This window comes from Rhodovulum sp. ES.010 (assembly GCF_900142935.1).
Taxonomy (GTDB): domain Bacteria; phylum Pseudomonadota; class Alphaproteobacteria; order Rhodobacterales; family Rhodobacteraceae; genus Rhodovulum.
Genome location: NZ_FSRS01000001.1, coordinates 2,892,501 through 2,948,599 on the forward strand (window position 1 = coordinate 2,892,501; position 56,099 = coordinate 2,948,599).

Below are 56,099 nucleotides of genomic sequence, written 5' to 3' on the forward strand. Positions count from 1 at the left end.
AAAGCTTGTCTTTTTCTGGATCAAATCAAGCGCGAGAAGGGCGTTTGGTGGATGCCTTGGCAGCAAGAGGCGATGAAGGACGTGATAACCTGCGATAAGCTAGGGGGAGCCGGTAATAGGCTTTGATCCCTGGATCTCCGAATGGGGCAACCCACCTGACAGTTGATTATAATAGCCTTCGGGCGATTTATAGTCGGCTGAAACAGGTACTTAAGACCTGAACACATAGGGTTTTAAGAGCAAACCCGGGGAACTGAAACATCTAAGTACCCGGAGGAAAGGAAATCAACAGATACTCCCCTAGTAGTGGCGAGCGAACGGGGATCAGCCGAGCCGTGAATGTGACCAGAACAGACTGGAAAGTCTGACCATAGTGGGTGACAGTCCCGTATGGGAAGCATGATCGGACGTATCAAGTAGGGCGGGACACGTGTAATCCTGTCTGAAGATCGGGGGACCACCCTCGAAGGCTAAGTACTCCTTGCTGACCGATAGCGAACCAGTACCGTGAGGGAAAGGTGAAAAGCACCCCGACGAGGGGAGTGAAACAGTACCTGAAACCGAGCGCCTACAAGCAGTCGGAGGGACCTCGAGTCCTGACGGCGTACCTTTTGTATAATGGGTCATCGACTTGGTCTCACGTGCAAGCTTAAGCCGATAGGCGTAGGCGCAGCGAAAGCGAGTCTTAAATGGGCGTCGAGTTCGTGGGATCAGACCCGAAACCGAGTGATCTAGGCATGTCCAGGATGAAGGTAAGGTAACACTTACTGGAGGTCCGAACCCACACCTGTTGAAAAAGGTCGGGATGAGGTGTGCCTAGGGGTGAAAGGCCAATCAAACTCGGAGATAGCTGGTTCTCCGCGAAAACTATTTAGGTAGTGCGTCAGACGAATACCCCGGGGGGTAGAGCACTGGATGGGTAATGGGGCCCCACAGGCTTACTGATCCTAACCAAACTCCGAATACCCGGGAGTACTATCTGGCAGACACACGGCGGGTGCTAACGTCCGTCGTGGAGAGGGAAACAACCCTGACCTACAGCTAAGGCCCCCAATTCGTGGCTAAGTGGGAAAGCAGGTGGGACGACCAAAACAACCAGGAGGTTGGCTTAGAAGCAGCCATCCTTTAAAGATAGCGTAACAGCTCACTGGTCTAAACAAGTTGTCCTGCGGCGAAGATGTAACGGGGCTCAAGCCACGAGCCGAAGCTTAGGACTGCGCAAGCAGTGGTAGCGGAGCGTAGTGTGATAAAACCCATTCCTCCTTACCGTCCTCGGGCGGATTGGAGGAGCGGGTTTGGCTGTGAAGCCGGGGCGTGAGCCGCCGGTGGAGCGATCACTAGCGAGAATGATGACATGAGTAGCGACAAACAGGGTGAGAGACCCTGTCGCCGAAAGTCCAAGGGTTCCTGCTTAAAGCTAATCTGAGCAGGGTAAGCCGGCCCCTAAGGCGAGGCCGAAAGGCGTAGTCGATGGGAACCAGGTTAATATTCCTGGGCCAGGAGGATGTGACGGATTGTGGCGGCGTGCGTCCCTTATCGGATTGGGGCGTATCCAAGACAGTTCCAGGAAATAGCCCTCCGCCAGACCGTACCCTAAACCGACACAGGTGGACTGGTAGAGCATACCAAGGCGCTTGAGAGAACGATGTTGAAGGAACTCGGCAAAATACCTCCGTAAGTTCGCGAGAAGGAGGCCCGGGCCATGTGGTCCGGGGGCACAAACCAGGGGGTGGCGACTGTTTACTAAAAACACAGGGCTCTGCGAAGTCGCAAGACGACGTATAGGGTCTGACGCCTGCCCGGTGCCGGAAGGTTAAAAGGAGGAGTGCAAGCTCCGAATTGAAGCCCCGGTAAACGGCGGCCGTAACTATAACGGTCCTAAGGTAGCGAAATTCCTTGTCGGGTAAGTTCCGACCTGCACGAATGGCGTAACGACTTCCCCGCTGTCTCCAACATCGACTCAGCGAAATTGAATTGCCTGTCAAGATGCAGGCTTCCCGCGGTTAGACGGAAAGACCCCGTGCACCTTCACTACAGCTTCGCACTGGCATCAGGCATGCGATGTGCAGGATAGGTGGTAGGCTTTGAAACCTCGACGCCAGTTGAGGTGGAGCCACCCTTGAGATACCACCCTTCGCCTGCTTGATGTCTAACCGCGATCCGTCATCCGGATCCGGGACCCTGCGTGGCGGGTAGTTTGACTGGGGCGGTCGCCTCCCAAATCGTAACGGAGGCGCGCGAAGGTTGGCTCAGAGCGGTCGGAAATCGCTCGTTGAGTGCAATGGCAGAAGCCAGCCTGACTGCGAGACTGACAAGTCGAGCAGAGTCGAAAGACGGCCATAGTGATCCGGTGGTCCCGAGTGGAAGGGCCATCGCTCAACGGATAAAAGGTACGCCGGGGATAACAGGCTGATACTGCCCAAGAGTCCATATCGACGGCAGTGTTTGGCACCTCGATGTCGGCTCATCTCATCCTGGGGCTGGAGCAGGTCCCAAGGGTACGGCTGTTCGCCGTTTAAAGAGGTACGTGAGCTGGGTTTAGAACGTCGTGAGACAGTTCGGTCCCTATCTGCCGTGGGTGTAGGATACTTGAGAGGAGTTGCCCCTAGTACGAGAGGACCGGGGTGAACGATCCACTGGTGGACCTGTTGTGGCGCCAGCCGCAGTGCAGGGTAGCTATGATCGGACAGGATAACCGCTGAAGGCATCTAAGCGGGAAGCCCCCCTCGAAACAAGGTATCCCTGAGGGCCGTGGAAGACCACCACGTCGATAGGCCGGAGATGTAAGCGCAGCAATGCGTTCAGTTGACCGGTACTAATTGCCCGATAGGCTTGATTTGATCCAGTAAAAGCCAAGCTTTGCTGGTCGAAAGCGCACGGACGTGTGCAGCTTGGACAGCGTTGGGTCTTCCTCGGTTTGGTGGTCATAGCGCGAGCAAAACACCCGGCTCCATTCCGAACCCGGTCGTTAAGTGCCGTAGCGCCGATGGTACTGCGTCTCAAGACGTGGGAGAGTAGGTCGCCGCCAAACCTAGAAAGACCCAACCTTGTGACTCTCTTCGATGGCAACAGCGTGTGGCGCCGATACTCAGGCAAAAAATGGCGCGGGGTGGAGCAGCCCGGTAGCTCGTCAGGCTCATAACCTGAAGGTCGTAGGTTCAAATCCTACCCCCGCAACCAAAAAATCTTTATATTACAACCTCTTACGCGCCGCCCGCAAGGGCGGCGGGCGCGTTTGCAGGTTTTGGTGCTACGGCGGTGCTACGCAGAAGCGGGGCAAAGGTCGGCCGCTCCAGCGAATCCAGCCAGAAGCAACGGCGCACTCGTGACAACCCATGGCTTGGCGCCAAGCTCCAGGGCGGCGTAGGCGCTGCCTGTCGACCGTGATGCGCAGAACGCGACCGAGGCAGACCTCGCGCTGCAGAACTGCCAAGGGCGCAAGCGGCCCTTGAGCGTGGTAGGCGGCACCGCAACGAGGTATTCTGAGGACGGACGTTGTGAACCACCTATTGCCCATCTTCAGAGCGACACGTACTTTATTTGCCAGCGAAGGGCCCGATGGTGATGGACGGTGACGTCTGCCGAATTCTGAGTGTGGATGGCGGAGGAGCAAAAGGTTTTTATCCGCTCGGTATCCTGCGCGAAGTGGAAGCCTTCTTACCCCGGCCGATCCATGAGACTTTCGATCTGATCTTCGGCACCAGCACCGGTTCCATCATCGCCGCGCTGCTAGCGACTGGTCGTTCCGTCGATGAGATTCATGAATTGTACAAGAAGCACGTCCCACCGATCATGCGGGCTTCCGGGAAAGCGGCCAAGACAGCAAAACTGCGTGAGGCCGGGAAGGCGGTATTCGGTGACGCAGGCTTCGATACGGTGCTGACTGGCCTTGGCGTCGTGTCGACTAAGTGGCAACTCGAGACGCCAATGATCTTCAAGAGCCGGGAAACCCAAGCGCACGGGCGAAGAGCCACGTTCGTTCCAGGTTTCGGTTGCAAACTAGCAGATGCAGTTGAGGCATCATGCTCGGCCTATCCCTTTTTTGAAATCAAATCGTTGGAAACGGCCTCCGGGGACATCGTTGAATTGTTCGATGGCGGCTATTGCGCCAACAACCCAGCGCTTTACGCGCTTGCCGATGCAACCGTGGCCCTCGGTCACGCCTCTGAGAATTGTCGGCTCCTTTCCCTAGGGTGCGGCCAATACCCGGAGCCCAAGCGAGGCTTCATCGCGCGGCAGATCAACAGCTTCCTGCCGGTTCAGTTGCTTCAAAAGACGCTAGAGGTTAACACGTCCTCCATGGATCAGCTCAGGCGGTTGCTCTATGCGAACGTACCGACAGTTCGGATTAGCGATACCTTCGATAAGCCAGAAATGGCGACGGATATGTTCGAGCACGATTCAAAGAAGTTGAATCTCCTTCGTCAGCAAGGGGTTGAGTCATTTGCGCGACGTGAAAAGGATGTCCGTCAACTGCTTTTGAACGGGGAATAGTAATGGCGATTTCAGAGGATCAGCTCGAAACGTGGTCGCACCAGGGCTCGGTTCAGCAATCATCAGCGACGTACCTGTCGATCAAGAAAGTATTGGAGGACTCGAACGCACCATACGCAGGCCGCAGATTCGACGTGTTCTTACAGGGGTCCTACGGCAACAAAACAAATGTTTGGTCCGAGAGTGATGTGGATGTCGCGATCTGCCTGACCTCGGTCTACTACTCTGACACTGGCAGACTAAGCGCGGACGAGAAAGAACGCTACGATGCAAATTGGTCCTCAGCTAATTACTCCTTCAAGGACTTCCGGGCGGAAGTGTCGGCATGGCTTCGAGCAAATTTCGGGAACTCAGTAACGCTAGGCAAGAAGGCCATAAAAGTGCCCGGCGGTAGCAGCCGGCGGGATGCTGACGTCCTGGCATGCGTCCAGCACCGCGACTACTACTCCTACCCGACCAATGGTCGCCCGAGCTATCATGAGGGTATTTGCTTTTGGACTTCGGACGGCGACAAGATCATCAACTATCCCCACCAGCACCTTGCTAACTGTACCGCTAAAAACGGCAACGCTAACGAGCGCTTCAAACCGAATATCCGGGTATTGAAGAACATGCGGAACGCCATGATCGATGCCGGGTTAATCGCCGATGGCATAGCCCCATCGTACTTCGTGGAAGGAATGCTTTACAACATTCCGAACGATCACTTCAACTGGACGCATCAGCAAACCGTGGAAAACGCGCTTACCTGGCTCGAGGGATGCAACGTGCCCGATCTGGTTTGTGCGAACGAACGTTACTACCTTGTCCGTGATGGTTCCAACGTTTGCTGGAACTCCAACGACTTCCGAGCGACGCTGACAGCTATGCGCCGGTATTGGAATAGCTCCGCTCGCTAGAACTCGGTGGAACGGCTGCGCCGCGACGCTTCGTTTCTTCCATGCGTTCTGTAACCGCTACGAGTTTCAAGCATAACGCTTCCGCCGCGGCCCTTCAATACTGCCGTGCTTATCTCGAATCACGCCAGTTTTATAGCGCGTCCATTCAGGAATAAGACAGCTTTTGTTCGGGAAAGAATACAGCAAGCATCAACAGAGTTCGCAATTGAAAGCGAAAGGGCGCTGTTGTGTGCGGAGCCGAGGTTCGGTTCAGAAAACAATGGTATGTGCCGGCTAACAATTCGCATAGACCATGCAGACAGATGATAACTATCGTCCTTCCGGCTTCTCTGAAACAGTACTGCCCCGTCATGGATGCTTGGGTTCAACTTTATGGCGTCTTCTAGGTCTTGGACAAAAGTAGGGCCAAAACGCTGCCCTACTTCCGGCATCGGCTCTCTCGGCATGGGTATACAATCCAGATCGGACATTCGGCCAGTCGCGAAGACTAGGATTACTGGGTGGATCGGTTCTCGCTCCTGATGTATTTGGAGCAGTGTTTGCTTTAGATGCTCAAGCATGGGTGACACATTGCTTAACAGGGTCTCGGTTTCAGTACTGCTTATCATCGCCATTGCCGTTTGGGGAGGGTTTCTGTGGGTGCTAGGCATCGAGCTGACGTGGGAGCATGCCCAACCTTACTCCCTGACGCTGGCTGCACTAACGTCATGCCTATGGCTGTTTGATCGGTTCATCTGGAAAACCTGGCCGGTACATAAGCTAGTTCGTCGTCCGAATCTGAACGGAACCTGGCGAGTTTCACTGCAGTCATCCTACAAGATGCCAGGTTCGGACGAGCCTGTTGCCGAAGTAAAAGGCTTTGCGGTTATTCGTCAAACATTTAGCTCCATATCGATCAGGTTGATGACCGAACAAGGCGAATCGTTTCTGGTTGCGTCGAGCTTCGATTTCCAAAATGATGGGACGACCGTACCTCTACGGCGCGTATCAAAGTGACCCAAGTATCCACCTAAGGTCTGGCATTAGTGAAATCCATTATGGGAGCTTCAGATACAAAGTGATCGGTCGGCCCCCTAAGCAGATTAGGGGTCATTATTGGACTGATCGCAACACGAATGGTTCAATTTCATTGGTTGATCGAAAAAACGTGTTTTTCGATAGCTTCATCGAAGCAAAGGACTCTTGCGGGGCTAGCTAAAGATTTGATTTTTCGGAGTAAATCAGCGTGCTTCAATATTTCGAACGTCCGCTTCTAGGCGCACACTATCCTGCAGCAAACAACCGCCCTCGTTCCTTCCCTGGGAGGTGAAGACCGGTGCTGGGCCCTGCAGGATTCACGGAAACGGGCTGGGTGCCTGCGCTAACAGGCCGCTGAAATTCTCTTGCGGCCGGACGGATTTCCCTGACCCTCACCCGTGAGGCCGGCGTCGTCTGTTCTGTGTGCTTGGTCTCGGCCCTGCCTTTGGCGTCAGGCGGCCAGCAGCTTCGGCAGTCTGGCGAGGTTGCAGGCGGCCATGGTGAAGGTGAAGCGGGCGGCGACGCGGTCGAGGCCGCGGTATACGGTCTGGGCCATGCCGCCGACGGTCTTGGCCCAGCCGAAGGGCTCTTCGATCTTCTTGCGGCGCGTCTGGGACAGGGCGTAGCCGGGGTGGCGGGTGGTTCTGCCGTCGATGGCGGAGTGTCGGGCCTTCTGGGCGACATGCGGCGTGACGTGGGCCTGTCGCAGATCGGCGACGAAATCTGCGCTGTCGTAGCCCTTGTCGGCGCCCAGCGTGAGGCGGCGGGTCGAGCCGGGGGAATGGCGGTGGATCATGTCGAGCGCGGCGCGGCGTTCGGCATGGCCATCGGCGCGGGTCAGGTCGGCCTGGACGACGAAGCCATTGCGGTTTTCCATCAGCGCATGCCCCATGTAACAGAGCAGCGCGCCCGTCCCCTGCGACTTGCGGAACAGCCGCGCGTCGGGGTCGGTGATCGAGGCATGGGTGGCGTTGGAGCGCTTCTCGCCGCGGAAGTCGACTTCGGCGTTGCGGTGGCGGCGGCTGGGGCTGGGCATCGGGACGGTCTCGGCTTCGGGCTGGGCAGGGGCGGTGTCGGGGCTGGTATCCTGATCGGTGTCCCCCGGCGGGTCACCCGGCCCGTCCGCGCCGGGCGGGCTGCCCTCGGTCTTCGGCTGGAAGCTCTTCATGGAAGCCCAGGCCTTGATCAGCGTGCCGTCCACCGAGAAGTGCTCGTCTGACAGCAGCGGTGCGACCTCCCGGTGAGCCAGGATCGCGCCCATCACCTTGCGCGCCATGTCGGTGGTCAGCAGCCGGTCACGGTTCTTCGTGAAGACGGTGGGGACCCAGACCGCGTCGTCGATCCCCAGGCCCACGAACCAGCGGAACATGAGGTTGTAATCCATCTGCTCCATCAACTGCCGCTCCGAGCGTACCGAGAACAGGATCTGTAGAAGGCTCGCCCGGATCAGCCGCTCCGGCGGGATCGAGGGCCGGCCCTCCGGGGCGTAGAGCGTCTCGAACTCGGCATCGAGGCTGGCCAAAGCCTCGTTCACGACCCGCCGGATCTGCCGCAACGGATGCCGCGCCGGGATCCGCGCCTCGATGTCAACATAGCTGAACAGCGACCCGCTCGTCTCGTCCGCGCCCCGCATCCCAACCCCTCCGGCAACCGCCCAAGGGGTGAATCACGTCCCTCAACCGACGTCCAGAGCGAGGTTTTTCAGCAGCCTGCTAAGCCTCAACTTCCTGAATTCACCTTTCTGCCGTCCGCCCTGTCCGCCGCTGTCCGCCCCCAGGCCCTGTTGAATATGGCGGCGGACGGCAGGCGGACAGGGCGGACAGCGATCAGGCCTGATCCATGATGATGACGCGCCGCCGGTCCTTGCCTTCCCGGTCGTGGGTGATCCGGATGCCGCGGCGCCGCAGGAGCGGTGCGATGCGGCGAAGCTCGGCGCCGAAGGCCGCGGGCTTGCGCGGGAAGGCGTCGGCCGCGTCGGTCAGGGCGGGGTAGCAGCGCCTCAGGTGGGCGATCCAGTCCGTGGCCGTGCCTTGCCAGGGGCCATGATCGGCCAGAAGCGCCAGGATTGCGCTGGCCAGGGCGTTGCCGTCGAGCGCGGTTTCTTCCAGCGCGCGGCGGTTCGCCTGGTAGGCCTCCAGGAAAGCGCCGGGCGGCCAGCCCAGGGCCGGTTCGGCGGCCGTGACCCAGCGCGCGAAGTCGGCCATCCTGGGCCGCTCTGCCAGCGTCACCGCGTCGAGCTTGTCGAGCGCGCAGGCGGTGGCATCCAGCAGCGCCGCCAGGATGCGGGGCTGCGCCTCTGGGAAGCGCGCCCAGAACTCCTGTTCGAAGACGCGGCCGGTTTCCGAGATGGTTGGCAGCGTGAGGGCAATCGCCCGGTCGGCCAGGTCCGCGCGTTCCGCCAGGTCGGGAATACCGTTCAAGATGCAGGGTCGGGTGGCGTCGAACAGCACCTCGTCCGCGTCGCTATGCAGCTTTCGCGTGGCGAAGCCGCCCCCGGTGGCCAGGCGGCAGAGCGCGTCGGCCATGCTGGGCTTGATCCGCGAGAGGTTGTCGAAGGCCAGCACATGCGCGCCTTGGGCCGCGATCACCAGGTCGCGTTCGTCGCCGGGAAAGCTCCGGGTTTCCAGTGTGGACGGATCGACCAAAGCCCGCAGCACCTTAGACGTGGTGCTCTTGGCGCTGCCCTGTTCGCCGGTCAGGATCAGGAGGGGGTAAGGGCCGCTCGGCCGCAGGCAGCCCAGGAGCCAGCCCGCCATGAGCCGGAACTCCTGATCGGTGCCGACATTCACGAAGGCCCGCAGGGCGTCCAGATCGCCGCTCCCGGCGATGGGAACGGGCAGCGCGGCCATGCTGGGCGCGCGTTTGAAGCGCGGTTCCTTCGCCTGGCGCACGCGCCAGCCGCTGGCCGTGATTTCGACGGCGGACCAGTCGGGCGCGCCAAGGTCCAGCACCAGGGCGTCGCCCTGGCGGCCGATCCGGGTGAAGGCCTCACGCCGCTCGCCTTCGAACAGCGCCTGGCCGATCATCTGGCGCACCTGGTCGTCGAGCTTCGACGCGCTCGGGGTCTTGCCGCTCGCATGGTACTCGGCATGGGCCAGCAGCCGCTTGAAGGTGCTGCCATCGAGCGCGAAGGTTTCCCAATGCCCGCCGCGCCGGATAGAGATGAACGGCTCGCCGCGGGGCGTGTGCCAAAGCTCCATACCGTCGAATAGCGGCGCGGGCGCGTCGTCGTCGGGCGCCGGTTCTCGGTTGCCGTCCAGCGGACGCGCCAGGGCCAGGAGCGTGTTGACCTGCCTCACGCCCCAGCCCGCGGCCACGGCATCGGCCGCGTCCCAGCCCTTGGGATACGGACCGCCCGACGCGCCATCGTTCGCCGCGATGGGCGCGCCGCCGGTAACGTTACGTAGCACCAGGTCCGCCACGGGAACGATCCGGGGCAGGGTGCCGAACTCCCTATGTAAGGTAACGGCCAGGCCTTCGGCATATTTCCGGCCCGGCGCGTCCTTGTCAGGCCAGAGGATGACCTCGCGTCCCTTCAGTGGCGCCAGGTCCGCTTTGTGCGCGCCGTTCGCGCCGCCGAACGTGGTGGTGCTGACGTAACCCAGCGCTGCCAGCGCATCGGCGCATTTCTCGCCTTCGGTCACGATCACCGGCCGGTTCGTATTGGCAGCGGCCGTCACCTCGGGCAGGCGGTAGAGCGGCCGCCGCTCCGGCGCCTTCCACTCCTGCCGCACCGGGTCGTAAGGCAGGAAGAACTTGCTGCCGTCAGGCCGGTCGAAGCGGTTGGCCACCAGGATCGCGGCGCCGCTGGCGTCGTGATAGACATACTGCGCGTCCGGCTGGCCCGCTTTGGGATGGCGCAGCGCGTGAAGTTCGGTCGCCGTCATTTCATCCCCCATGTCTCGATAAGCTCGCGCGCGGCCTCGCCCTGGCTAACGCCGTTCAGGTAGGCGTAGAGGCTGACGGGATCGCCGCCGCTGTCCCCGGTCGCGAAGTCGGCCCAGCGGCCGGTGGCCAGGTTGATCTTGAACGATCCGGGGCGCCGGTCGGCGCGCGTCGGATTACGCGCCACCCATTCCCGGCCGATGCGGCGGCCATCGGGCAGCCAGGCGGCCAGGAGCCGGGGCAGGTTTGCCAGGCAGGCCGCGTTGACGGCCACGAAATAGATATGGCGGGCGGGCAGGGTGTCAGTTGTCATTGGCCGCCACCTCCTGCAGCCGGGCCACTTCGAAGGCCTCCACATCGGCCAGGCGATAGCGCACCAGGCGCCCGACCTTCACGTAAGGCAGCGGATAGCGCTTGGTGCAGCGCCAGGTGCTGAGCGTGGTCGTGGACACGCCCAGCCGGTCGGCCACGTCCTGGGGCGTGAGAAGGGTTTTCGGTGTCAGGCTCATTTCGTGTTTCCTCGTCAATGGTTAGCGACAAGGAAAGGCTGCCAGCATCGCGGGCCGCGCTCCATCAAACCTGATCGGAGATTCCGGGGCGGAAACCGCGCCCCGGATTTACGATGACTTCTATCCCGAAGGTACAGACCTTTACGCTTTGCGCATCATCCAAGCGCTGACCGCGGTCCACGCCAAGAATGAGAGCGGGTTTCCCATCAGGTCCCACATCTCAGTGTCGGTGAACTCCTCGATAAGCGAATATGCTAAAGCCGCGAGAAATATTCCAACTACTGCCGCCGCCACTGGCCTTATGACACGATCGTTTTGCTGTTCGTTTTCCTCACGTTCTCTCTTTCCTTTCCTTGCGTCGAGTGACCGCTTTAGGAGCTGGAGTTCCATCTTCTCCCATTGTTCATCGCTCAGCCGAAGACGCTCAAATTCCGTGTCTGTAAGGTAGTGTGGTGGTCTGTCATATGCGTTCATCGGCTGCGGGCTCCGTGCGCAAGGGGTCAGCGTTGTCTTGATCGGTCGGTATAATCGCTTGTCGGGTACTAGCGGTTCGTATCGTCCGCTCTGACCTTACGCAAACCGTTCACGATGGCGGAGCGCGTGACGGCCGGATCAAGGCGCCGAAATACGGTTTCCAAGGCATCCACGAGGCGCGAGAGGGTGCGGCCAGTTTCGGGATAGTACATGCCTTCCGTAAACGGATGGCCGGACAGCGCCGACCATGTCGGCTGGAAGGTAACTAGAAACTGCAAAAGCGCATGGTCCTTCGGGAATTTCCTGACTTTGGACTGTGCCCGCCAGCGCTGCGTTTCCGCTTTGAGTTCGTCCTCTGAATCCAGCCGGAGCGGGGCCTCGCCTTCCATATCAGGTTCCAGCAGCACCGGCTTCGGCTTCCGGTTGATGGCGTCTTCAACGCAGATTTGCAGGTCCACCAGGACTTCGCGATAGTTCGCGAAGATATTGCGGCGTGTGCCCATCATATCCCCGAGCGTGACGCCGTTTCGTACCTCGTGAAGATGCGGGTTGCGCCTCACGGCCTTCTCTACGCGCGCTTCCAGTCCCGGGTAATCCTGCAGATGCAGGAGGGCATCGTAGAGCCGTTGCGCGGCTTCCGTGACGCGATCCAGCGCCGCGTTGTCTTCTTTTTCGCTGCGCTGTGTCGCCCGTTCCAGGGCGGCAGTCACATAGGCATCGCTCGCGACGACCAAGCCTCGCCGCAACGAGGCCTGCGTTTCCGGGTCGTTGCTCATGTCGCCATGCGCAATGACCTCGCTCAGCAACTCATTGCTGATCAGTTCCTGGTACTGAGGCTCCGATTCTTCGTCCACGTTGATCGCGAGGTGCGGATACAGGGCTGCAATGGTCAAGGTCGTCCCTCGTTTCTTGGGCTGGACGCGCATAGGCGAACATCGCGTCGGTCGCCTTGTTCACGGAGTCGCGTACGGGGTCCAGGTTCAGGCGGGCATAGATCGCGGTCGATTGCTGGCTGCGATGGCCCAGGGACTTGCCGATGATGTAGCCATTGGCGCCGGTCGCGGCCTGGTAGCTGCCCAGGGTGCGGCGCAGATCGTGAATCCGGAGATCGGCAATCCCGGCTTCCTTCAGGATGCGCGCCCAGGCCTTCTTCGGATCGGCCAGGTGGCCCGACGCGCCACTGCCGGGAAACACCCATGGGCCGTCAGAGGCGAGCTTGCGCTCTTTCAGGATTTCCAGTGCCTGGCCGGGCAGGTGGACGATCTGCGCGTCGCCGTTCTTCGTCTGGCCGATCCGCCAGGTCGCGGTGCTGAAGTTGATATCCTGCCAGCGCATCGCGAGCGTGTTGGACTTCCGCGCGCCGGTCAGCAGGGAAACCAGGAAGAAATCGCGCGCCGCCTCGTTCGGTTCGTTCGCCAGGGCTTCGAAGAAGCGCGGCAACTCGTCGGGCTGCAGGAAGCGGTCGCGGCTCTGTTCCTTGAACTTCTTGATGCCCGCGGCCGGGTTCGTGCCGTCCCAGCCCCAATCAATCGCCTTGTTGAAGATCGAGCGCACCCGCTCAAGCAGGCGGTTGGCCTGGTAAATGCCGTTCTCCTTGCCGACGCGGGCGTGCAAGCGCTCCACATCGGATTTCATAATCTTCGATATCTTGCGTTTGAACCAGTGGGAAAGGAACTTCGTAACTTCCCGCTCGTCGTATTTCCAAGAGCGTTTGTGAACTTTCGAGTATTTTTCCAAATATTCTTCGAAGAGCGCGCCGAACGTCATCTCGTCGCGGATGGCGCGCCGTTCCTTCTGCGGGTTCTTGCCGCTCGCAATCTCGCCCTTGGCCTTCTGCGCGAGCTTCCGGGCGTTCTCGATGCTGATATCGGGGAAGCGCCCCAGGAGAAGCCGCTCGGGGCGCCCCTCCACGCGCTTGTAGAGATAGAAGCTCTTGCTGCCGCCAGGCGAGACGGCCAGGACCAGGCCCTGTTCCCGCTCGTCATAGTAGTAGTCCCGGCTGCCCTTGGCGGCGGGCGGCGCCTTCGACAAGGCGGCCTTGGTGAAGTTCAGGCGGTGGCTGGCCATGCTGCCTCCCGTGATCCAGTGCTACGGCGGTGCTACGCTGGTGCTACACTCTGGAGCAAATTTGGGCAATCTGGCAGCATGGCGCGCAAGCCAAGTCTTGGCGTAACATATTGATAAAGCATGATAGAAATGCCTGCGGAGAATTTGAGCAAACCACAGACCCTTAGACTCATAACCTGAAGGTCGTAGGTTCAAATCCTACCCCCGCAACCAACTTTAGCACAATAAATCAATACCTTAACCTCGCAGCGGGCGAAGCTTCTGGCTTTGCCCCGCCAGGCGTGGAAGCTGCGTGGAAGACTGCAAACCTCAAGCAGGGATGTGGTAGACGGGTTGACCTGCCACTGATCTTTCATCCAGCCGCGACCGGAGCCCGGTTGGTGTTTACGCCAAATGGCGCGGGTTGAGCAATCGCCCGACGCGCGGAGCTCTCATCTCGCGCAGCGGGTCGGGCGATTGCGGTGGTCAGGGTCTGCGCGTAGTCAGCCGGGGTCTGATAGCCCAAGGCCGAATGGGGGCGCTCGGTGTTGTAGTCGGCGACCCAGGCGGCGATCAGGTCGCGGGCATGGGCGAGGTTACGAAACAGCGTCTCGTTCAAGAACTCGTCCCGCATCCGGCCGTTGAAGCTCTCGACAAAGCCATTCTGCATCGGCTTGCCCGGCGCGATGTAGTGCCATTCGATCCGGTTCTCGGCGCACCACTTCAGGATCGCGTTCGAGGTCAGTTCCGTCCCGTTGTCCGACACGATCATTCCCGGCTTGCCGCGACGTTCGATCAGCGCCGTCAGCTCCCGCGCGACGCGCCGGCCGGAGATCGACGTGTCCGGGATCGCGGCGAGGCATTCGCGCGTGACGTCATCGACGATGTTCAGCACCCGGAACCGCCGCCCGCACGCGAACTGGTCATGGACGAAATCCAGTGACCAACGGGCATTTGCGCGCGCCTCGACCAGGATCGGGGCGCGGGTGCCGATGGCCTTGCGCCGCGCGCGCCGCTTGCGGACGGTCAGCCCTTCCTCGCGGTAAAGCCGGTAGATACGGTTGATCCCCGAGGGCTCGCCCTCCCGCCGGAGCAGGACGAAGAGCCGCCGGTAGCCGAACCGCCGACGCTCGTTGGCAAGCTCCCGCAATCGGCCGCGCAGTTCCGTGTCGGGTGCGCGTTGCGACCGGTAGCGGATCGTCTTCCGATCCGCGCCGGCAATCTGGCACGCCCGTCGTTCCGACAGCCCGAACCGGGCCTTCAGATGCGCGACCGCCTCGCGCTTCACGACGGGCGTCACCACTTTTTTGAAACCAGCTCGCGCATCGCGGCCAGATCCAGCATCTGCTCCGCCAGCAGCTTCTTCAACTTGGCGTTCTCGTCCTCGAGCGCCTTCAGCCGTTTGGCCTCTGACACCGTCATGCCGCCGTATTTGGCTTTCCAGTTGTAGAACGTCCCCTCCGACATGCCGTGCTTGCGGCACAGATCGGCACACTTCGCCCCGGCCTCATGCTCGGCCAGGATGCCGATAATCTGCTCTTCGCTGTATCTCGTTCGCTTCATTGTCCGTCCCCTCATTGGGTCGGACTCTAATCGCAGGTGGAGGAAAAATCCCGTGGCAGGTCACGACGACCCGGCAGGCCCGCCGTTCGCTGAGTCCCATCTCACTGATCAGAAAGCCCACGGCTTTGCGCTTCGCCGTTCGCCATCGGTCTCGAACGCATGGCGACGCGATGGCTCACCCTCACCAGTTTTTTGCCAAGAGCTCCTTCATCGCGGTCATGTCCAGCATCTGATCTGCCATGATCCGCTTGAGCATTCGCCATTGTCTCTCGGACCAATGGCTCATTGTAGAACGTCGCCGTGCTGATCGCGTGGCGCCGGCAGATGTCGTCGACCTTCGCCCCGGCCTCGTGCTCCTTCAGCACGCCGATGATCTTCTCTTCAGAGAACCGTTTCCGCTTCATGGGACTTCCTCCTTCGTCCAGTCAAAGGTGGAAAATTCCAGTTCGCAATGGCCCGGATAGCGGGGGGAAGGTCACGACTTCGATCGTCAGGTCGCCGAACTCCAGGTCCGCGCCGCCGTCCTGAACGGCTACACCGCGCTCGGCATACCAGTCACAGAGCCCATGGGGTAAGTGCGTCTGGGGAAAGGGGAGGTCCGGGCTTCACGCTCTTTGCGCAACAAAGCCCCGTGGCCCTTTCGTTAAGCGCCTATTGCCGACCGAAGGCCCCGGAAGACACTGGTGCACAGGAAACAGATCGCGGCCACGCAGACGATGGAGGGGCCCGCCGGCGTGTCGAACAGATAGGCCGCGCGCAGGCCGACCACCGCAGAGACCGCCCCGATGGCCGCGCCGGTTAGGGCCATGCCCTCGGGCGTGCGCGCCAGGGGCCGCGCGGCGGCAGCCGGAATGATCAGCATCGCGGCGATCAGCAGGACGCCGACCACCTTGATCGCCACCGCGACGGTGATCGCCAGCGAGAGCGTCAGGACCAGCTGTTCGCGCTTGGGCCGGATGCCGCTGGCATAGGCCAATTCCTCGTTCAGCGTCGCGGTCAGCAGCGCGGACCAGCGCCAGCCGATCAGGCCGACCACGAGAACCGCGCCGCCCCAGATCACCGCTAGATCGCCGCGCGACACGGCCAGGATGTCGCCGAAGAGATAGGCCATGAGGTCGATGCGAATGCCCGACAGGAACGACACCGCGACGAGACCGAAGGCCAGTGCCGAATGCGCCAGAACGCCCAGCAGCGTGTCCATCGCATAGCCCCGCCCGCTGAGCGCCGAGACCGTCAGGGCCATGGCGAGCGCGACCGCCACGGCCCCGGGGAAGATCGACATCTCCAGCGCGAGCGACAGCGCGACACCCAGGATTGCGGCATGGGCCGTCGCGTCGCCGAAATAGGCCATGCGGCGCCAGACGACGAAGCTGCCGAGGGGCGCGGCCGCGACAGCCACACCGATGCCGGCGAGCGTGGCCCGGGTCATGAAATCGTCCAGCATCACTCGGCCGCCTGTGTCGTGTCGTGTTTGTGATCGTGTTCGTGGCGATAGAGCGCGAGGGCCCCGCCGGTCCCGGTCCCGAACAGCGCGCGATATTCCGGCGCCGAGGAGACATGCTCGGGCGTGCCGTGACAGCAGACATGCCCGTTGAGGCAGATCACCCGGTTGGAGGCCGCCATCACCACGTGCAGTTCGTGGCTGATCATCAGCACCGCGCAGCCGGTCTCGCGCCGCACCTCGTCGATCAGCCGGTAGAACGCGGCGGAGCCGGGCTGGTCCAGGCCCGCCGTCGGCTCATCGAGCAAGAGCAGGCCGGGGCGCACCACCAGCGCCCGCGCCAGAAGCACCCGCTGCAACTGCCCGCCCGACAGTTGCGACATCTGCCGGTTGGCCAGGTCGGGCACGCCCGCGCGCGCCAACGCGCTGGCCACGTTCTCCTGCGCGGCCCGGCCCGGCAGGCGCAGGAAACGTGCGACGGTGATCGGCAGCGTGGGATCGACATGCAGTCGTTGCGGGACGTAGCCAATGACGAGGCCGGAGGCCTTGGCGATCCGCCCGGCCGCCACGGGCACCGCGCCGACAACGGCGCGGAGCAGGGTCGTCTTGCCCGACCCGTTCGGCCCCACGATGGTCACGATCTCGCCCGGTTCGATGCTGAGGCTGACATCGCGCAAGACCTCACTTGCGCCGTAGCGCACGCTGATATGGTCGACGTTCAGAAGGCTCATGCCCCGGCTTTCTCGGCACAGGCGGGGCAGACGCCGATCGCCTCCACGACCGTGCGTTCGATTCGAAACCCGGTGGCGCGGGCGGCCTCGCCCAGCGTGCCGCGGGCCGGGGCGGATTGCGCTTCGGCGACGGCCTCGCAGACCCGGCAGATCAGGAAGGCCGGCGAGTGCGGCGCGCCGGGATGGGCGCAGGCGATGAAGGCGTTCAGCCGCTCGATCTTGTGGGCGAAGCCGTTGGCCACCAGAAAATCCAACGCCCGGTAGGCCACCGGCGGCTGGGCGCCGAACCCCGCCTCGTGCAACCGTTCGAGCAGTTCGTAGGCGCCCATCGCGCGATGCTCGCGCAGCAGGATCTCGAGCGCCGCCCGCCGCACCGGCGTGAAGCGCAACCCCTCGGCGGCGCAGTGCGTCTCGGCCGCCGCGATGGCCGCCTCGACGCAATGGCCGTGGTCATGGGCCTCGAACCCGATCGGCTCCACGCTTGGGGCGGTTTCCGTCCGCGCTGCTCTTGTCATGTTATCTCATTTCCTGTATTCGGCTTGAAACGTTATACAATCACAGGAAGGTGCCAATGTCCAGAAACCTGTTTCCGCTCGCGCTGACCGCAACGATGCTGGCCGGCACGGCCATGGCCGAGGTGCCGCGCGTCGCCGCCGACATCGCGCCGTTGCACGCGCTCGTGGCCCGCGTGATGCAGGGCGTCGGTGCGCCGGACCTGATCGTGCAGCCCGGCGCCTCGCCGCACGAATACAGCCTGCGCCCCTCCGAGGCGGAGGCGCTGCAGGACGCGGATATCGTGATCTGGATGGGAGAGGACCTGGCCCCCTGGATGCAAAGCGCGATCGAGACGCTCACGGCCGACGCATCGGTCGTGACGCTTCTGGAGGCGCAGGAGACGGCCCTTCTGGAATTCCGCGAAAACGCCCTGTTCGAAAAGCACGCCCACGGCGACGACGACCATGCGGCCGAGGACGGGGCGCATGACCACGAGCATGACGACCATGCCGGGGCTGAGGATCACGCCCACGACACCGGGGAACACGCGGAAGCCGAGGCGCATGACCACGACCATGGCGCCCATGACCCCCATGCCTGGCTGTCGCCCCGCAACGCAGCGGCGTGGCTCAACCTGATCGCGGGCGAACTCTCGGCCGCGGACCCGGAAAATGCGGGGACATACTTCGCGAATGCCGCCGAGGCCCGGGCCGAGATCGACACCCTCGTCAGCGAGATCGGCGACATCCTCGATTCGGCGCGCGGGGGCCGGTTCGTGGTCTTCCACGACGCCTACCAGTATTTCGAGACAGCCTTCGACATTCCCGCTTCCGGCGCGATATCGCTGTCCGACGCGCGCGACCCGAGCCCGGCCCGCATCGCCGAGATCCAGGGCCGCGTTGCCGAGGAAGGGATCGACTGCGTGCTGGCCGAGCCGCAATTCGATCCGGGGATCGTGGCGACCGTCCTGGAGGGCACCGAGGCGAACACCGCCGTGATCGACCCGCTGGGATCGGACCTCGAACCCGGCCCGGATCTCTATCCGCAGATGATGCGCAACCTCGCCTCATCGCTTGCCGGGTGCCTGTAGGGCACGACAGCGGCGCCTGGGCGCGCCGATGCCGCGACCGGCGCCGCGCGTCACGACGGTCCCCCGGGCTCGGACATGGGTGTGGTGCGCAGGGGCCTTGCGCCGCGAGACGCCGGCGTTCCACAGCCTCGGCGCTTCTTCTTGGCGAAAATACTCATCTGCGCGCCGGAGGCGCGCATACGAAATGCCGTGGCCCCGCAAGGGGCCGCCTTACGATCCGCAGTCAGAGCCGTTCCAGCGCCAGCGCGATGCCCTGGCCGCCGCCGATGCACATCGTCACCAGCGCAAGCCTGCCCTGCGTCCGCTCGAGTTCGTAGAGCGCCTTGACCGTGAGGATCGCCCCGGTCGCCCCTACCGGGTGGCCAAGCGCGATGGCCCCGCCATTGGGATTGACCTTGGCCGGGTCCAGGCCCAGGGCTCGGCTGACGGCGATCGCCTGTGCGGCGAAGGCCTCGTTGCTCTCGATCACGTCGAACTCCTCCGCCGCAAGCCCGGTCTTCCGCAGCAGCGTCTCGACCGCGGGCACGGGCCCGATTCCCATGACCTCGGGGCGCACGCCGGCATGGGCGTAGCCCAGAAGCCGCGCGCGCGGCGTGAGCCCCCCGGCCTCGGCGGCCTCTTCCCGGGCCAGCACCAGCGCGGCCGCCCCGTCGTTGATCCCGGACGCGTTGCCCGCGGTCACCGAGCCGTCCCTGCGGAAGACGGGCCGTAGTCCCGCCAGCCCCTCCGCCGTGGTTGCCTTGGGGTGCTCGTCCACCTTGCAGGCCACGGTATCGCGCTTCACGCGCACCTCGACCGGCACGATCTGCGCGTCGAACCGCCCCTCGGCGATGGCCCAGGCCGCGCGCTCCTGGCTCTGCAGCGCAAAGGCGTCCTGGTCTTCGCGGCTGACCCCGTGCTCCTCGGCCACGTTCTCGGCGGTCACGCCCATGTGGCCGGTGCCGAAGGGGCAGTTCAGCGCGCCCAGCATCATGTCGGCCGCCCCCGTATCGCCCATCTTCTGGCCCCAGCGCGCGGCCGGCAGGATGTGCGGCGACCGGCTCATGTTCTCGGCCCCGCCGGCCAGCCCGAACTCGGCCTCGCCCAGCATCAGCGCCTGGGCCACCGAGACGATGGCCTGCGCGCCCGAGCCGCACAGCCGGTTGACGTTCATCGCCGGGACCGTCTCGGGGATGCCCGCCTCCATCGCGGCCACGCGGCTGAGATACATGTCCCGCGGCTCTGTGTTGATGACATGGCCGAAGGCGACATGGCCCACCTGCGGTCCCTCGATTCCGGCGCGTTCGAGCGCCGCGGTCGCGGCGACCGCGCCGAGCGCGATCGGCGGCGTTCCCGCGAGGCTGCCGCCGAAGGTGCCGATGGCGGTGCGTGCGCCGCTCAGAATGACGATGCCCGTCATGGTGGACTCCTCCCCGATATGATCCTCGCGAAGTGTTGCCCGCAGCCGCGGCGCTTGACCAGCACCGATTGTGCGTTGCGCGATGACGTCCCTGGATGGTCCGAACGGCGCGGCGCGGGCATCTGCGCCCGGAAAAATGACCGAAAAAAGCGGTTGCAGCCTTGCCCGGCGTGGAAGAGGTTAACGTTGGGCAGCGGATCACACCGACAGCTGGTGTGGGCGCACGCGATGACCGAGGGTCCGGTCCGAGGTGCGATGCCTCTGGGCGGCACCGGCCCGGAGTTCCGCGACCGCACCGCAGCGTCCGCGCCCTGGGGAGCCGTCGCGACGGGAGGAGGCGTGATGCCCTATGACTACAAGCCGTTTCCCTACGTCGCGCCGCCCGGGGTGAGCGCGCCGGAACCGCGCCACCCGGTCGTGATCGTGGGCGCGGGGCCGGTGGGTCTGGCGATGGCGCTGGAACTGGCAAGCCGGGGCGTTCGATCGGTCCTGCTCGACGACAATAACGTGGTCTCGATGGGGTCGCGCGCGATCTGCTGGTCGCGGCGCAGCCTTGAGCTGTTCGACCGTCTGGGCATCGCCGACCGGGTCCTGGAGAAGGGCACGACCTGGAGCGTCGGCCGCGTCTGCCATGGCGACGACGAGATCTTCAGCTTCGATCTCGCGATCGACCCGGACCACAAGATGCCGCCCTTCGTGAACCTCCAGCAATACTATATCGAGGAGTTCATGGTCGACCGCGTGCAGGCCGAGCCGCTGGTCGACCTGCGGTTCAGGAACCGGGTGACGGGCATCGACCAGACCGGGGACACCGCCCATGTCAGCGTCAAGACGCCGGACGGCCAGTACGGGCTCAAGGCCGACTACGTGCTGGCCTGCGACGGCGCGCGCTCGACGATCCGCGCGATGCTCGACCTCGATTTCGAGGGCGAGCTCTTCGAGGAGCGTTTCCTGATCGCCGATGTCGAAATGGAGGCGGATTTCCCTTCGGAGCGCTGGTTCTGGTTCAAGCCGCATTTCCACGACGGGCAGTCGGCGCTGCTGCACCGCCAGGCTGACAACATCTACCGCATCGACCTGCAACTTGGCTGGGATGCGGACCCCGACGAGGAGAAGAAGCCGGAAAACGTGATCCCGCGGATCGAACGCCTCGTCGGCAAGGATTTCGACCTCGACTGGGTCAGCATCTACAGTTTCCAATGCCGGCGGCTGCGCGAATTCGTCCACGGACGGGTGATCTTCGCCGGCGACAGCGCCCATGTGGTGTCGCCCTTCGGGGCGCGCGGGGGCAATGGCGGGCTGCAGGACGTGGACAACCTCGGCTGGAAGCTTGCCGCGGTGCTGGAGGGGCGCGCGCCCGCCGGCCTGATCGACAGCTACAACCGCGAACGCGTCCAGGCGGCCGACGAGAACATCCTGCATTCGAGCCGCTCAACCCGCTTCATGACGCCCGCACCCGGGGCCGGGCGGCTGTTTCGCGACCAGGTGCTGGCGCTGGCGCGCAAGGCGCCCTTCGCGCGGGGCTGGGTCAATTCCGGGCGTCTTTCCACCCCGTGCGTGTTCCGGACGTCGGCGCCCGACCACCCGGTGCTCCCCGCCATCTCGCGTCCCGGCGCCGTGGCCCCGGACGCGCCGCAAGGCAACGGCTGGCTGTTGAACGCCCTCGGCCGGGATGCCACGCTGATGGCGGTCAACGGCGCGCCGCCGCCGGGGGTCGGCCTTGCCACGCTGCAGGTCGAGGTCAACGACGCCGTGCGAGCCCGCTACCTCGGCGATGCGCCGGCGGCGCTATACCTCGTGCGCCCGGACCAGGTGATCGCGGCGCGCTGGCTCGAGGCCGATGCGCGCCAGGTGGACAAGGCCCTGACCGCGATGTGGGAGGGACGGCCATGAAACTGATCGACACGCCCAATCTGGACGACCATGACGGGTTCTACGCCGAGTTGATTGCCGCGCATCGAGGGTTGAGCGAGGCCGAGAGCCATGCCCTGAACGCGCAACTCGTGCTGATCCTGGCCAACCATATCGGCGACCGGGAGGTGCTGACCGAGGCGCTGGAACTGGCCAAAAAGCGCTGAACGCGGCTGGCGCGGGGGCCGTTTCCGGGGATCGGAATTCCATCGGACTTTCATCGGACTTTTTGTCGGACCTGCGGCGCGGGGGAGGGCGCCGCCCCAGGACCCCCGGGCGGCTTCGGGGCAAGGTCCGGTCTCTGCGGCGCGGGGGCGTGGTCAGGCGCGGAAGACGCGGTGCGGGTGCAGCTCGCCGGCCTTGTAGATGCCGACCGCCACGGCGTGGCCGTCGAGCGAGGCCCAGGCCTCGTCGCCATACTCCGCCTCCGAGGTGAGAACGATCCCGGCATTGCCGTTGCGCATCCGGGCCGCGCCTTCCGCGGTGGTGCGCAGTTCGGGCAGATCGGCAAGGCCCTCTTCGAGCGGGCGCAGGTAGGCGTCGAGCTCGGGCGTGCGGGCCAGTTCCTCCACCAGGTCCAGGCTCACGCCGTCCTCGGCGTCGAACGGGCCGGACCAGATGCGGCGGAGGTCGGTGACGTGGCCGAGGCACCCGAGCGCCCGGCCGAGATCGCGGGCGATGGCGCGGACATAGCCGCCCTTGCCGCAGACCATTTCCAGCGTCGCGTGGTCCGGGTCCGGGCGTGCGACCAGTTCGAGGCTGTCGACATAAAGCGGGCGCGGCTCGATCTCCATCTCCTCGCCGGCGCGGGCGCGGGCATAGGCGCGTTCGCCGTCGATCCGCACGGCCGAGAATTGCGGCGGCACCTGCGTGATATCGCCCGCGAATCGGGGCAGGGCGGCGGCGATCTCCGCGTCGTCGGGCCGGCGTTCGGAGGTTTCGATCACCTCGCCCTCGGCGTCGTCGGTATTGGTCGCCACGCCGAAGCGCATGGTGAACCGGTACGCCTTGAGCGCGTCGGTGACGTAGGGCACGGTCTTGGTCGCCTCGCCCAGCGCGATCGCCAGAACCCCGGTCGCGGCCGGGTCGAGCGTGCCCGCGTGCCCGGCCTTCTTCGCCTGGAAGGCCCAGCGCACCTTGTTCACGACTGCGGTCGAGGTCATCCCCGCGGGCTTGTCCACGATCAGCCAGCCCGAAATGTCGCGTCCCTTGCGGCTGCGTCCCATGTCCATGCTCTGCCATTGTTGCGTGAAGCCCGCCTGCTAGCGAAGCGGGCGGGCGGCGTCAACGCGGCGTGTCCGCGACCGCGCCCACGATCGGGCCCATCGGCAGGCCGCCGTCGGCGCGGCCCAACTCGGGCGCGTAGAGCTTGGAGACCCTGCCGTCGAGATAGAGCGCGTTCGGGGTGTCGAGGACGTCGCGGAACAGGCGCCCGAACTCGTGGAAGGTGACGGGGCGGTCGGAGATCGCGAAGACGACATGGCCGTCGCCGGTCACGCCGACCCCGTTGCGCACGAAACGCGAGTCGCTGTCGGGCAGGAACCGGGGGTGCAGCGCGCCGTCGATCACCAGCATCGGCCCGGACTGGGTGGCGAAGCGGCAGGCGGGCGGGGCCGACAGGTAGCGGCGGGTTTCGATCACCGCCGCGCCGGCCTTTGTCAAGCAGAGCAGGCCGTTGGGCAGAAGCCCGAAATTGCCGGGCCCGGCGGAGGCGACGGCCGGCGCCTGTTCCTCGCCCTCCTCGATATAGAGCCCCACGGGCGCGCGATCGGGGTGATACATGCCCGCGTTCATCGCGAAGACCAGGTTTTGGCCGGCCTGTTCCAGCATCGCGTCGAGGCGGGCGAAGCTGCCCAGGACGCGCCCGTCGCCATCCAGCCGGAAAAGCCGCAGGTCGGCTCCGGCGGGGTCGTAGCGGCAGACGGCATAGCCGCGCCCCTCATGCGTCAGACGCTCGCAACCGGCCCAGGCCGCCCCGGCCAGGAGCCACAGGGCGACCGTCAGCGCGGCCCTAGCCGCCATCGCCGTCGGGGCGGGCGATGTCGCGCTGCACGTCCTCCTGGGCGAGCAGGCGGCGCGTCTCGTCCATCCGGTCGAAGGTCTGGTCGATGACGAAGCGCAGTTCGGGCGAAAACTTGAGGTCCACCTTTTTGGAGAGGGCCCGGCGCAATTCGCCCCGGTTGCGCTTCAGCGCCTCGAGCGCGTCCTCCGCGCCGCGCCCGCCGAGCGGCAGGACATAGGCGGTGGCGACCTTGAGGTCGGGCGAGGTGCGCACCTCGCCCACGGTGATCGACAGGGCGTTGAGCTCGGGGTCGTGCACATCGCCGCGGGCCAGCACCTCCGACAGGGTGCGCCGGATAAGCTCGCCCACGCGAAGCTGTCTCTGGGAAGGGGCGGAAGATCGGGACATGGCTTTCATCTAGGCGATGCACGGCGTTTTGCCAAGCGCGCGCCGAGTCGCTACACCGGGGCCGAGAACCGAACGGAGGACGAGATGGCGAACCTGCCGGGCATCGTGATCATGGGGGCATCGGGGCGGATGGGGCAGATGCTGATCCATACGGTCCTGCAAAGCGAGCAGGCGCGCCTTGCGGGCTGCGTCGAACGGCCCGACCACCCCTGGGTGGGCCGCGACGTGGGCGAGGCGATGGGCGGGCCGCATGTCGGACTGCACGTCACCGACGATCCGGTGGAGGTGATCGCCCAGGCCCAGGCGGTGATCGATTTCACGACCCCCGAGGCGACCGTGGCGACCGCCACCCTGACCGCCCAGGCGCGCGCGGTGCACGTGATCGGCACCACGGGTTTCTCGCAGGAGCATCTGCAGCGCATCAAGGCGGCCGCACGCCATGCGGTCATCGTGCGGGCCGGCAACATGAGCCTCGGGGTGAACCTTCTTGCGCAGCTGACGCGCAAGGTGGCCGCGGCGCTGGATGCGGAGTTCGACATCGAGGTGGTCGAGGCGCACCATCGGCACAAGGTGGATGCGCCCTCGGGCACCGCGTTGATGCTGGGCGAGGCCGCGGCCGAGGGACGCGGTGTCGCGCTGGACGAGGTGGCCGAGCGCGGACGCGACGGGATCACCGGGGAACGGGCGCGCGGGGCGATCGGGTTCTCGGCGATTCGGGGCGGCGACGTGGTCGGCGAGCACGACGTGATCTTCGCCGGGCTCGGCGAACGGGTCGTGCTGCGCCACATCGCGACGGACCGGGCGATCTTTGCCCGCGGCGCGCTCAGGGCCGCGCTCTGGGGGCAGGACCGGAAACCCGGCGAATACGACATGGTCGACGTGCTCGGCCTCTGAGGGGTTAACCCGATCGCAAGGGGCCTGCGCGAGGCTGTCGGGCACATGCCCGTCAGAACGACCAGGGAGTCTTGCGATGTCGCGTACCGTTCTGGGCGCTGCGGCCTTGGCCGTACTCTGCGCCGCCCCCGTTTCGGCCGAGGGCTTCCGCCCGGTCGAAAGCCGCGCCACCTTCGTCAGCCTCGTTCACGGCAAGGACCTCAGGCGGATGGGGGTCAAGCTGGCCGTCACGCCGCGGGGGCAGGTGGTGGGCCAGGCGTTCGGCAAGCGCGTGTCCGGGGACTGGCGCTGGGACGGCAAATACTTCTGCCCCGATCTGACCTACGGAGATCGCGCGATCGGCCCCGATTGCCAGGCGGTCCAGGTGCGGGGCACGACGGTCCGCTTCATCACCGACAGGGGCGCCGGCCGGCTTGCCGTTCTGCGCCTCGAATGACCGGGCGCCGCCGCGGCGCGGCTCAGAAATCGACGGCGATTCCCTTGCGTTCCCAGTCGCCGTAACGCACGGGCTCGGGGCCGTCGCGGCCGCCGAGTTCCCTGGGCCGCGCGGGGGCCTGTGCCGCCTTGCGCCGCTCTTCCGCCTCCCGCAGCGCGCGGAGCGCCGCGGGCGGGAGGTCCTTGCCGCTGTCCTCGCTCATCGCCAGGTCTCCTTGCCGGTCCGCTCCCGCTGATATACCCGTGCCCGGTCCTTGGGCAAGCGGAGGCATCACGATGGCCGGAACGGGCGACAGGGCGCGGGGCGCGGCGCTGCGGCTCTTGCGCGCGGTTCTGGAGGAGCATCGGCTGATCGCCGAACTCGCCGCGGCGGGCGGGCCGCTCGACATGCTGGAGCCCGCCGAAGCCGCGCGCGCCCGGCGGCTCGCGCTGGCCACGTTGCGCCACCTGGGCCGCGCCGATGCCGTGCTGAAACCCCATCTGCGCAAGCCGCCGCCGCCCGCCATCCGCGCGATCCTGCGGCTCGCCACGGTCGAGATGCTGGAGGCCGGTGCGGCGGCGCATGGCGCGGTGGACGCGGCGGTCGGGCTGGCCCGCGCCAACGGACGCACCCGCGCCTATGCGGGTCTCGTCAACGCGGTCCTCCGCAAGGTGGCCGCGACCCCGCCCGAGACCTGGGCGGCGCTGCCGCCGCAGCGCCTGCCGGGCTGGCTGCGCGGGCGGCTCGACAGCGCCTGGGGCCGGGCCGCGGTCACCGGGATCGAGGCGGCCCATGCGGCGGGCGCGCCGCTGGACCTGACGCCGAAGGACGGCGAGGCCGCGGCGCTGGCCGCACGGCTGGGCGGGGCGGTCCTGCCGACCGGATCGGTCCGGCTGACAGGTCGGGCGCAGGTCTCGGCGCTGGCGGGATATGCGGAGGGCGCGTGGTGGGTGCAGGATGCCGCCGCGGCGCTGCCCGCGAAGCTGCTCGCGCCGCGCCCCGGTGCGCGCGTCGTCGACCTTTGCGCGGCGCCGGGCGGCAAGACCATGCAACTGGCCGCCTCCGGGGCCGCCGTCACGGCGGTGGACCTTTCCGAGGCGCGCATGGCGCGGGTGGAAGAGAACCTCGCCCGGACGCAGCTTGCGGCGGATCTGGTGGTCGCCGACGCGCTGTCCTGGGCGCCGGACAGGCCCGCCGATGCGGTCCTGCTCGACGCGCCCTGTTCGGCCACCGGCACGGTGCGCCGCCACCCGGACCTGCCCTTTGCCAAGGATGCCGCGTCGATCCGGCCGCTCTTCGCGCTGCAGGCCGCGTTGATCGACCGGGCGGTCGGGATGCTCGCCCCCGGCGGGCGGCTGGTCTACTGCACCTGCTCGCTGCTGCCCGAGGAGGGCGAGGCCCAGGTTGCGGCCGCGCTGGACCGCCATCCCGACCTGCTGCCGATGCCGGCCGAGGCCCCGTGGATCGAGCCCGCATGGCAGACCGCACATGGCGCCCTGCGCCTCAGGCCCGACTTCTGGCCGGAGCGCGGCGGAATGGACGGGTTCTACATCGCCTGTCTGGGCAAATCCGGTTGAGGCCGGGTTTTGGCCGGTGACAGCCGACAGGCCCCCCGGTATCCTTCCCCCGCAGGCATCGAGGCCCAAGAGCAGACCCGAGCAGATGGCAGGCGGCTTTCAGAGCGACCCGGCGCCCCGGCGGCGCGGCGACTGGAGGAATGGGCTCCAGGCGCGTCTCTCGGCGTTCGCGCGCCCGGTGCCCGGCCTCGTGTCGCAGCCGGAGCCCCGCTCCATCGGCAGTTTCGCGCGGGGGCGGCAGCTTTGCGTGGGCAGCTTCCTGTTCGAGGGCGGCCTGGTCGAGGCGCCGGGCGCCGCGATCTGGGACCTGGACATGCCGGACGCGCGCTTCGAGGCCGCGCTGCACGGGTTCGCCTGGCTCGACGATCTCGCGGCCGCGGGCGACGGCGCGGCCCGCCGGCGCGCGCAGGACTGGACGCTGAACTGGATCGCCCGGTTCGGGCGCGGCCGTGGGCCGGGGTGGGCGCCCGCGCTTGCGGGGCGCCGGCTGATCCGATGGCTGCATCACGCGGTGATGCTGTTGAACGGGCTCGATCGGGCGCAGTCCGAGGCGATCTTCCGGTCCTTCGCCCGGCAGGCACGGTTCCTCGCCCGCCGCTGGCCGGGCGCCCGCCCCGGCCTGCCGCGGATCGAGGCGCTGACGGGGCTGATCTATGCCGCGCTTTTCCTCACGGGCATGCAGCGCCACCTCGGCCCCGCGCTGCGCGCGCTGGACAAGGAATGCGACCGCGAGATCGACGATGGCGGCGCGCTGCCCTCGCGCAATCCCGAAGAGCTGCTGGAGGTCTTTACCCTGCTGATCTGGGCCGAGGCCGCGCTGCGGGAGGCCGGCCGCGACGCGGGCCCCGCCCATCGCGGGGCGATCCAGCGCATCGCGCCGACGCTCAGGGCGCTGCGCCATGCCGATGGCGGGCTTGCGCGGTTCCATGGCGGCGGGCGCGGGGCGGAAGGGCGGCTGGACCAGGCGCTGGCCGAGTCGGGCGTCAAGCCCCGGCCGGTGCGGGGGCTCGCGATGGGCTATGCGCGGCTCTCCTCGGGCCGCACCACGGTTCTGGTGGATGCGGCCGCGCCGCCGCCGCCCCCGCTGTCGCGGGAGGCCCATGCCTCGACGCTCGCCTTCGAGCTGACCTCGGGCCGGCGGCCGGTGATCGTGAATTGCGGCTCGGGCGCGCCGTTCGGGGCCGCGTGGCGCCGCGCCGGGCGGGCCACGCAGTCGCATTCCACGCTGGCGATCAAGGGATTCTCGTCCTCGCGGCTGGCCCCGGCGAAGAAGGACCACGGCCGGGCGCTGCTGGCCGAGGTGCCGAAATCCGTCGAGGCCCGGCAGGAGACCGGCGTCGCGGGCCACAGCCTCACGGTCTGGCATGACGGTTACGCGCCGACCCACGGGCTGACCCATGTGCGCCAGCTTCTGCTGGCCTATGACGGGCGGGCGCTGTCGGGCGAGGACACGCTGGCCGCCTTCACCGACGAGGAACGCGCCGCGTTCGACAAGACCATGGCCCGGTCGCGGCAGCAGGGCGTGGCCTTCGACATCCGGTTCCACCTGCACCCGGACGTGGATGCCGAGATCGACATGGGCGGCACCGCCGTCTCGCTCGCGCTGAAAAGCGGCGAGATATGGGTGTTTCGCCATGACGGGGCCGCGGAATTGCGGCTCGACCCGAGCGTCTACCTCGAAAAGGGGCGGGAAACGCCCCGCGCGACGAAACAAGTCGTTCTCTCCGCCCGCGTGATGGATTATGCGAGCCTCATCACATGGACCCTGGCCAAGGCCCAGGACACGCCGCGCGCCCTGCGCGACCTCGACCGCGAGGACGAGTTCGAGGGGGTGGCGTTTCCCTGGTCGCGGCCGGATCGACCCGAAGACGAAGGATGAGCCCCATGACCGACCTCGTGCCCCTGCGCCGCGCCCTGATTTCCGTGTCCGACAAGGAGGGGCTGGTCGAGCTGGGCCAGGCGCTGGCGGCGCGCGGCGTCGAGATCCTGTCGACCGGCGGCACCGCCCGGACGCTGCGCGAGGCGGGGATCGGCGTGGTCGACGTGTCGGATGTGACCGGCTTTCCCGAGATGATGGACGGCCGGGTCAAGACGCTGCACCCGATGGTGCATGGCGGGTTGCTGGCGCTCAGGGACAATCCCGACCACGTCGCCGCGATGGACAAGCACGGGATCGGGCCGATCGACCTTCTGGTGGTGAACCTCTACCCGTTCGAGGCGACGGTCGAGTCGGGCGCGGACTATGGCGAATGCATCGAGAACGTCGATATCGGCGGCCCGGCGATGATCCGCGCGGCGGCCAAGAATCATGCCTTCGTCGGCGTGATCGTCGATACCGAGGATTACGCCGCGCTGCAGGTGGAACTGGAAAAGAACGGGGGCGCGACCTCCTACGACTTCCGGCAGACGCTGGCGCAGCGGGCCTATGCGCGCACCGCGGCCTATGACGCGTCGGTCTCGACCTGGATGGCGCGGGCGCTGGGCGAGGCGGCCCCCCGGCGCCGGGCCGTCGCGGGCACGCTGGCCCAGACGCTGCGCTATGGCGAGAACCCGCACCAGCGCGCGGCCTTCTACGTCGACGGTTCGGAGCGGCCCGGCGTGGCGACCGCCAGCCAGTGGCAGGGCAAGGAACTGAGCTACAACAACATCAACGATACCGACGCGGCCTTCGAACTGGTCAGCGAGTTCCTGCCCGCGCAGGGCCCGGCCTGCGCGATCATCAAGCATGCCAATCCCTGCGGCGTGGCGCGGGGCAAGACGCTGGAAGACGCCTATCGCCGCGCCTTCGACTGCGACCGCACCTCGGCCTTCGGGGGCATCGTGGCGCTGAACATGAAGCTCGACGCGCCGACCGCGCGGGCGATCTGCGAGATCTTCACCGAGGTGGTGATCGCGCCCGGCGCGGACGACGCGGCCAAGGAGATCTTCGCGGCCAAGAAGAACCTGCGCCTGCTGACCACCGGGGGGCTGGCGAACCCGGCCGAGCCCGGGCTGCTGCTGCGTCAGGTGTCGGGCGGCTTCCTCGTGCAGGATCGCGACAACGGCCGCCTGAACCGCGATGCGCTGAGCGTGGTGACGCGGCGCGCGCCCACCGAGGCCGAGATCGCCGACATGATGTTCGCCTGGACGGTGGCCAAGCACGTCAAGTCCAACGCGATCGTCTATGTCCGGGAGGGCGCGACCGTGGGCGTCGGTGCGGGGCAGATGAGCCGGGTGGACTCCACCCGCATCGCCGCGCGCAAGGCGATGGACATGGCCGAGGTGCTGGGCCTCGACGCGCCGCTGACCAAGGGCGCGGCGGTGGCGTCGGATGCGTTCTTCCCGTTCCCCGACGGCCTGCTGGCGGCCGCCGATGCCGGGGCGACCGCGGTGATCCAGCCCGGCGGCAGCATGCGTGACGAGGAAGTCATCGCGGCCGCCGACGAGGCCGGCCTTGCCATGGTCTTCACCGGCATGCGCCATTTCCTGCACTGACGCGATGCGGGTTCTGGGGATATCCGCGCTGCTGGTCTTCGTGCTCGACCAGGTGTCGAAGGTCTATGTCGTGCACGTTCTGGGCCTCGCGGAGCGGTTGCGCATCGATGTCTGGCCGCCCTATCTGAACCTGCGCATGGCCTGGAACCGCGGGGTGAATTTCGGCCTGCTCTCCAATGACAGCGACCTGGGCCGCTGGCTGCTGATCGGCGTGGCGCTGGCGATTTCGGCCGGGGTCACCGTCTGGATGGCGCGGGGCGCGCACGGGACCGCCGCGCTGGTCTCGGCGGGATTGCTGGTGGGCGGGGCGCTGGGCAATGTCGTGGACCGGGTGCTGTACGGGGCGGTCGCGGACTTCCTGAACATGTCCTGCTGCGGCATCGACAACCCCTACGCGTTCAACGTGGCCGACATCTCGATCTTCGCCGGGGCGCTGGGACTGGTGGCCTTCACCGGCCGCGAGAACACCCCGTGACGGCGCGCTGCGCTTGCGCTAAACAGGGCGCGATCGGACGGAGGAGCAACGCGATGCGTTCCGCGCGGATGGTGGTTCTGGGGGCGGCAGTCGCCGCGACGCTGGCCGGCTGCAGCCGGGATGCCACGCCCGAACTGATGAACCTGCGCTCGCAGACGCGGGGGCCGGACGAGTTCGGCGTGCTGCCGCGCAAGCCGCTGGAAATGCCACAGAACCTGGCGGAACTGCCCGCGCCCACGCCGGGCGCACCGTCCCGCACCGATCCCACGCCCGAGGCCGATGCGATCATCGCGCTGGGCGGCAACCCGGCGCGTGCGGTGTCCGGCGACCGGGGGCTGGTTTCCCATGTCTCGCGGTTCGGCGTCAGCCCGTCGATCCGCCAGACGCTCGCCGCCGAGGATCTCGCGTATCGCCGCCAGAACGATGGCCGGCTGCTCGAACGCTGGTTCAACGTGAACGTCTATTTCAAGGCCTACCGCCCGCAGTCGCTCGATCAGCATGCCGAGTTGGAACGCTGGCGCCGCGCCGGCGCGCGCAACGTGGGCGCGCCGCCCGAAACGGCGGAGTGACCCGGCTCACAACTGCGTGGCGCACCGTTGAAAGGGCGCCCGGACCGCGTACCTTGTGACCAACGGAGTCCCAGGGGAGAAAGGTCGATGCCGCTGATCCGCCGCGCGCTTGTCGCGTTGATGCTGTTGCCGCTGCCGGGTCGTGCCGAACCCGTGACGTCTTTCACCCTCGACAACGGGCTCGACGTCGTGGTGATCGAGGATCACCGGGCGCCGGTCGCCGTGCACATGGTGTGGTACCGGGTCGGCGCCGCGGACGAGCCGCCGGGCAGGTCCGGCATCGCGCATTTCCTGGAACATCTGATGTTCAAGGGCACCGATGACCTGGCGCCCGGCGAGTTCTCGGCCATCGTCCAGGCCAATGGCGGCAACGACAACGCCTTCACCTCGTGGGATTACACGGCCTATTTCCAGCGCGTGGCCGCCGACCGGCTGGGCCTGATGATGGAGATCGAGGCGGACCGGATGACCGGTCTGACGCTGGCCGAGGAGCACACGCTGACGGAGCGCGACGTGATCCTGGAGGAACGCAACCAGCGGACCGAGAACAACCCGGGCGCGCTGATGGGCGAGCAGCGCCGCGCCGCGCAGTATCTCAACCACCCCTACGGCACGCCGATCATCGGGTGGCGGCACGAGATCGCAAAGCTCACCAAGGCCGACGCGCTGGACTTCTACCGGACCTATTACGCGCCCGACAATGCGATCCTCGTTGTGGCCGGCGACGTGTCGCCCGACGCGGTGCGCGCGCTCGCCGAAGAGCATTACGCGAGCCTTCCGCCCTCCGAGGCGCTGCCCGCGCGCGTCCGCCCGCAGGAGCCGCCGCAACGGGCCGAACGGCGGCTGAGCTTTGCCGACCCGCGCGTGGCGCAGCCCTACGTGATGCGCAGCTATCTGGCCCCGGAACGCGACCCCGGCGACCAGGGGCGCGCGGCGGCGCTGACCTATCTGGCCGCGATCCTCGGCGGCGAGGGGGCGAACTCGGTGCTGGGCGACAGGCTGCAGTTCGACGCGCAGACCGCGCTTTACACCTCGGCGTTCTACGACGGGCTTTCGCTCGACGACACCACCTTCGGCATCGTGGTGGTGCCGGCGCCGGGCGTCAGCCTGACCGAGGCGGAGGCGGCGCTGGACGACGCCCTGGCCGCCTTCCTCGACGAGGGCATCGACCCCGACCTGTTCGAGACGATTCGCACGCAACTGCGCGCCTCGGAAATCTATGCGCGCGACAGCGTGGACAGCCTGGCGCGGCGTTACGGCAGGGCGCTGGCCTCGGGGCTTTCGGTCGAGGATGTGCAGGCCTGGCCCGATATCCTGCAACGGGTCACGCCCGAGGACGTGATGGCGGCCGCGCGTGACGTTCTGGACCGCAACAGGGCGGTGACGGCCTGGCTGGAGCGGCCCGCCGAGCCGGCCGCGGAGGTGACGCAATGAGCATGATCCGTCTGGTCGTCGCCGCGAGCCTGGCGCTGTGGCTGGCGGTGCCCGCCCGCGCGGCGGTGGACATCCGGGAGGTGACGTCGCCCGGCGGCATCGAGGCCTGGCTGGTGGAAAGCCACGACATCCCGTTCGTGGCGCTGGAAATCCGTTTTCGCGGCGGCGCAAGCCTGGACACGGAGGGCAAGGCCGGCGCGACCAACCTGATGACGGCGCTGCTGGAGGAAGGCGCGGGCGAGATGGATGCCCGTGCCTTCGTCCGGGCGCGCGACGCGCTGGCGGCGTCCTTCCGCTTCGACGCGGGGCAGGATTCGCTGCGCGTCTCGGCGCGGATGCTGAGCGAGAACCGCGACGCGGCGGTGGAGCTTCTGCGGCAGGCCCTGCACGCGCCGCGCTTCGACGAGGACGCGATCGAGCGGGTGCGCGCGCAAGTCATCGCCGCGATCCGGTCCGACGCCAAGGACCCGAACGCGATTGCCGCGCAGACCTTCGACCGCCTGGCCTTTGCAGACCACCCCTACGGCAGGCCCGTCGACGGCACCGAGGAGAGCGTGGCGGCCCTGACGCGCGACGATCTGAGGGAGGCCCATGGCCGCGCCATCGCCCGCGACCGCGTGTATGTCGCCGCCGTGGGCGACATCACCGCCGAAGACCTTGGCGCGCTTCTCGATACGCTGTTCGAGGGCGTGCCGGAAAACGGGGCCCCGCTGCCCGGTGCGGCCGATTACGGCCTGGAGGGGGGCACGACGGTGGTGCCCTTCGACACGCCGCAATCGGTTGCGGTGTTCGGTCACGAGGGCATGGCGCGCGACGATCCCGACTTTTTCGCCGCTTACGTGATGAACGAGGTTCTGGGCGCGGGCGGGTTCGAGTCGCGCCTGATGAAGGAGGTGCGGGTCAAGCGCGGCCTGACCTACGGCGTCTATTCCTACATCTACCCGATGGACCATGCCGCGCTGATGCTGGGCCAGGTCGCCTCGGCCAACGACAAGGTCGCCGAGGCGATCGCCGTGATCCGGGACGAATGGGCGCGGATGGCCGAGACCGGCGTCACCGAGCAGGAACTGGAGGACGTCAAGACCTACCTGACCGGCGCCTACCCGCTGCGCTTCGACGGCAATGCGCCGATCGCGCGCATCCTCGTGGGCATGCAGATGGAGGGGCTGAGCCCCGATTACGTGAACACCCGCAACGACAGGATCATGGCGGTCACGCTGGACGAGGTCCGCCGGGTGGCGGACGAGTTGCTGCAGCCCGAGCGGCTGCATTTCGTGGTTGTCGGCCGTCCCGAGGGGATCGAGACGACGAACTAAGACCGGTGGCAGAATCGGCGGGTGCGTGCTAAGCCTTGTGGTATGAACTCGCCGACCCCCAATATACACGCCGATCTTCCGCGTATCCGCCAACTCGACGAAGCCGCGATCAACCGCATCGCGGCCGGCGAGGTCGTGGAGCGGCCGGCCTCGGCGGTGAAGGAACTGGTCGAGAACGCGCTGGACGCCGGCGCGCGGCGCATCGAGGTCGGCATCGCGCATGGCGGCAAGACGCTGATCCGCGTGGCCGATGATGGCCATGGCATCAGGCCGGCGGACTTGCCGCTGGCGCTTGCGCGCCACGCGACGTCCAAGATCGACGGGTCCGACCTGCTCGACATTTCCAGCTTCGGCTTTCGCGGCGAGGCGCTGCCGTCGCTCGGCGCGGTGGGGCGGCTGACGATCACCTCGCGCGCCGACGGGGCCGAGGCCGCGCGGATCGCGGTGTCCGGCGGGCGGATCGCGCCGGTGAGCCCCGCCGCGCTGTCCCGCGGCACGGTGGTCGAGCTGCGCGACCTGTTCTTTGCCACGCCCGCGCGGCTGAAATTCCTGCGCACCGACCGGGCCGAGGCGCAGGCGATCGGGGATGTGGTCAAGCGCCTGGCGATGGCCGAGCCCTTCGTGGGCTTCACCCTGCGCGATCTGTCGGATGGCGGCGAGGGCCGGGTGACCTTCCGCGCCGATCCCGAGACGGGCGACCTTTTCGATGCGCTCCACGGCCGGCTGGCCCGCATCCTCGGGGCCGAGTTCGCCGCGAACGCGCTGAGGATCGACGCCGAGCGCGAGGGCGTGTCGCTTGTCGGCTACGCGGCGTTGCCGACCTATTCCCGCGGCGCGGCGGTGGCGCAGTACCTCTTCGTCAACGGCCGCCCGGTGCGGGACAAGCTGCTGATCGGCGCGCTGCGCGCCGCCTATGCCGATTTCCTGTCGCGCGACCGCCACCCGGCGGCGGCCCTGTTCGTGGAATGCGATCCCCACCGGGTCGACGTGAACGTGCACCCGGCCAAGGCCGAGGTCCGGTTCCGCGACCCCGGCGTGGTGCGCGGGCTGATCGTCTCGGCGCTGCGCCACGCGCTGGCCGGGGCGGGGCATCGCGCGTCGACCACCGTCGCGGGCGAGACGCTGGGCGCGATGCGGCCCGAGCCCGCAGCCCCGCGCGTCTACCAGATGGACCGGCCGTCGCCGCAGGCGGTCGCCGTCGCCCGCACCGCGCAGGCGCCGCAGCCCGTCGCGCCGGGCCTGGCCGAACCCTCGGCGCGCTTCGAGGCGGCCGAACCCGCGCCCGAGACCGAAACGCTGCCCCTCGGGGCGGCCCGTGCGCAGGTCCACGAAAACTACATCGTCGCCCAGACCGGGGCCGGCATCGTCATTGTCGACCAGCATGCCGCGCATGAACGCCTGGTCTACGAAAAGCTCAAGCGCCAGGTGGACGAGACCGGCGTGGCCGCGCAGGCGCTGCTGATCCCCGAGATCGTGGACCTGTCGGAAGATGACGTCGCGCGGCTGATGGGCCATGCCGAGACCCTCGCCCGGCTGGGCCTGACGGTCGAGCCGTTCGGGCCGGGGGCCGTGGCGGTGCGCGAAACGCCGGCGCTTCTGGGCGAGGTGGACGCGGGGGCCTTGATCCGCGACATCCTGGACGAGATCGCCGATCTGGGCGACAGCCAGACGCTTCGGTCCCGGATCGAGGCGATCCTGTCCCGCGTCGCCTGCCATGGCTCCATACGGTCCGGGCGCCGGATGCGGGCGGACGAGATGAACGCGCTGCTGCGCGAGATGGAGGCGACACCCCATTCCGGCCAGTGCAACCACGGGCGGCCCACCTATGTCGAGTTGAAGCTGTCCGATATCGAAAGGCTGTTCGGGCGGCGATGATCGAGATCGGCAAGGAGATCGTCGTCGGCGGCCGGGTGTACACCTGGGACGATCCGCTTGTGCTCGGGACGGGCGCGGTTGCGGTGCTGGTTCTGGTCGTGCTCACGCTGCTGGTGCTGGCCGTGCGCCGTGCCGGGCGCTCGGCGGCGCTGGCCGAGCCCTTGATCTACCAGATGGACCAGCTCGCCCGCCGGGTCGAGAGCCTGGGCCACGGGCAGCAACAGCTGGCCGGAGGGCTGACGCATGTGTCCGAGGCGCAGGCGGCCAGCCAGACGAACCTCCTGAAGCTGATGGAGGCCCGCCTCGGCCAGGTCACCGAGCAGATGAACCGCAACCTGGAGGGCGCGTCGCGGCGCACGGCGCTGTCCCTGGGCGAATTGCAGCAGCGGCTGGTGACGATCGACAAGGCGCAGGCCAATATCGAGAAGCTGTCGGGCGATGTGCTGTCGTTGCAGGACATCCTGTCGAACAAACAGACCCGCGGCGCGTTCGGCGAAATCCAGTTGCAGGACATCGTCGGCAAGGCCCTGCCGAAGGACAGCTACGATCTGCAGGTGACGTTGTCGAACGGCAAGCGGGCCGATTGCCTGATCCGCCTGCCCAATCCGCCCGGTCCCCTCGTGATCGATTCCAAGTTCCCGCTGGAGGCCTACGAGGCGTTGCGCCGCGCGGAAACGCAATGGGACCTCAACGAGGCGGCGAAGCAGCTGCGCACGTCCGTGCGGGCGCATATCAAGGCGATCTCGGAGAAATACATCCTGGAGGGCGAGACCGCGGACGGCGCGCTGATGTTCCTGCCGTCCGAGGCGGTCTATGCGGAACTGCACGCGAATTTCCCGGAGCTGGTGCGGGACGGCTTCGAGGCGCGGGTCTGGATCGTGTCGCCCACCACCTGCATGGCGACGCTGAACACCATGCGCGCGATCCTCAAGGACGCGCGGATGCGCGAGCAGGCCGGCGCGATCCGCCGCACGCTGAAGCAGTTGCACCGGGACGTGGAACTGGTGGTGGAGCGGGTGAACAAGCTGGACACCCATTTCAGCCAGGCGCGCGCCGATCTGGACGGCATCGGGGTCGCCGCCGAGCGGGCCGGCAAACGCGCCGCCAGGCTCGACAATTTCGACTTCGAGGATCTCGCGCCGGACGAGGAGCGGGTTGTCGCCCTCACCAAGCCCGGCGAATGACGGTCAGATGCCGATGAACGGCTGGGCGATTCGCGGCAGCAGACCGGAGAACTTCAACGGCGCGTCGGTCGCGGCGAGGCAAATGCAGTCCCGCCCCGGCGCGGCGACGGGCGTGTGGCTGAGTTCCTCGTTCGCGACTTCGACATCGCCGCGCGCGAACAGCCCGTCCGCATCCTCGAACGCGCCCTGCAAGACCATCGTCAACTCGGTGCCCGCGTGCCCGTGCTCGGGCATCGGCATGCCAGCGGGGATGTAGAGCAGGCGCACGGTCGCGTCCCTCGACGTGGCCAGGAGGGCCTGCCGCACCCTGCCGCCCAGCGATTTCCACTGCACCGCCTCGACATCGCCACCGACATAGTCGCGCAGCGGCCTGGGGAACACGCCCGGCACGTCTTCGGCCGCGATCCGGTCGTCCTCGGGTGTGTCGGCGATCAGGCGCATGGTTGCGGCAAAGCTGTCCTCGGACATCGCGCAATCCGGCGCCTCGTCGAGAACGGCGCCCCCGACGGCCTCGAAACTCGCCAGCCGCGCCCGACACTCGTCGCAAAGCGACACATGCGTCGCGACGACAAGGCTGAACGCCTCGGGCAGCGAACCCGCGGCATAGGCCATCAGCAGGTCGTCGGTCAGGTGATGCTTGATTTCACTCGTCATGATAGGCGTCTCACTTCATCTCGTGGCGCAAGCGCTCCAGCGCCAGCCGTATCCTGGATTTTATCGTCCCGAGCGGGAGCCCGGTCTCGGCGGCGATCTCGCTGTGCGACAACTCGCCGAAATAGGCCCGCTCGATCAGAACCCTCTGGTTTTCGGGCAGGGCGGCCAGCGCCTTGCCCAGTTGTTCGCTCTCCTGCTGCAGGGCGACCGTTTCCGCCTGGTCGGGCTCGTGCTCGGGGCCCCAGGACAGATCCTCGGGCTCCGGGCGGCGCTGCTTTCTCAGCGCGTCGATCCGACGGTTTCGCGCGATCGTGAACACCCAGGTCGCCACGCTCGCCCGTTCCGGGTCGAACAGATGCGCCTTGTGCCAGATCGTGGCCATAACCTCCTGCGCACATTCCTCCGCGAGGGCCTGATCGGCCCCCGATCTCATCAGGAACGCCTTCACGCGCGGCGCGAAGTGGCCGAAAAGTTCGGCAAACGCGGCCTGATCCCTTGCGGATCGAACCCGCTTCACCAACACAACCCAGCGCGCGTCGGACGCTTCCCGTTGTTTCACGACCTTAGCCTCGACAGATCGGACCGCAGCTTCTCGCGGACGAGCATAGGACCTGACCAGCAGGCCTGCATCCGATTCCTCGGTGGCACATGAGCCGCTCAACATATCCGGTATACGACCGCAGACCGGGACTGGATCACCGAAACGGCGAAAAAAGAGTCACGCCGCCCGGTTTGGATGCGCCGCCGCCCGCGGCCGGTGGACATGGGGCGGCGGGACGCCATATGCATCGGTCGGACAGATCAGGAGCAGGACCACATGCCTTTCGAAACCGCAGCGGGCGCCCCCCGGCGCATCGCCGTCATCGGTGCCGGGATATCGGGTCTGGGAGCGGCCCATCTTCTCGGGGCGGACCACCGCATCACGCTGTTCGAGGCCGAGACGCGGCTGGGCGGGCATGCGCGGACCGTGCTTGCGGGCAAGCGGGGCGACCAGCCGGTCGATACCGGGTTCATCGTGTTCAACTACGTGAACTACCCGCACCTGACGCGGCTGTTCGACGACCTCGGCGTGCCGGTGGCGAAATCGGACATGAGCTTCGGCGCATCCTTCGACGGCGGGGCCTTCGAATACGGGCTGCGGAACCTCAAGGCCGTGTTCGCCCAGCCCGCGAACGCGCTGAGCCCGAAATATCTGGCGATGCTGCGCGACGTGATGCGGTTCAACGCCAACGCGCTCAGGGTGGCGCGCGACCCGGACATGACCATCGGTGCCTTTCTGAAGGCGCTCGGCACCGGCGACTGGTTCCGCGACCGCTATCTGCTGCCGCTGTCGGGGGCGATCTGGTCGACGCCGTGCCAGGGCATCCTCGACTTCCCCGCCCAGGCGCTGATCCGGTTCTTCGAGAACCACGCGCTGCTCAGCCACACCGGCCAGCACCAGTGGCACACCGTTCAGGGCGGCTCCATCGAGTATGTCCGCCGGCTCGATGCGGCCTTGCGCAAGCACGGTACGGAGATCCGCACCGGCGCGCCGGTCGAGGCGGTCCGGCGCGCCGAGGCGGGCGTCGAATTGCGGGCGCGGGGCGGGGCGTGGGAGGCGTTCGATGCCGTGGTCTTCGCCACCCATGCCGACGATACCCTGGCGATGCTGGCCGACCCGACGCCCGAAGAACGCGCGGCGCTGGGCGCGGTGCGCTACCAGCCCAACGAGGCCGTTCTGCACGCCGATACGTCCCTGATGCCGAAGCGCCGTGCGGCCTGGGCAAGCTGGAACTACACCGAGGCCGCGGGCGGCCCGCGCGACCGGATCGATCTGACCTACTGGATGAACTCGCTGCAGCCGATCCCGGAAAACGATCCGCTGTTCGTGACGCTCAACACCGACCGCGCGATCCGCGACACGCTGATCTACGACACCGTGACCTTCCGTCACCCGGTCTACGACCTTGCGGCGTTGCAGGCGCAGACCAAGATACGGGAGATGAACGGGTTCAACCGGACCTGGTTCTGCGGCGCCTGGATGCGGAACGGGTTCCACGAGGACGGGCTTGCCAGCGCCGTCGACGTGGCCGAGGCCATGAAACGGCGCGAGTCCGAAACGGTGGCGGCATGACGTCGATCGTCGAGCATGTGAGGGGCCAGACCTACCACGAACGGCACGGCGCGGTGCGGCACAAGCTGCATCACACGGTCGATTACGTGCTGATGGATGCCGAGGCCCCCGACCCGACCCACCCCAGCCTGTTCGGCTACAACGAAAAGAAGGTCATGTCGGTCTGGGATGCCGACCACGGCGGCCCGCGCGGTGCCGGGCAGGGCGCGGCCTGGGTGCGCCAGGTGCTGGCCGCGCACGATCTGTTCGCCGCCAAGGGCCGGATCGAGCTGATGACGCTCCCGCGGGTCATGGGGCACGAGTTCAACCCGGTCAGCTTCTGGCTGTGCTACGGCAAGGACGAGGCGCTGCGTGTGGTGATCGCCGAGGTGAGCAACACCTTCGGCGACCGGCATTCCTATCTTTGCCACCACCCCGACCAGCGGCCCATCGGGCGGGCCGACATCCTGACCGCGACCAAGATATTCCACGTTTCGCCGTTCCAGCCCATCGCGGGCGGCTACCGCTTCCGCTTCGATATCCGCCCCGACAAGGTGGGCATCTGGATCGACTACTCGGCGGGTGACGAAGAAGGGCTTTACGCCACCCTCACCGGACCGCGCCGGCCGCTGACGAACTGGACGATCGTCAAGAGCATGGTGCGCCGGCCCTTCGGGTCGCGCCGGGTGCTGGCGCTGATCCACTGGCATGCGCTCTGGCTGTTCCTCAAGGGCGCCAAGTACCGCCGGCGCCCCGAGCCGCCGGCCGAAGAGGTCTCGTGATGGCCGAGGGGGGCCAGCGGGCGCCGCTGCCCGGATATGCCCTGTTCGCGGCGTTGCTGGCCTCGGCCGGGTTGCCGATCTACATCCACGCGCCGAAATTCTACGTGGACGAGTACGGGGTGAGCCTGGCCGCGCTGGGCGCGGTCCTGTTCGGGCTCAGGCTGTTCGACGTGGTGCAGGACCCCGCGCTGGGCTGGCTGTCGGAACGGCTGCACCGGGTGCGCGGACTGGCGGTCGGGGCGGGGGTCGCGCTGCTGGCGGGATCGATGGCGGCGCTTTTCGCGGTGACGCCGCCGGTGGCCCCGCTCCTGTGGTTCGGGCTGACCCTGACGGGCCTGTTCACCGCGTTCAGCTTTCTCACCATCACGTTCTATGCCCAGGGCGTGTCGCGCGCCGCACGGATGGGCGAGGCCGGCCATGTCCGCGTGGCCGCCTGGCGCGAGACCGGCGCGCTTCTGGGGGTGAGCGCGGCGGCGGTGGCGCCGACGGTCCTGTTGGCGACGGGGGCGCCGTTCGCGCTGTTTTCGGCGGGGTTCGCGGGGCTGGCGATCCTGGCGGCCTTTGCCATGCGCCGCGAATGGGCGCTGCCCATCGCGCCGCAGGACAGCAATTTCCGCGAGGTCCTGGCCGACCCGATCGCGCGCCGGCTCCTGCTCATCGCGCTGGTCAACGCGACGCCCGTGGCGGTGACCTCGACCCTGTTCCTGTTCTTCGTCGAAAGCCGTCTGGCCGCGCCGGGCTGGGAGGGGCCGCTTCTGCTGCTGTTCTTCCTGTCGGCGGCGGCCGCCGCCCCGGCCTGGGGGCTGGCGGCGCGGCGCTGGGGGGAAAGGCCCGCGCTGATCGCGGGCATGGTGCTGTCGATCCTCGCCTTCGGCTACGCCGCGCTGCTGGGGGCCGGCGACATCCTGCCGTTCGCGCTGATCTGCCTGGCCTCGGGCGCGGCGCTTGGCGCCGACATGACGTTGTTGCCCGCCATCTTCGCCGGGCGCATGTCCCATGTCTCGCCGAACGCGGGCCAGGCCTTCGGGCTCTGGTCCTTCGTGTCGAAATTCACGCTGGCCTTCGCCGCCGTGACCCTGCTGCCGCTTCTGGAAAGCACCGGGTTCCGGGCCGGGGCCGACAACCCGCCCGCGGCGCTGGCGATGCTCAGCATTCTCTACGCTCTGGTGCCCTGCGCGCTCAAACTCCTCGCGATCGGGCTTCTGGCCGCGACGCCGCTTACACGGGAGACGATTCGATGAGTCCCTTGCTTGCCTTCTGCCTTGGCCTGCTGGCCGCGGCCGGTCTCGCGGTTCTGCGGGCGCGCAGCCTTGCCTTCCCCGCGCAGCGGGCGTCGGACTACGCGGACAAGGGGCCCGCGTTCGACATGCGCAAGCATCTCGACGGCCCGATCCAGTGCGAGGGCGTGATCTACGGACCCACCGGGCGGGTGGCCTCGCGTTTCGTGGCCGATTTCGAGGCGCGCTGGGACGGCAATACCGGAACGGTCACCGAGGAATTTCGTTACGACAGCGGGGCGACGCAGAGCCGACGCTGGACCTTCACGCTGGGCAATGACGGGTCCATCCGCGCCGAAGCGCCCGATGTCGTCGGCGCGGGCGAGGGTGTACAGAAGGGCTCGGCGGTGCACCTGCGCTACCGGATTCGTCTTCCCGAGGACTCCGGTGGTCATGTGCTCGACACAATCGACTGGATGTATCTTATGGACAACGGAACCATCATGAATCGGAGCCAGTTCCGAAAGTTCGGCATTCCGGTTGCCGAACTGGTGGCGACAATGCGTCCGAAGGAGGCGGTGTGAACGACTGGATCGGCAAACGGTATTGGATTGTTGGCGCAAGCGAGGGGCTGGGCCGGGCCGTGGCTGAGCGGCTCGCGGCGCTGGGCGTGCGCCCGGTGCTGAGCGCACGCACGGAAGAGCGCCTGCAGGACCTGGCGGAGTCGCTGCCGCGGGGCGCGGACGTGGTCACGGTGGACGTGTCGGACGCGGCCTCGGTCAAGGCGGCGGTCGAGAAGGTCGGCGAGATCGACGGGATCGTGTACCTCGCCGGGGTCTATTGGCCGCAGCCCGCGCAGGAGTGGAACGCCGAGCAGGTCGAGGCGATGTTCGACATCAACCTGACCGGCGCGGCGCGCGTTCTGGGCCAGGTCGTTCCGAAGTTCGTCGAGAAGGGCGCGGGGCATATCGTGCTGACCGGCAGCCTGTCGGGGTTCCGCGGCCTGCCCGGCGCCATCGGGTATTGCGCGTCGAAGGCGGGCATCATGTCGCTGGCCGAAAGCATGCATGCCGATCTGCGCGAAAGCGGCATCAAGGTGCAGGTGGTCAATCCCGGCTTCATCCGCACGCGGCTGACCGACAAGAACGACTTCGAGATGCCGTTCATCATGGACCCGGAACCGGCCGCGCATGAATATGTCGAGCACATGATGTCCGACAATTTCTCGCGCAGCTTCCCGACCGTGTTCTCCTGGGTGTTCCGCCTGTCGCAGTTCCTGCCCGACTGGCTGTACTACCCGATTTTCGCGTCCAAGCGCTGAGCCCCCCTTGTACCCGGACCGCGCGCGGGCGACACTTGACGCCCGCGTTCGGAGGAGATCACGACGAGATGGAAGACCTGCTTGAGATCAGCCCGCGGAAGGTGGTGCAAGTCATCTTTCAGGCCCGGGAGAAGCGCATGGCCGAGGCCGAATTGCGCGCCTTCATCGCGGCGATGAACGAGGACGAGAAAGCCAGCCTCGTGGCGTTGACCTGGATCGGGCGCGACACCTTCGATGCCGACGACCTGCAAGAGGCCATCGAGACGGCCAAGACCGAGGCGACGACGCCGACCGAAGACTACCTCGTGAACATGCCGCTTTTCGCGGACTACCTCGAGGCGGGGCTGGAAGCCATCGGGATCAATCCGAGCGAGGTCGAGGAAGACTTCTTCGACCGCTGAGCCCGGCATCGCGGCCGCGTGATCGCCGCGGGGCTGGCATTCCCCGTCCCCGCACGCCCCGTCCCCGCACGCGCCCGCGAAGCGCGAGTACCCGGCATGGCAACGTCCAGTCGCCGGATCGCGTCCCGGTCCGGGCGCCGCCTCCTTTCCGAAGACGAGCCCTGCGGGCCGGCACGCATTTGCGGGGCCGGGCGCCGACCGCGCTTTCCCGGGGCGCGCGGCGCCGGGCGCAGGTGCGGCCCGCCCGGTTCCGGCCGTTGACGGCGGTCAAGACGGGGGCGGGGCAACGCGTGCTAGCTTGACCGGGCGGCCGTTCGCCCCGACACTTGCCGCCCGGACGGAGGAGGAGGCCGGTCGGCCACGGGTGTCCGCGCGCCGCGCCGAACAGAGGAGGAGTTTCCATGTTCCGTATGACCACGATTGTCCCGCTCGCCGCGGTGACGAGCCTCGCACTGGGAAGCGCCGCGCCGGCGCAGGGCACCGTCGAGGTGCTGCACTGGTGGACCTCGGGCGGCGAGGCCAAGGCTGTCGGCGAACTCAAGCAGAGCTTCGAGGATGCCGGGGGCACCTGGGTCGATTCCCCGATCGCGGGTGGCGGCGGCGATGCGGCAATGACGGCGCTGCGCGCGCGCGTGGTGGCGGGCAACCCGCCCACCGCGGTGCAGCTCAAGGGGCCGGGCATCCGGGAATGGGCCGAGCAGGGCGCGCTGGCCGATGTCGAAAGCGTCGCGGAATCCGAGAACTGGGACGACGTGCTGCCGCCGGTGCTGGCCGAGATCATGAAATACGACGGCGACTATGTCGCCGCGCCGGTGAACATCCACCGGGTCGACTGGATGTGGGCCAACCCCGAGGTGCTGGCCCAGGCCGGGATCGAGGAGATGCCGACAACCTGGGACGAATTCAACGCCGCGGCCGACACGCTGATGGAGGCGGGGATCACGCCGCTGGCCCATGGCGGCCAGCCCTGGCAGGACGCGACGCTGTTCGAGAACGTGGTGCTGGGGATCGGCGGGGCCGATTTCTTCCGCGCCGCGCTGGTCGAACTGGACCAGGAGGCGCTGACATCTGACACGATGGTCGCCTCGTTCGACCAGTTGCGGAAGCTGCGCGACTACGTCGACGCCAACTTCTCGGGCCGCGACTGGAACCTTGCCACCGGCATGGTGATGAACGGCGAGGCCGCGTTCCAGATCATGGGCGACTGGGCCAAGGGCGAGTTCCTGGCCGCGGGCCAGGTGCCGGGCGAGGATTTCGTCTGCGCGCCGACGCCGGGCAACGGCTTCGTGCTGAATTCCGACAGCTTCGCCTTCTTCAGGGTCGAGGGCGACGAGAACATCGAGGGCCAGCAGAAGCTGGCCAGCCTGATCATGTCTCCGGGCTTCCAGGAGACGTTCAACCTTGCCAAGGGGTCGATCCCGGCGCGGACCGACGTGTCGCTCGACGATTTCGACCTCTGCGCGCAGCGCTCGCATGACGACCTGGTCGCGGCGATCGAGAACGATGCCCTCGTGCCCTCGATGGCGCACGAGATGGCGGTGCCGCGGTCGGTCCGGGGCGAATTCCTCGACCTCGTGACCGAGTTCTTCAACTCCGACATGAGTTCGGAGGACGCGGCCCAGCGGCTCGCCGACGCGGTTCAGCGCGCGATGTAAGGACAAGGCCCGGCCGGGGGGCGACGCCCCGGCCGCCGCACCGACAGGGGGCAGGGTGCTGACAGCGATTTCACGCGCGATCGAGCGGCGCCTGCCGCTGATGGTGGTTTCGCCGCTCTTCGCGCTGAGCCTGTTCTTTGTCTACGGCTTCATCGCCTGGACGGTCTACATCTCGATGACCGAGTCGCGGATTATGCCGGTCTACGATTTCGCGGGCCTGCTGCAATACGAACGGCTCTGGGACACGCCGCGCTGGTACGTGGCGTTGAAGAACCTGTTTCTCTTCTCGACGCTCTTCATCGGGATCAGCATGGCGCTGGGCATCCTGCTGGCGATCCTGCTGGACCAGCGCATCCGCGTCGAGGGCGTGATCCGCACGATCTACCTCTACCCGATGGCGCTGAGCTTCATCGTGACCGGGACGGTGTGGAAATGGATCCTGAATCCCGGCCTCGGCATCGAGAAGGTGGTGCGCGACTGGGGGTTCGAGAATTTCACCTTCGACTGGCTGGTGAACCCCGATTTCGCGATCTACACCATCGTCATCGCGGGCGTCTGGCAAAGCTCGGGCTACGCGATGGCGCTGTTCCTCGCCGGGCTCCGGTCCGTCGATGACGAGATCCTGAAGGCCGCGGCCATCGACGGGGCGGGGCCGTGGCGGGTCTATACAGGCATCGTGCTGCCGTCCTTGCGCCCGGTCTTCCTGTCGGTGGTCATCATCCTCGCGCATCTGTCGATCAAGAGCTTCGACCTGGTCGTCGCGCTGACCGGCGGCGGGCCGGGATACGCCACGGACATGCCGGCGACCTTCATGTACGCGTTCGCCTTCCAGCGGTCCGAACTGGGGGTGGCGGCGGCGTCGGCGGTGATGATGCTGATGACGATCTGCGCGATCATCGTGCCCTATCTCTATTCCGAACTCCGGGGGGCGCGGAAATGAGGCAGCGGACCACCTCGGGCATCGTGCGCGCCTCCGGTCCCGGGGCCTGGCTCATGCGGGTCGTGCTGTTCGCGATCCTCGGGCTCTTCTGCCTCTACTACCTCTTCCCGCTTTTCGTGATGCTCGCGACCTCGCTGAAATCGCTGGCCGAGATCCGCGAGGGCAGTTTCCTCGCCTTCCCCCGCGACATCGGGTTCGAGGCCTGGGCCAAGGCCTGGGGCTCGGCCTGCGTGGGCGTGCGCTGCGACGGGTTGCAGCCCTATTTCATGAACTCGGTCGCGATGGCGGTTCCGGCTGTGTTTCTGTCAACGACCTTGGGGGCGTTGAACGGCTATGCCCTGACGAAATGGCGCTTTCCGGGTGCCGACATCATCTTTGCGCTGATGCTGTTCGGGGCGTTCATCCCGTTCCAGGTGGTGCTGCTGCCGATGGCGCGCACGCTGGGCGAACTGGGACTGGCGGGCACCGTGCCGGGGCTGGTGCTGGTGCACACGGTCTACGGGCTGGCCTTCACCACGCTGTTCTTCCGCAACTTCTTCATCGGGGTGCCCGACGGGATCGTGCAGGCGGCCAAGGTCGATGGCGCGGGGTTCTTCGGGATCTTCTTCAGGATCGTGCTGCCGATGTCGCTGCCGGCCATCGTGGTCACGGTGATCTGGCAGTTCACCCAGATCTGGAACGACTTCCTGTTCGGCGTGGCGTTCACCGTGGGCGATTCCAACCCGGTGACGGTGGCGCTGAACAACGTGGTGAACACCTCCACGGGGGTGAAGGAATACAATGTCGACATGGCCGCGGCGATCATCGCGGGGCTGCCGACGCTGTTGGTGTACGTCGTCGCCGGCGCCTATTTCGTGCGCGGGCTCTCGGCCGGGGCGGTGAAGGGGTAGGGCATGGCATCGGGCATCCGGCTGGAAAAGCTGCGCAAGAGTTTCGGCGGCAACGAGGTGATCAAGGGGATCGACCTTGACATCGAGCCGGGCGAGTTCGTGGTGCTCGTCGGCCCCTCGGGCTGCGGAAAATCGACCCTTCTGAACCTGATCGCGGGGCTGGAGACCGTGGGCTCGGGCGATATCTTCATCGGCGGCAACAAGGTCAACAAGGTGCCGCCCCGCGACCGCGACATCGCGATGGTGTTCCAGTCCTACGCGCTTTATCCGACCAAGACGGTGGAACAGAACATCACCTTCGGCATGCAGACGCGACGCATCCCGAAGGAGCGGCAGCAGACCGCCGTCGAGGAGTTTTCCAGACTCCTCCAGATCGACCACCTGCTCGACCGCAAGCCCGGCCAGTTGTCGGGCGGCCAGCGCCAGCGGGTCGCGATGGGCCGCGCCTTGGTCCGGCAACCGGAGGTCTTCCTGTTCGACGAGCCGCTTTCCAATCTCGACGCCAAGCTGCGCATAGAGATGCGCACCGAGATCAAGAAGCTGCACCACCGGCTGGGCAAGACCGTGGTCTACGTCACCCATGACCAGATCGAGGCGATGACGCTCGCCACCCGGATCGCGGTGATGGACAACGGCCATATCCGGCAGTTCGCCGATCCGGCCACGATCTACGAGGAGCCCGTCGACATGTTCGTCGCGGGCTTCATGGGCTCGCCGCCGATGAACATGATTCCGGGGCGTCTACGGCGCGACGGTGGCAGGCTTTTCGTTCTTCCGCTTGGCGCGCGCGAGACGCTGCGCTTCCCGATGAGCGGTCCGGCGGGCAAGGACGTGACGGCGCCGGACGGGCACGATGTGGTTCTGGGCCTGCGGCCCGAGACGATCTTCGCCGCCGGCACCGAGCTTCCGGGCGAGCATCGCTACGTTTTCGAGGCGCCCGTCGAGGTGGTGGAACCCACCGGCCCCGACACGATGATCGTGTTCCAGATCGATGGGCGGGACTACATCGCGCGTGTCCGCCCCGAGGACGCCGCGAGACCGGGGTCGGCCTTCCGGTTCGAGGTCGACATGGCCAAGGCCAAGCTCTTCGACGCGGAGACCGGCGAGAGCCTCTGACTTCATGAGATGACGTCGTCCGGCCCCGGGCATCCCGCCCGGTCCTTTAGCTATTCCGAGTAAAAAACTCGGATTGACATGGCTGACTGAATAACTCAGGTTTTATCCAAGGCGTCAGGGCCCGGACGCCGGCAAGGGGGGCAGGATTGCCCGGAAAACGCGACCGACAAAGGGACACGGGAACACATGAGAGGGAAACTGACCGCGGCGAGCGTGCTCGCCCTGGGCCTGGGCAGCGCCGCGCTGGCGCAGGATGCGCCTGAAAAGTCCGCGATTCTGGACACCTATGCGGACATTGCCGAGGCTGGCTATTCCGACAGTCTGGCGCTGGCCCGCGAGTTGCGATCCGCCGTCGAGGCGTTGATCGCGGAGCCGACGGCCGAGGCGCTTCAGGCCGCGCGCGCGGCCTGGCTCGCGGCGCGCGTGCCCTACCAGCAGACCGAGGTCTACCGCTTCGGCAACGCCATCGTCGACGACTGGGAGGGCAGGGTGAACGCCTGGCCGCTGGACGAGGGGCTGATCGACTATGTCGAAACCGGCTATGGCGGGCCGTCGGACGAGAACCGGTTGGCGGCGCTGAACGTCGTCGCGAGCCCGAGCTTCACGTTGTCGGGCCAGACGGTCGATGCGTCCGAGATCACGCCGACGCTCTTGGAAGAGACCCTGCATGAGGCCGACGGGATCGAGGCGAATGTCGCGACCGGCTATCACGCGATCGAGTTCCTGCTCTGGGGGCAGGACACGAACGGCACCGATCCGGGCGCGGGCGACCGGCCGTGGACCGACTACGCGCAGGGGGAGGCCTGCACGAACGGCAATTGCGACCGCCGCGCCGCGTATCTGCAGGCGGCGACCGACCTGCTGGTCAGCGACCTCGAATGGATGGCCGCGCAATGGGCCGACGGCGCCGCCGCGCGCCAGGCGCTGATGGAAAACGTGGATGCCGGGCTTGCGTCGATCCTGACCGGGATGGGCTCGCTGTCCTACGGCGAGCAGGCGGGCGAACGGATGCGGCTGGGCCTGATGTTGAACGACCCCGAGGAAGAGCATGACTGCTTCTCGGACAACACCCACAACAGCCACTATTACGACGGTCTCGGCATCCGGAACGTCTATGTCGGCGAGTATGTCCGCGTCGACGGCACGACCGTCTCCGGCCCGTCGCTGTCCGAGCTCGTCGCCGCGACCGATGCCGCGCTCGATGCCGAACTGCGCGACAAGCTCGCCCACACGATGATCGAACTCGGCCAGATCAAGACCGCGGCCGAGGCGGGGTTCTCCTATGACCGGATGCTCGAACGCGGCAACGCCGCCGGCGAGGCGCTGATCATGGGGGGCGTCGACGCGCTGACCGACCAGACCCGCAGCATCGAGCGGGTGGTCGCCACGCTCGGGCTCGACGCGATCGAGTTCGAGGGCTCCGACAGCCTCGACAACCCCTCCGCCGTCTTCCAGTAGCCCCCCAGCCGGGGCCCGCCACGGGGGCCCCGGCCCAGACCCGAGAGACGCCGTCATGATCGTCTGCAGCTGCCGCAACATCACCGACCAGGAAATCCACGCCGCCATCGACTGGATGCGCGCCTCGGACCCGGCAACGCTCATCACGCCGGGCAAAGTCTTTCGGGCGCTTGGGAAATCCGCAGATTGCGGGTGCTGCATGCCGAACTTTCTCGATAGGATGAGGGCGAATCCAAACCTGGAGGTTCCCTCGGACCTCCAGAACCTCCGCCCAGCCATCAGCAAGGAGAAACCGGCATGAAAGGCGATCCCAAGGTCATCGAGTATCTCAACCGCGCGTTGCGCAGCGAGTTGACGGCGATCAACCAGTACTGGCTGCACTACCGGATGCAGGACGATTGGGGCCTTGGCCACATGGCCAAGAAGAGCCGCGAGGAGAGCGTCGAGGAGATGCACCACGCCGACAAGCTGGTCGAGCGCATCCTGTTCCTCGAAGGTCTTCCGAACCTGCAGAAGCTCGACTCGCTGCGTATCGGCCAGACGCCGAAGGAAACGCTGGAATGCGACCTCGCCGCCGAGCACGAGGCGCGGGCGCTGTACAAGGAAGCGCGGGAATACTGCGTCGAGGCGGGCGACTACGTCACCAAGGAACTGTTCGATGAACTGCTTGCCGACGAGGAAGGGCATATCGACTTCCTTGAAACCCAGCTCGACCTGTTCGAGCGGATCGGACCGGAGAATTATGCGCAACTCAACGCCACTCGGATGGACGAAGCCGACTAGCGCCCTGGCCGCGGTCCTGACGGCCGCGGCCCCCGCCCTGTCCGGGGTGCTGGACGAGCCGCACCTGGACATCATCCCCCGCACCGCAGAGGAAACCGACCGCATCGCCGGGGCGACGGCGCTGCCCACGGATTTCTCTGCGCCGCAGACCTTCGAGGAGATGTCGGCCGGGGCGGCCACGGTTCGGGCGCGGGCCAACCCGGATGCCTTTTCCCAGCCCTCGGCCAATATCGGCTTCGAGGGAGAACTGACGTTCAAGGTCGGCAACGGGCTCTTTCGCAAGATCTGGGTCTCGGCGCCGGCCTCCACCCGCGCCTCGGACGGGTTGGGGCCGCTTTACAACGCGCGATCCTGCCAGCGCTGCCACCTCAAGGACGGGCGGGGCCATCCTCCCGAGGGGCCCGAGGACAGCGCCGTCTCGATGTTCCTGCGGGTCTCGATTCCGGGCGGGCCGGACGACACCATCGACGAGATCGAGGACTATATCGCGACCCTGCCCGAGCCGACCTACGGCACCCAGATCCAGGACCGCGCCCTGCCGGGCCACGCCGCCGAAGGGCGGATGGAGATCGCCTACGAGGAGATCGAGGTGCCGCTTGCGGGCGGCGAGGTCGCGCATCTGCGCAAGCCCACCTACCGGCTGGCCGATCCCGGCTACGGGCCGCTGCACGCGGACGCGATGCTGAGCCCGCGGGTCGCGCCGCAGATGATCGGGCTGGGGCTGCTGGAAGCGATCCCGGCGGCCGACATCCTGGCCTGGGCGGACCCGGAAGACGCGGATGGCGACGGGATTTCCGGGCGGCCGAACATCGTCTGGTCGGTGGAATACGACATGGCGATGCTGGGCCGCTTCGGGCTCAAGGCCGGTGCACCGACGATCCGCCATCAGTCGGCCGCCGCCTTCGCCGGGGATATCGGCATTTCCAACCCGCTCTTTCCGGACGCCTTCGGCGCGTGCACCTCGGGCCAGGCGGCCTGCATCACCGCGCCCCATGGCGACGGAGACGAGCGCGTGTTCGAGATCGACGCCGAGGGCCTCGACCTCGTGACCTTCTACAGCCAGAACCTCGCCGTGCCGGCGCGCCGCGACGTCGACGACCCCGAGGTGTTGCGCGGGAAAAGGGTCTTTCACGAGACCGGCTGCGCGTCGTGCCACCGGCCCTCTTACGTGACCCACCGTCTGAACGACCGGCCGGCGCAGAGCTTTCAACTGATCTGGCCCTATACCGACATGCTGCTGCACGACATGGGGGATGGCCTGGCCGACACCCGGCCCGAGGCGCGGGCGACGGGTCGGGAATGGCGCACGCCCCCGCTTTGGGGGATCGGTCTGACGGATCAGGTCAGCGGCCACAGCCATTTCCTGCATGACGGCCGGGCGCGGTCGCTGCTCGAAGCGATCCTCTGGCATGGGGGCGAGGCCGAGGCGCAGCGCGCTGCCGTCGCCGCGATGGACCCCGAGGACCGCGCCGCCCTGATCCGCTTCCTGGAGAGCCTGTGATGTTGCGCGGACTGATGCTGGTCCTGGCGCTCATGTGGTTCAAGGCCGCCTCGGCCGAGGTGCCGCTGGACAAGATCGTCGGGGACCACGTCATCGCGGGGTTCGCGCGCCTTGCCGAGGAGGGCGCCGCGCTTGACGCCGTCGCGGCCGAGCGGTGCGCGCCGGGGGATGCGGCGCTGCGCAATGCCTGGGCCGGGGCGTTCGATGCGTGGCTGCGTGTCTCCCACCTGCGCTTCGGGCCCACCGAAACCGACGATCGGGCCTTTGCCCTGGCGTTCTGGCCCGATAGCCGGGGTGCCACCCCTAGGGCCCTGTCGGGCCTGATCGCCGAGCGCGACCCGGTCATCGAGGAGCCCGACGCGTTCGCGACCGTGTCGATCGCCGCGCGGGGCTTCTACGCCATGGAATTCCTGCTCCATGATCCGGCCTTCGCCGGGGACGAGGCGGCCGCGTACCGCTGTGCGCTGGTCCGGGCCATCGCCCGCGACATCGCGGCGGTGTCCCGGGCGATCCTCGCCGACTGGCGCACGGACTATGCCGCGTCGATCCGCACCGCCGGCCGCAACGAGACCTACCGCAGCCGCGAGGAGGCCGCGCAGGAGTTCTTCAAGGCGCTGTCCGGGGGGCTGCAATTCACCTCCGACACCCGGCTCGGCCGCCCGCTCGGCACGTTCGAGCGCCCGCGCCCGACCCGTGCCGAGGCGCGCCGGTCGGGGCGGTCGCTGCACCATGTCGCGCTGTCGCTGGCGGGAACGCGCGAGCTTGCGCTGCTGTTGGCCGCGGACCACCCCGGGATCGCCGCCCGGATCGGCGACGCCTACGACCGCGCCTTCGCGCTGGCGGACGAGCTGAACGATCCTGTCTTCGCGGGCGTCGAGACGCCCGCAGGGCGGCTGCGGGTGGAGATCCTGCAACAGGCGATCGACCGGATCCGCGAGATCGTCGCGCGGGAGCTTGGCCCCACGCTGGGCGTCGCGGCCGGATTCAATGCCCTGGACGGAGACTGACGGATGACCACGCGCCGCGGATTCCTGGCCGGCCTGGTGGCCACGGGCCTCGCTCCCAGACCGACCTGGGCGGAGGCGGGCGACCCCGCCTATCTCGGCGCCGCGCGCCGCCCCGATGGCAGCTACGCGCTGTTCGGGCTGTCGGCGGCGGGCGAGGCGCTGTTCGACGTGCCGCTGCCGGATCGCGGACACGCGGCCGCGGCCCACCCCCACCGGCCCGAGGCCGTCGCCTTCGCGCGCCGGCCGGGGACCTTCGCGGTTGTGGTCGATTGCGTGACCGGCGCGGTGCGCGCCCGGCTGGAGGCGGCGCCGGGCCGGCATTTCTATGGCCATGGCGCGTTTTCGGCCGATGGCGCGCTGCTGTTCACGCCCGAGAACGACTACGAGGCGGCGCGCGGCGTCATCGGTGTCCGGGACACGCGCGCCGGCTATGTCCGGGTAGGCGAGTTCGAGTCGGGCGGTGTCGGCCCCCACGAGATCCGGCTGATGCCCGACGGCGAAACGCTGGTCGTCGCAAATGGCGGGATCGAGACCCACCCCGACTCGGGGCGGGCGAAGCTGAACATTCCCCTGATGCGTCCGAACCTCGCCTATATGGGGCTCGACGGTCGGCCGCGCGAGACGGTCGAACTGCCGCCCGAGCTGCACCGCAATTCCATACGGCATCTCGCGGTCGGAGCGGACGGGCTGGTGGGCTTCGCGATGCAGTGGCAGGGCGACCTGGCCGAGGCGCCACCGCTTGTCGGCCTCCACCGCCGGGACGAGGCGGTGCGACTGCTGGTGGCCGAAGGCGCGGAGCAGCGCGCGATGGAGGGCTATGCCGGCAGCATCGCGCTGTCCCCCGCCACGGGGCAGGTCGCGATCTCTTCGCCGCGGGGCGGCCGGGCGCAGTTCTTCGACACGGCAAGCGGCCGGCATGTCGGCACGTTCCTTGGCCCGGACATCTGCGGTCTGGCCGAGGCGGCGGACGGTGTGCTGACGAGTGCGGGAAGCGGGCGCGTCTCGCTCGCCGGCCCCGAGGGCGGACGCTGGAATCGCGACCATCGCTGCCAGTGGGACAACCACCTCGTGGCGCTGCCCCGTACCATGCGAGTCTAGGACAATCCGCCTCGCAACTTGGGATTGATGCGAAAATGCACGACGCGGGCACGTTTAGCGTTCCGTGTCGTGGCTTCGCCTAGTCTTGCGTTGCGCATGGTGACATAGTCGCGCCGCAAGTCGGGGAGCGATGGATGCCGGAAAAGACTGTATTGGTAACGGGTGGGGCCGGGTTCATCGGCTCGCATCTCTGCGATCGGCTGAGTGCGGACGGGGTGCGGGTCATCTGCGTCGACAATCTTGCAACCGGCAACCTGGAGAGGATTGCCCATCTGGTGGGCCGCGAGTCCTTCCGCTTCGTGCGGCACGATGTCGAAATGCCCTTCGACCCGGGCGAGCCGGTGTCGGAGATCTACAATCTCGCCTGTCCGGCCTCGCCCGCCCAGTACGGCCGCGACCCGATCCGCACCTTCAGGACCAACGTTCTCGGCGCGATGAACGTGCTGGAGCTGGCCGCCGCGCAGGGCGCGCGCATCCTTCAGGCGTCGACCTCCGAAATCTATGGCGACCCCGATCGGAGCCCGCAGCCCGAAACCTATTTCGGCAACGTCAACACCATGGGCCCCCGGGCCTGCTATGACGAGGGCAAACGGGGCGCCGAGACGCTGTTCTACCACTATCGCCACGAGCGCGGCGTCGACACGCGGATCGCGCGCATCTTCAATACCTACGGTCCGCGAATGGCGCGCGACGATGGCCGCGTGGTCTCGAACCTCATCGTCCAGGCCCTCACCGGCGCGCGGCTGACCATCTACGGCAGCGGCGAGCAGACCCGGTCGTTCTGCTATATCGACGATCTGGTCGAGGGGCTGGTGCGCCTAATGGCGGCGCCGGCGAGTTGCCAAGGGCCCGTGAACCTCGGCAATCCGGCCGAGTTCACGGTGCTGGACCTGGCCGAGATGGTGCTTGCCAAGACCGGATCGGCCTCCGGGCTGGTGTTCCGCCCGCTGCCCGAGGACGACCCGCAGCAGCGGCGCCCGGATATCTCGCGTGCCCGGCACATTCTCGACTGGACGCCGACGGTTGGCCTGGGTGAGGGGCTCGATCGGTCGATCGCGTATTTCGCCGAGCTCGTGCACCAGGGCAAGACCGGGGAATGAGGCTGCAAACGACCAAGCCACCGCACGGGTGCCTGTCGCGCAGGCCGCCACCTTCCCCCGGGCAAGGTCGTCGGGCTGCGCACGGCCGGGGCGGTCTGGCGGGCCGGCCCCCGGAAGCGCGGTGGCCGGAAGCCGGCCGCGGGGGCGCGCGCGCCTCCGGCACGGGGCCCATCGGGATCGGTCCCGCGGCCCGGCCGGCGGCGCGGGTCCCGGGCAGGATGCTCGCCGATGCGCATGCGCGGTGAGACCGCCGCCATGGGCCTTGCCGGGCCTCGGTGCGTGCCGGTCTACAGCCCGGCGATGACGTGGCGCTACCGCGCCTCGGTCCTGCTCTGGGCGGCGACCGTGCTTTACTTCTGGTCCTGGTGGTTCCAGCCGGAGCACAACATCGGTTGGGTCCGCTACGGGATCATCACGCTGGCGGTGGGCTGGATCATGTTCCTCCAGCTCTACTTCCTGAACGCGATGCTGCGCGCGGTGCGGCCTGTGGGCGATCTCTCCGGGCTC

Annotated in this window: 53 protein-coding genes, 1 tRNA gene, 2 rRNA genes and 2 pseudogenes (1 of these 58 only partly in view); 39 read left to right on the forward strand and 19 right to left on the reverse strand. The window is 67.1% G+C overall.

Annotated elements, in window-relative coordinates:
* Positions 1–23 precede the first annotated feature (23 nt).
* From BUR28_RS14220 to BUR28_RS19550, 6 genes are all read left to right on the forward strand, one after another.
* A 23S ribosomal RNA gene (locus BUR28_RS14220) occupies positions 24–2,840 on the forward strand.
* A 76-nt stretch (positions 2,841–2,916) separates the two neighbouring features.
* Positions 2,917–3,031 (forward strand): 5S ribosomal RNA (gene rrf / locus BUR28_RS14225).
* 72 nt (positions 3,032–3,103) lie between these two features.
* Positions 3,104–3,180, forward strand: a tRNA-Met gene (locus BUR28_RS14230).
* Positions 3,181–3,564: 384 nt separating this feature from the next.
* The gene (locus tag BUR28_RS14235; protein ID WP_217693527.1) at positions 3,565–4,494 is read left to right on the forward strand and encodes a patatin-like phospholipase family protein; all 930 of its coding nucleotides are present in this window, start codon (positions 3,565–3,567) and stop codon (positions 4,492–4,494) included.
* 2 nt (positions 4,495–4,496) lie between these two features.
* Positions 4,497–5,393: a nucleotidyltransferase domain-containing protein gene (locus BUR28_RS14240; RefSeq protein WP_074220725.1), complete on the forward strand. Its 897-nt coding sequence runs from the start codon at positions 4,497–4,499 to the stop codon at positions 5,391–5,393.
* 558 nt (positions 5,394–5,951) lie between these two features.
* A complete protein-coding gene (locus BUR28_RS19550) occupies positions 5,952–6,389 on the forward strand; it encodes a hypothetical protein (protein ID WP_139307579.1) in 438 nt (145 codons plus the stop codon).
* 472 nt (positions 6,390–6,861) lie between these two features.
* Here the strand turns inward: BUR28_RS19550 and BUR28_RS14245 are convergent, their stop codons facing one another.
* The 9 genes and pseudogenes from BUR28_RS14245 to BUR28_RS20825 form a co-directional block, all read right to left on the reverse strand.
* Positions 6,862–8,043 (reverse strand): IS5 family transposase, encoded by a 1,182-nt coding sequence (locus BUR28_RS14245; protein ID WP_074218829.1) that lies wholly within the window; start codon positions 8,041–8,043, stop codon positions 6,862–6,864.
* A 193-nt stretch (positions 8,044–8,236) separates the two neighbouring features.
* Entirely contained in the window at positions 8,237–10,297 is a 2,061-nt protein-coding gene (locus tag BUR28_RS20625; protein ID WP_074220726.1) for a hypothetical protein, read from the reverse strand.
* Positions 10,294–10,608, reverse strand: a complete 315-nt coding sequence (locus BUR28_RS14255) for a hypothetical protein (protein ID WP_074220727.1) — start codon at positions 10,606–10,608, stop codon at positions 10,294–10,296. The genes BUR28_RS20625 and BUR28_RS14255 overlap by 4 nt, the downstream gene beginning before the upstream one ends.
* Positions 10,598–10,804 (reverse strand): helix-turn-helix transcriptional regulator, encoded by a 207-nt coding sequence (locus BUR28_RS14260; protein ID WP_074218259.1) that lies wholly within the window; start codon positions 10,802–10,804, stop codon positions 10,598–10,600. Before BUR28_RS14260 ends, BUR28_RS14255 begins: the two co-directional genes overlap by 11 nt.
* A gap of 141 nt (positions 10,805–10,945) precedes the next feature.
* Positions 10,946–11,278 (reverse strand): hypothetical protein, encoded by a 333-nt coding sequence (locus BUR28_RS19555; protein WP_139307580.1) that lies wholly within the window; start codon positions 11,276–11,278, stop codon positions 10,946–10,948.
* A 68-nt stretch (positions 11,279–11,346) separates the two neighbouring features.
* Positions 11,347–12,171 (reverse strand): hypothetical protein, encoded by an 825-nt coding sequence (locus BUR28_RS14265; RefSeq protein ID WP_139307581.1) that lies wholly within the window; start codon positions 12,169–12,171, stop codon positions 11,347–11,349.
* Positions 12,086–13,345: a tyrosine-type recombinase/integrase gene (locus tag BUR28_RS14270; RefSeq protein WP_083626659.1), complete on the reverse strand. Its 1,260-nt coding sequence runs from the start codon at positions 13,343–13,345 to the stop codon at positions 12,086–12,088. The genes BUR28_RS14265 and BUR28_RS14270 overlap by 86 nt, the downstream gene beginning before the upstream one ends.
* Positions 13,346–13,697: 352 nt before the next feature.
* A protein-coding gene (locus tag BUR28_RS14280; protein WP_139307446.1) for an IS3 family transposase occupies positions 13,698–14,887 on the reverse strand; the annotation gives its coding sequence in 2 pieces (ribosomal slippage) (positions 13,698–14,635 and positions 14,635–14,887; 1,191 coding nt in all).
* A gap of 284 nt (positions 14,888–15,171) precedes the next feature.
* Positions 15,172–15,291 (reverse strand): annotated as a pseudogene (locus BUR28_RS20825) (transposase); the annotation flags it as partial.
* Between the two features lie 75 nt (positions 15,292–15,366).
* Here BUR28_RS20825 and BUR28_RS19560 point away from each other — a divergent pair.
* Positions 15,367–15,462 (forward strand): annotated as a pseudogene (locus tag BUR28_RS19560) (IS5/IS1182 family transposase); the annotation flags it as partial.
* A 68-nt stretch (positions 15,463–15,530) separates the two neighbouring features.
* On the opposite strand, the gene BUR28_RS14295 reads toward BUR28_RS19560, so the two are convergent.
* From BUR28_RS14295 to BUR28_RS14305, 3 genes are read right to left on the reverse strand one after another with little or no spacing between them, the layout of a single operon-like run.
* Positions 15,531–16,331 (reverse strand): metal ABC transporter permease, encoded by an 801-nt coding sequence (locus BUR28_RS14295; protein ID WP_074220730.1) that lies wholly within the window; start codon positions 16,329–16,331, stop codon positions 15,531–15,533.
* Positions 16,331–17,059, reverse strand: a complete 729-nt coding sequence (locus BUR28_RS14300; protein WP_074220731.1) for an ATP-binding cassette domain-containing protein — start codon at positions 17,057–17,059, stop codon at positions 16,331–16,333. The genes BUR28_RS14295 and BUR28_RS14300 overlap by 1 nt, the downstream gene beginning before the upstream one ends.
* Entirely contained in the window at positions 17,056–17,574 is a 519-nt protein-coding gene (locus tag BUR28_RS14305; RefSeq protein WP_074220732.1) for a helix-turn-helix domain-containing protein, read from the reverse strand. Before BUR28_RS14305 ends, BUR28_RS14300 begins: the two co-directional genes overlap by 4 nt.
* A gap of 56 nt (positions 17,575–17,630) precedes the next feature.
* On the opposite strand from BUR28_RS14305, the gene BUR28_RS14310 reads away from it, so the two are divergent.
* A complete protein-coding gene (locus BUR28_RS14310) occupies positions 17,631–18,644 on the forward strand; it encodes a zinc ABC transporter substrate-binding protein (RefSeq protein ID WP_074220733.1) in 1,014 nt (337 codons plus the stop codon).
* A gap of 223 nt (positions 18,645–18,867) precedes the next feature.
* Here the strand turns inward: BUR28_RS14310 and BUR28_RS14315 are convergent, their stop codons facing one another.
* A complete protein-coding gene (locus BUR28_RS14315) occupies positions 18,868–20,043 on the reverse strand; it encodes an acetyl-CoA C-acyltransferase family protein (RefSeq protein WP_074220734.1) in 1,176 nt (391 codons plus the stop codon).
* A gap of 342 nt (positions 20,044–20,385) precedes the next feature.
* Between BUR28_RS14315 and BUR28_RS14320 the strand changes: the two genes are divergently transcribed.
* Positions 20,386–21,936, forward strand: coding sequence for an FAD-dependent oxidoreductase (locus tag BUR28_RS14320; protein WP_074220735.1), 1,551 nt, complete (start codon positions 20,386–20,388; stop codon positions 21,934–21,936).
* On the forward strand, positions 21,933–22,121 hold the full coding sequence (locus BUR28_RS14325) for a DUF2783 domain-containing protein (protein ID WP_074220736.1): 189 nt from the start codon (positions 21,933–21,935) through the stop codon (positions 22,119–22,121). Before BUR28_RS14320 ends, BUR28_RS14325 begins: the two co-directional genes overlap by 4 nt.
* A 153-nt stretch (positions 22,122–22,274) precedes the next feature.
* Here BUR28_RS14325 and truB read toward each other — a convergent pair whose 3' ends face one another.
* The 3 genes from truB to rbfA are packed head-to-tail and all read right to left on the reverse strand — an operon-like array spanning position 22,275 to position 24,373.
* The gene (gene truB, locus BUR28_RS14330; RefSeq protein WP_074220737.1) at positions 22,275–23,180 is read right to left on the reverse strand and encodes a tRNA pseudouridine(55) synthase TruB; all 906 of its coding nucleotides are present in this window, start codon (positions 23,178–23,180) and stop codon (positions 22,275–22,277) included.
* 58 nt (positions 23,181–23,238) lie between these two features.
* Positions 23,239–23,976 carry a phosphodiester glycosidase family protein gene (locus BUR28_RS14335; RefSeq protein WP_074220738.1) on the reverse strand — a complete coding sequence of 246 codons (738 nt, stop codon included), beginning with the start codon at positions 23,974–23,976 and terminating at the stop codon, positions 23,239–23,241.
* Positions 23,966–24,373, reverse strand: a complete 408-nt coding sequence (rbfA, locus tag BUR28_RS14340) for a 30S ribosome-binding factor RbfA (protein ID WP_139307582.1) — start codon at positions 24,371–24,373, stop codon at positions 23,966–23,968. The genes BUR28_RS14335 and rbfA overlap by 11 nt, the downstream gene beginning before the upstream one ends.
* Positions 24,374–24,448: 75 nt before the next feature.
* Here rbfA and dapB point away from each other — a divergent pair, with 75 nt between their 5' ends.
* Both dapB and BUR28_RS14350 read left to right on the forward strand, forming a co-directional pair.
* Complete coding sequence (gene dapB / locus BUR28_RS14345; RefSeq protein WP_074220740.1) at positions 24,449–25,258, forward strand: 4-hydroxy-tetrahydrodipicolinate reductase; 810 nt, start codon at positions 24,449–24,451, stop codon at positions 25,256–25,258.
* A 76-nt stretch (positions 25,259–25,334) separates the two neighbouring features.
* Complete coding sequence (locus BUR28_RS14350) at positions 25,335–25,694, forward strand: dihydrodipicolinate reductase (RefSeq protein ID WP_074220741.1); 360 nt, start codon at positions 25,335–25,337, stop codon at positions 25,692–25,694.
* A gap of 22 nt (positions 25,695–25,716) precedes the next feature.
* Here BUR28_RS14350 and BUR28_RS14355 read toward each other — a convergent pair whose 3' ends face one another.
* Entirely contained in the window at positions 25,717–25,896 is a 180-nt protein-coding gene (locus tag BUR28_RS14355; RefSeq protein ID WP_074220742.1) for a DUF1674 domain-containing protein, read from the reverse strand.
* Between the two features lie 73 nt (positions 25,897–25,969).
* On the opposite strand from BUR28_RS14355, the gene BUR28_RS14360 reads away from it, so the two are divergent.
* The 9 genes from BUR28_RS14360 (at position 25,970) to BUR28_RS14400 (ending at position 37,577) form a co-directional block, all read left to right on the forward strand.
* Positions 25,970–27,250, forward strand: a complete 1,281-nt coding sequence (locus tag BUR28_RS14360) for an RsmB/NOP family class I SAM-dependent RNA methyltransferase (RefSeq protein WP_074220743.1) — start codon at positions 25,970–25,972, stop codon at positions 27,248–27,250.
* A gap of 85 nt (positions 27,251–27,335) precedes the next feature.
* The gene (locus BUR28_RS14365; protein ID WP_074220744.1) at positions 27,336–29,129 is read left to right on the forward strand and encodes a heparinase II/III family protein; all 1,794 of its coding nucleotides are present in this window, start codon (positions 27,336–27,338) and stop codon (positions 29,127–29,129) included.
* A gap of 5 nt (positions 29,130–29,134) precedes the next feature.
* Positions 29,135–30,724 carry a bifunctional phosphoribosylaminoimidazolecarboxamide formyltransferase/IMP cyclohydrolase gene (purH, locus tag BUR28_RS14370; protein WP_074220745.1) on the forward strand — a complete coding sequence of 530 codons (1,590 nt, stop codon included), beginning with the start codon at positions 29,135–29,137 and terminating at the stop codon, positions 30,722–30,724.
* A 4-nt stretch (positions 30,725–30,728) separates the two neighbouring features.
* Entirely contained in the window at positions 30,729–31,199 is a 471-nt protein-coding gene (gene lspA / locus BUR28_RS14375; protein WP_074220746.1) for a signal peptidase II, read from the forward strand.
* 53 nt (positions 31,200–31,252) lie between these two features.
* Positions 31,253–31,768, forward strand: coding sequence for a DUF3035 domain-containing protein (locus BUR28_RS14380; RefSeq protein ID WP_074220747.1), 516 nt, complete (start codon positions 31,253–31,255; stop codon positions 31,766–31,768).
* An 87-nt stretch (positions 31,769–31,855) separates the two neighbouring features.
* On the forward strand, positions 31,856–33,202 hold the full coding sequence (locus tag BUR28_RS14385) for a M16 family metallopeptidase (protein ID WP_074220748.1): 1,347 nt from the start codon (positions 31,856–31,858) through the stop codon (positions 33,200–33,202).
* On the forward strand, positions 33,199–34,518 hold the full coding sequence (locus BUR28_RS14390; RefSeq protein WP_074220749.1) for a M16 family metallopeptidase: 1,320 nt from the start codon (positions 33,199–33,201) through the stop codon (positions 34,516–34,518). The genes BUR28_RS14385 and BUR28_RS14390 overlap by 4 nt, the downstream gene beginning before the upstream one ends.
* Positions 34,519–34,560: 42 nt before the next feature.
* Positions 34,561–36,393, forward strand: a complete 1,833-nt coding sequence (gene mutL, locus BUR28_RS14395) for a DNA mismatch repair endonuclease MutL (RefSeq protein WP_074220750.1) — start codon at positions 34,561–34,563, stop codon at positions 36,391–36,393.
* Positions 36,390–37,577, forward strand: coding sequence for a DNA recombination protein RmuC (locus tag BUR28_RS14400; RefSeq protein ID WP_074220751.1), 1,188 nt, complete (start codon positions 36,390–36,392; stop codon positions 37,575–37,577). The genes mutL and BUR28_RS14400 overlap by 4 nt, the downstream gene beginning before the upstream one ends.
* 3 nt (positions 37,578–37,580) lie before the next feature.
* On the opposite strand, the gene BUR28_RS14405 is transcribed toward BUR28_RS14400, so the two are convergent.
* Together BUR28_RS14405 and BUR28_RS14410 are read right to left on the reverse strand one after the other, a co-directional pair.
* Positions 37,581–38,231 carry a ChrR family anti-sigma-E factor gene (locus BUR28_RS14405; RefSeq protein ID WP_074220752.1) on the reverse strand — a complete coding sequence of 217 codons (651 nt, stop codon included), beginning with the start codon at positions 38,229–38,231 and terminating at the stop codon, positions 37,581–37,583.
* 10 nt (positions 38,232–38,241) lie between these two features.
* Positions 38,242–38,754, reverse strand: a complete 513-nt coding sequence (locus tag BUR28_RS14410) for a sigma-70 family RNA polymerase sigma factor (protein WP_371441619.1) — start codon at positions 38,752–38,754, stop codon at positions 38,242–38,244.
* A gap of 294 nt (positions 38,755–39,048) precedes the next feature.
* Here BUR28_RS14410 and BUR28_RS14415 point away from each other — a divergent pair, with 294 nt between their 5' ends.
* The 18 genes from BUR28_RS14415 to BUR28_RS14500 form a co-directional block, all read left to right on the forward strand.
* Entirely contained in the window at positions 39,049–40,344 is a 1,296-nt protein-coding gene (locus tag BUR28_RS14415; RefSeq protein ID WP_074220753.1) for an NAD(P)/FAD-dependent oxidoreductase, read from the forward strand.
* Positions 40,341–41,105 carry a DUF1365 domain-containing protein gene (locus BUR28_RS14420; RefSeq protein WP_074220754.1) on the forward strand — a complete coding sequence of 255 codons (765 nt, stop codon included), beginning with the start codon at positions 40,341–40,343 and terminating at the stop codon, positions 41,103–41,105. The genes BUR28_RS14415 and BUR28_RS14420 overlap by 4 nt, the downstream gene beginning before the upstream one ends.
* The gene (locus BUR28_RS14425; protein ID WP_074220755.1) at positions 41,105–42,346 is read left to right on the forward strand and encodes an MFS transporter; all 1,242 of its coding nucleotides are present in this window, start codon (positions 41,105–41,107) and stop codon (positions 42,344–42,346) included. Before BUR28_RS14420 ends, BUR28_RS14425 begins: the two co-directional genes overlap by 1 nt.
* Positions 42,343–42,906, forward strand: coding sequence for a DUF3833 domain-containing protein (locus BUR28_RS14430; protein ID WP_074220756.1), 564 nt, complete (start codon positions 42,343–42,345; stop codon positions 42,904–42,906). Before BUR28_RS14425 ends, BUR28_RS14430 begins: the two co-directional genes overlap by 4 nt.
* Positions 42,903–43,643: an SDR family NAD(P)-dependent oxidoreductase gene (locus BUR28_RS14435; protein WP_074220757.1), complete on the forward strand. Its 741-nt coding sequence runs from the start codon at positions 42,903–42,905 to the stop codon at positions 43,641–43,643. Before BUR28_RS14430 ends, BUR28_RS14435 begins: the two co-directional genes overlap by 4 nt.
* A gap of 77 nt (positions 43,644–43,720) precedes the next feature.
* Positions 43,721–44,044: a DUF3775 domain-containing protein gene (locus tag BUR28_RS14440; protein WP_074221672.1), complete on the forward strand. Its 324-nt coding sequence runs from the start codon at positions 43,721–43,723 to the stop codon at positions 44,042–44,044.
* Between the two features lie 401 nt (positions 44,045–44,445).
* The gene (locus BUR28_RS14445; RefSeq protein WP_083626664.1) at positions 44,446–45,699 is read left to right on the forward strand and encodes an ABC transporter substrate-binding protein; all 1,254 of its coding nucleotides are present in this window, start codon (positions 44,446–44,448) and stop codon (positions 45,697–45,699) included.
* 67 nt (positions 45,700–45,766) lie between these two features.
* Complete coding sequence (locus tag BUR28_RS14450) at positions 45,767–46,639, forward strand: carbohydrate ABC transporter permease (RefSeq protein WP_074221674.1); 873 nt, start codon at positions 45,767–45,769, stop codon at positions 46,637–46,639.
* Entirely contained in the window at positions 46,636–47,529 is an 894-nt protein-coding gene (locus BUR28_RS14455; protein ID WP_074220758.1) for a carbohydrate ABC transporter permease, read from the forward strand. The genes BUR28_RS14450 and BUR28_RS14455 overlap by 4 nt, the downstream gene beginning before the upstream one ends.
* Before the next feature lie 3 nt (positions 47,530–47,532).
* The gene (locus tag BUR28_RS14460) at positions 47,533–48,645 is read left to right on the forward strand and encodes an ABC transporter ATP-binding protein (protein ID WP_074220759.1); all 1,113 of its coding nucleotides are present in this window, start codon (positions 47,533–47,535) and stop codon (positions 48,643–48,645) included.
* A 186-nt stretch (positions 48,646–48,831) separates the two neighbouring features.
* Positions 48,832–50,103, forward strand: coding sequence for an imelysin family protein (locus BUR28_RS14465; RefSeq protein WP_074220760.1), 1,272 nt, complete (start codon positions 48,832–48,834; stop codon positions 50,101–50,103).
* A 55-nt stretch (positions 50,104–50,158) separates the two neighbouring features.
* Positions 50,159–50,404: a (2Fe-2S)-binding protein gene (locus BUR28_RS14470; RefSeq protein ID WP_074220761.1), complete on the forward strand. Its 246-nt coding sequence runs from the start codon at positions 50,159–50,161 to the stop codon at positions 50,402–50,404.
* Complete coding sequence (gene bfr / locus BUR28_RS14475; protein ID WP_074220762.1) at positions 50,401–50,886, forward strand: bacterioferritin; 486 nt, start codon at positions 50,401–50,403, stop codon at positions 50,884–50,886. Before BUR28_RS14470 ends, bfr begins: the two co-directional genes overlap by 4 nt.
* Positions 50,846–52,387 carry a di-heme oxidoreductase family protein gene (locus BUR28_RS14480; RefSeq protein WP_139307583.1) on the forward strand — a complete coding sequence of 514 codons (1,542 nt, stop codon included), beginning with the start codon at positions 50,846–50,848 and terminating at the stop codon, positions 52,385–52,387. The genes bfr and BUR28_RS14480 overlap by 41 nt, the downstream gene beginning before the upstream one ends.
* The gene (locus tag BUR28_RS14485; protein ID WP_139307584.1) at positions 52,387–53,394 is read left to right on the forward strand and encodes an imelysin family protein; all 1,008 of its coding nucleotides are present in this window, start codon (positions 52,387–52,389) and stop codon (positions 53,392–53,394) included. Before BUR28_RS14480 ends, BUR28_RS14485 begins: the two co-directional genes overlap by 1 nt.
* 3 nt (positions 53,395–53,397) lie before the next feature.
* Positions 53,398–54,492, forward strand: coding sequence for a DUF1513 domain-containing protein (locus BUR28_RS14490; protein WP_074220763.1), 1,095 nt, complete (start codon positions 53,398–53,400; stop codon positions 54,490–54,492).
* 134 nt (positions 54,493–54,626) lie between these two features.
* Positions 54,627–55,592, forward strand: coding sequence for a UDP-glucuronic acid decarboxylase family protein (locus BUR28_RS14495; RefSeq protein WP_074220764.1), 966 nt, complete (start codon positions 54,627–54,629; stop codon positions 55,590–55,592).
* Between the two features lie 228 nt (positions 55,593–55,820).
* On the forward strand, positions 55,821–56,099 hold the 5' end (the start) of the coding sequence (locus BUR28_RS14500; protein ID WP_074220765.1) for a glycosyltransferase family 2 protein. Its footprint extends 1,566 nt past the window's final position; 279 of the gene's 1,845 nt are visible here — the first part of the coding sequence; its start codon is at positions 55,821–55,823; the stop codon falls past the right edge of the window.

Coding starts and splice junctions, on each gene's coding strand:
- BUR28_RS14235 (WP_217693527.1), top strand. CDS start 3,565: ATGGACGGTGACGTCTGCCGAATTCTGAGTGTGGATGGCGGAGGAGCA.
- BUR28_RS14240 (WP_074220725.1), top strand. CDS start 4,497: ATGGCGATTTCAGAGGATCAGCTCGAAACGTGGTCGCACCAGGGCTCG.
- BUR28_RS19550 (WP_139307579.1), top strand. CDS start 5,952: ATGGGTGACACATTGCTTAACAGGGTCTCGGTTTCAGTACTGCTTATC.
- BUR28_RS14245 (WP_074218829.1), bottom strand. CDS start 8,043: ATGCGGGGCGCGGACGAGACGAGCGGGTCGCTGTTCAGCTATGTTGAC.
- BUR28_RS20625 (WP_074220726.1), bottom strand. CDS start 10,297: ATGACGGCGACCGAACTTCACGCGCTGCGCCATCCCAAAGCGGGCCAG.
- BUR28_RS14255 (WP_074220727.1), bottom strand. CDS start 10,608: ATGACAACTGACACCCTGCCCGCCCGCCATATCTATTTCGTGGCCGTC.
- BUR28_RS14260 (WP_074218259.1), bottom strand. CDS start 10,804: ATGAGCCTGACACCGAAAACCCTTCTCACGCCCCAGGACGTGGCCGAC.
- BUR28_RS19555 (WP_139307580.1), bottom strand. CDS start 11,278: ATGAACGCATATGACAGACCACCACACTACCTTACAGACACGGAATTT.
- BUR28_RS14270 (WP_083626659.1), bottom strand. CDS start 13,345: ATGGCCAGCCACCGCCTGAACTTCACCAAGGCCGCCTTGTCGAAGGCG.
- BUR28_RS14295 (WP_074220730.1), bottom strand. CDS start 16,331: ATGCTGGACGATTTCATGACCCGGGCCACGCTCGCCGGCATCGGTGTG.
- BUR28_RS14300 (WP_074220731.1), bottom strand. CDS start 17,059: ATGAGCCTTCTGAACGTCGACCATATCAGCGTGCGCTACGGCGCAAGT.
- BUR28_RS14305 (WP_074220732.1), bottom strand. CDS start 17,574: ATGACAAGAGCAGCGCGGACGGAAACCGCCCCAAGCGTGGAGCCGATC.
- BUR28_RS14310 (WP_074220733.1), top strand. CDS start 17,631: ATGTCCAGAAACCTGTTTCCGCTCGCGCTGACCGCAACGATGCTGGCC.
- BUR28_RS14315 (WP_074220734.1), bottom strand. CDS start 20,043: ATGACGGGCATCGTCATTCTGAGCGGCGCACGCACCGCCATCGGCACC.
- BUR28_RS14320 (WP_074220735.1), top strand. CDS start 20,386: ATGCCCTATGACTACAAGCCGTTTCCCTACGTCGCGCCGCCCGGGGTG.
- BUR28_RS14325 (WP_074220736.1), top strand. CDS start 21,933: ATGAAACTGATCGACACGCCCAATCTGGACGACCATGACGGGTTCTAC.
- truB (WP_074220737.1), bottom strand. CDS start 23,180: ATGGGACGCAGCCGCAAGGGACGCGACATTTCGGGCTGGCTGATCGTG.
- BUR28_RS14335 (WP_074220738.1), bottom strand. CDS start 23,976: ATGGCGGCTAGGGCCGCGCTGACGGTCGCCCTGTGGCTCCTGGCCGGG.
- rbfA (WP_139307582.1), bottom strand. CDS start 24,373: ATGAAAGCCATGTCCCGATCTTCCGCCCCTTCCCAGAGACAGCTTCGC.
- dapB (WP_074220740.1), top strand. CDS start 24,449: ATGGCGAACCTGCCGGGCATCGTGATCATGGGGGCATCGGGGCGGATG.
- BUR28_RS14350 (WP_074220741.1), top strand. CDS start 25,335: ATGTCGCGTACCGTTCTGGGCGCTGCGGCCTTGGCCGTACTCTGCGCC.
- BUR28_RS14355 (WP_074220742.1), bottom strand. CDS start 25,896: ATGAGCGAGGACAGCGGCAAGGACCTCCCGCCCGCGGCGCTCCGCGCG.
- BUR28_RS14360 (WP_074220743.1), top strand. CDS start 25,970: ATGGCCGGAACGGGCGACAGGGCGCGGGGCGCGGCGCTGCGGCTCTTG.
- BUR28_RS14365 (WP_074220744.1), top strand. CDS start 27,336: ATGGCAGGCGGCTTTCAGAGCGACCCGGCGCCCCGGCGGCGCGGCGAC.
- purH (WP_074220745.1), top strand. CDS start 29,135: ATGACCGACCTCGTGCCCCTGCGCCGCGCCCTGATTTCCGTGTCCGAC.
- lspA (WP_074220746.1), top strand. CDS start 30,729: ATGCGGGTTCTGGGGATATCCGCGCTGCTGGTCTTCGTGCTCGACCAG.
- BUR28_RS14380 (WP_074220747.1), top strand. CDS start 31,253: ATGCGTTCCGCGCGGATGGTGGTTCTGGGGGCGGCAGTCGCCGCGACG.
- BUR28_RS14385 (WP_074220748.1), top strand. CDS start 31,856: ATGCCGCTGATCCGCCGCGCGCTTGTCGCGTTGATGCTGTTGCCGCTG.
- BUR28_RS14390 (WP_074220749.1), top strand. CDS start 33,199: ATGAGCATGATCCGTCTGGTCGTCGCCGCGAGCCTGGCGCTGTGGCTG.
- mutL (WP_074220750.1), top strand. CDS start 34,561: ATGAACTCGCCGACCCCCAATATACACGCCGATCTTCCGCGTATCCGC.
- BUR28_RS14400 (WP_074220751.1), top strand. CDS start 36,390: ATGATCGAGATCGGCAAGGAGATCGTCGTCGGCGGCCGGGTGTACACC.
- BUR28_RS14405 (WP_074220752.1), bottom strand. CDS start 38,231: ATGACGAGTGAAATCAAGCATCACCTGACCGACGACCTGCTGATGGCC.
- BUR28_RS14415 (WP_074220753.1), top strand. CDS start 39,049: ATGCCTTTCGAAACCGCAGCGGGCGCCCCCCGGCGCATCGCCGTCATC.
- BUR28_RS14420 (WP_074220754.1), top strand. CDS start 40,341: ATGACGTCGATCGTCGAGCATGTGAGGGGCCAGACCTACCACGAACGG.
- BUR28_RS14425 (WP_074220755.1), top strand. CDS start 41,105: ATGGCCGAGGGGGGCCAGCGGGCGCCGCTGCCCGGATATGCCCTGTTC.
- BUR28_RS14430 (WP_074220756.1), top strand. CDS start 42,343: ATGAGTCCCTTGCTTGCCTTCTGCCTTGGCCTGCTGGCCGCGGCCGGT.
- BUR28_RS14445 (WP_083626664.1), top strand. CDS start 44,446: ATGTTCCGTATGACCACGATTGTCCCGCTCGCCGCGGTGACGAGCCTC.
- BUR28_RS14455 (WP_074220758.1), top strand. CDS start 46,636: ATGAGGCAGCGGACCACCTCGGGCATCGTGCGCGCCTCCGGTCCCGGG.
- BUR28_RS14460 (WP_074220759.1), top strand. CDS start 47,533: ATGGCATCGGGCATCCGGCTGGAAAAGCTGCGCAAGAGTTTCGGCGGC.
- BUR28_RS14465 (WP_074220760.1), top strand. CDS start 48,832: ATGAGAGGGAAACTGACCGCGGCGAGCGTGCTCGCCCTGGGCCTGGGC.
- BUR28_RS14470 (WP_074220761.1), top strand. CDS start 50,159: ATGATCGTCTGCAGCTGCCGCAACATCACCGACCAGGAAATCCACGCC.
- bfr (WP_074220762.1), top strand. CDS start 50,401: ATGAAAGGCGATCCCAAGGTCATCGAGTATCTCAACCGCGCGTTGCGC.
- BUR28_RS14480 (WP_139307583.1), top strand. CDS start 50,846: ATGCGCAACTCAACGCCACTCGGATGGACGAAGCCGACTAGCGCCCTG.
- BUR28_RS14485 (WP_139307584.1), top strand. CDS start 52,387: ATGTTGCGCGGACTGATGCTGGTCCTGGCGCTCATGTGGTTCAAGGCC.
- BUR28_RS14490 (WP_074220763.1), top strand. CDS start 53,398: ATGACCACGCGCCGCGGATTCCTGGCCGGCCTGGTGGCCACGGGCCTC.
- BUR28_RS14495 (WP_074220764.1), top strand. CDS start 54,627: ATGCCGGAAAAGACTGTATTGGTAACGGGTGGGGCCGGGTTCATCGGC.